The sequence below is a fragment of the Ruegeria sp. CDSA221 genome (assembly GCF_059611825.1).
Window position 1 is genome coordinate 338,205 of the sequence record NZ_JBXWPK010000003.1, and the last position, 56,377, is coordinate 394,581.

The 56,377-nt window shown below is 58.1% G+C and carries 56 protein-coding genes (2 of these 56 only partly in view); 30 read left to right on the forward strand and 26 right to left on the reverse strand.

The genetic code is table 11. The annotated features are described in order from the left end of the window. Nucleotides 1-731: the 3' portion of an alanine dehydrogenase gene (gene ald, locus AC2FJ5_RS06625; protein ID WP_271948547.1), read on the forward strand. It extends 388 nt beyond the left edge of the window; the window shows 731 of its 1,119 coding nt (coding positions 389-1,119); its start codon lies off the left edge, out of view; its stop codon occupies nt 729-731. A 194-nt stretch (nt 732-925) separates the two neighbouring features. Here ald and AC2FJ5_RS06630 read toward each other — a convergent pair whose 3' ends face one another. Both AC2FJ5_RS06630 and mscL read right to left on the reverse strand, forming a co-directional pair. Further along, a complete protein-coding gene (locus AC2FJ5_RS06630) occupies nt 926-1,735 on the reverse strand; it encodes a mechanosensitive ion channel family protein (RefSeq protein ID WP_281995264.1) in 810 nt (269 codons plus the stop codon). A 98-nt stretch (nt 1,736-1,833) separates the two neighbouring features. Continuing rightward, the gene (gene mscL / locus AC2FJ5_RS06635) at nt 1,834-2,262 is read right to left on the reverse strand and encodes a large conductance mechanosensitive channel protein MscL (RefSeq protein WP_142635318.1); all 429 of its coding nucleotides are present in this window, start codon (nt 2,260-2,262) and stop codon (nt 1,834-1,836) included. A 134-nt stretch (nt 2,263-2,396) separates the two neighbouring features. Between mscL and AC2FJ5_RS06640 the strand changes: the two genes are divergently transcribed. After that, nucleotides 2,397-3,095, forward strand: coding sequence for a glutathione S-transferase family protein (locus AC2FJ5_RS06640; RefSeq protein ID WP_142635316.1), 699 nt, complete (start codon nt 2,397-2,399; stop codon nt 3,093-3,095). Between the two features lie 36 nt (nt 3,096-3,131). Here the strand turns inward: AC2FJ5_RS06640 and AC2FJ5_RS06645 are convergent, their stop codons facing one another. From AC2FJ5_RS06645 to AC2FJ5_RS06695, 11 genes are all read right to left on the reverse strand, one after another. Beyond that, complete coding sequence (locus AC2FJ5_RS06645) at nt 3,132-3,581, reverse strand: YtoQ family protein (RefSeq protein WP_142635314.1); 450 nt, start codon at nt 3,579-3,581, stop codon at nt 3,132-3,134. A gap of 62 nt (nt 3,582-3,643) precedes the next feature. After that, a complete protein-coding gene (locus AC2FJ5_RS06650) occupies nt 3,644-4,603 on the reverse strand; it encodes a hypothetical protein (RefSeq protein WP_496792840.1) in 960 nt (319 codons plus the stop codon). 263 nt (nt 4,604-4,866) lie between these two features. Beyond that, nucleotides 4,867-7,263: a phenylalanine--tRNA ligase subunit beta gene (pheT, locus tag AC2FJ5_RS06655; RefSeq protein WP_496792841.1), complete on the reverse strand. Its 2,397-nt coding sequence runs from the start codon at nt 7,261-7,263 to the stop codon at nt 4,867-4,869. Between the two features lie 85 nt (nt 7,264-7,348). Continuing rightward, nucleotides 7,349-7,756 (reverse strand): cupin domain-containing protein, encoded by a 408-nt coding sequence (locus tag AC2FJ5_RS06660; RefSeq protein ID WP_496792842.1) that lies wholly within the window; start codon nt 7,754-7,756, stop codon nt 7,349-7,351. Nucleotides 7,757-7,822: 66 nt separating this feature from the next. Next, the gene (locus tag AC2FJ5_RS06665) at nt 7,823-8,614 is read right to left on the reverse strand and encodes a CE1 family esterase (RefSeq protein ID WP_496792843.1); all 792 of its coding nucleotides are present in this window, start codon (nt 8,612-8,614) and stop codon (nt 7,823-7,825) included. 259 nt (nt 8,615-8,873) lie between these two features. After that, nucleotides 8,874-9,341 carry a hypothetical protein gene (locus AC2FJ5_RS06670; RefSeq protein WP_496785848.1) on the reverse strand — a complete coding sequence of 156 codons (468 nt, stop codon included), beginning with the start codon at nt 9,339-9,341 and terminating at the stop codon, nt 8,874-8,876. Next, nucleotides 9,338-10,411: a phenylalanine--tRNA ligase subunit alpha gene (gene pheS / locus AC2FJ5_RS06675; RefSeq protein WP_281972601.1), complete on the reverse strand. Its 1,074-nt coding sequence runs from the start codon at nt 10,409-10,411 to the stop codon at nt 9,338-9,340. The genes AC2FJ5_RS06670 and pheS overlap by 4 nt, the downstream gene beginning before the upstream one ends. Nucleotides 10,412-10,481: 70 nt before the next feature. Next, nucleotides 10,482-11,852 carry a glutamate--cysteine ligase gene (locus tag AC2FJ5_RS06680; protein ID WP_281995270.1) on the reverse strand — a complete coding sequence of 457 codons (1,371 nt, stop codon included), beginning with the start codon at nt 11,850-11,852 and terminating at the stop codon, nt 10,482-10,484. Between the two features lie 65 nt (nt 11,853-11,917). Further along, nucleotides 11,918-12,445 carry a hypothetical protein gene (locus tag AC2FJ5_RS06685; RefSeq protein WP_142635298.1) on the reverse strand — a complete coding sequence of 176 codons (528 nt, stop codon included), beginning with the start codon at nt 12,443-12,445 and terminating at the stop codon, nt 11,918-11,920. Continuing rightward, nucleotides 12,442-13,290, reverse strand: a complete 849-nt coding sequence (locus tag AC2FJ5_RS06690) for a GNAT family N-acetyltransferase (RefSeq protein WP_496789448.1) — start codon at nt 13,288-13,290, stop codon at nt 12,442-12,444. Before AC2FJ5_RS06690 ends, AC2FJ5_RS06685 begins: the two co-directional genes overlap by 4 nt. Further along, entirely contained in the window at nt 13,287-14,012 is a 726-nt protein-coding gene (locus tag AC2FJ5_RS06695; protein ID WP_496696533.1) for a 16S rRNA (uracil(1498)-N(3))-methyltransferase, read from the reverse strand. The genes AC2FJ5_RS06690 and AC2FJ5_RS06695 overlap by 4 nt, the downstream gene beginning before the upstream one ends. A gap of 12 nt (nt 14,013-14,024) precedes the next feature. Between AC2FJ5_RS06695 and ubiA the strand changes: the two genes are divergently transcribed. From ubiA to AC2FJ5_RS06710, 3 genes are all read left to right on the forward strand, one after another. Beyond that, nucleotides 14,025-14,987 carry a 4-hydroxybenzoate octaprenyltransferase gene (gene ubiA / locus AC2FJ5_RS06700; protein ID WP_496792845.1) on the forward strand — a complete coding sequence of 321 codons (963 nt, stop codon included), beginning with the start codon at nt 14,025-14,027 and terminating at the stop codon, nt 14,985-14,987. Between the two features lie 65 nt (nt 14,988-15,052). After that, a complete protein-coding gene (locus AC2FJ5_RS06705) occupies nt 15,053-16,951 on the forward strand; it encodes an OmpA family protein (RefSeq protein WP_496792847.1) in 1,899 nt (632 codons plus the stop codon). A gap of 1 nt (nt 16,952) precedes the next feature. Then, complete coding sequence (locus AC2FJ5_RS06710) at nt 16,953-17,273, forward strand: hypothetical protein (RefSeq protein WP_142635291.1); 321 nt, start codon at nt 16,953-16,955, stop codon at nt 17,271-17,273. Nucleotides 17,274-17,403: 130 nt separating this feature from the next. Here AC2FJ5_RS06710 and AC2FJ5_RS06715 read toward each other — a convergent pair whose 3' ends face one another. Together AC2FJ5_RS06715 and hemC are read right to left on the reverse strand one after the other, a co-directional pair. Continuing rightward, on the reverse strand, nt 17,404-17,805 hold the full coding sequence (locus AC2FJ5_RS06715; RefSeq protein ID WP_142635290.1) for a carboxymuconolactone decarboxylase family protein: 402 nt from the start codon (nt 17,803-17,805) through the stop codon (nt 17,404-17,406). Nucleotides 17,806-18,274: 469 nt separating this feature from the next. Beyond that, nucleotides 18,275-19,234: a hydroxymethylbilane synthase gene (gene hemC, locus AC2FJ5_RS06720; RefSeq protein WP_496792848.1), complete on the reverse strand. Its 960-nt coding sequence runs from the start codon at nt 19,232-19,234 to the stop codon at nt 18,275-18,277. Between the two features lie 107 nt (nt 19,235-19,341). Here hemC and hemE point away from each other — a divergent pair, with 107 nt between their 5' ends. After that, nucleotides 19,342-20,376, forward strand: a complete 1,035-nt coding sequence (hemE, locus tag AC2FJ5_RS06725) for a uroporphyrinogen decarboxylase (RefSeq protein WP_142635288.1) — start codon at nt 19,342-19,344, stop codon at nt 20,374-20,376. Here the strand turns inward: hemE and AC2FJ5_RS06730 are convergent. Further along, complete coding sequence (locus AC2FJ5_RS06730; protein WP_496712314.1) at nt 20,373-21,467, reverse strand: CaiB/BaiF CoA transferase family protein; 1,095 nt, start codon at nt 21,465-21,467, stop codon at nt 20,373-20,375. The genes hemE and AC2FJ5_RS06730 overlap by 4 nt on opposite strands. A gap of 154 nt (nt 21,468-21,621) precedes the next feature. Between AC2FJ5_RS06730 and AC2FJ5_RS06735 the strand changes: the two genes are divergently transcribed. Both AC2FJ5_RS06735 and AC2FJ5_RS06740 read left to right on the forward strand, forming a co-directional pair. After that, a complete protein-coding gene (locus AC2FJ5_RS06735; RefSeq protein ID WP_142635285.1) occupies nt 21,622-22,551 on the forward strand; it encodes an ABC transporter ATP-binding protein in 930 nt (309 codons plus the stop codon). Continuing rightward, the gene (locus AC2FJ5_RS06740; RefSeq protein ID WP_271948588.1) at nt 22,548-23,309 is read left to right on the forward strand and encodes an ABC transporter permease; all 762 of its coding nucleotides are present in this window, start codon (nt 22,548-22,550) and stop codon (nt 23,307-23,309) included. The genes AC2FJ5_RS06735 and AC2FJ5_RS06740 overlap by 4 nt, the downstream gene beginning before the upstream one ends. 34 nt (nt 23,310-23,343) lie before the next feature. Here AC2FJ5_RS06740 and AC2FJ5_RS06745 read toward each other — a convergent pair whose 3' ends face one another. Next, a complete protein-coding gene (locus tag AC2FJ5_RS06745) occupies nt 23,344-23,523 on the reverse strand; it encodes a hypothetical protein (RefSeq protein ID WP_246097176.1) in 180 nt (59 codons plus the stop codon). On the opposite strand from AC2FJ5_RS06745, the gene AC2FJ5_RS06750 reads away from it, so the two are divergent. The 4 genes from AC2FJ5_RS06750 (at nt 23,513) to uvrC (ending at nt 28,321) form a co-directional block, all read left to right on the forward strand. Next, nucleotides 23,513-24,220 (forward strand): S49 family peptidase, encoded by a 708-nt coding sequence (locus AC2FJ5_RS06750; protein ID WP_496792849.1) that lies wholly within the window; start codon nt 23,513-23,515, stop codon nt 24,218-24,220. The genes AC2FJ5_RS06745 and AC2FJ5_RS06750 overlap by 11 nt on opposite strands. A 168-nt stretch (nt 24,221-24,388) precedes the next feature. Next, the gene (locus AC2FJ5_RS06755) at nt 24,389-25,351 is read left to right on the forward strand and encodes a calcium/sodium antiporter (protein WP_142635277.1); all 963 of its coding nucleotides are present in this window, start codon (nt 24,389-24,391) and stop codon (nt 25,349-25,351) included. A gap of 16 nt (nt 25,352-25,367) precedes the next feature. Beyond that, entirely contained in the window at nt 25,368-26,147 is a 780-nt protein-coding gene (locus AC2FJ5_RS06760) for an SDR family oxidoreductase (protein WP_496701012.1), read from the forward strand. A gap of 290 nt (nt 26,148-26,437) precedes the next feature. Further along, entirely contained in the window at nt 26,438-28,321 is a 1,884-nt protein-coding gene (gene uvrC / locus AC2FJ5_RS06765) for an excinuclease ABC subunit UvrC (protein WP_496792850.1), read from the forward strand. Here uvrC and AC2FJ5_RS06770 read toward each other — a convergent pair. Next, nucleotides 28,318-29,202, reverse strand: a complete 885-nt coding sequence (locus AC2FJ5_RS06770; RefSeq protein ID WP_496701014.1) for a DMT family transporter — start codon at nt 29,200-29,202, stop codon at nt 28,318-28,320. The two genes, uvrC and AC2FJ5_RS06770, sit on opposite strands and share 4 nt — an antisense overlap. A gap of 175 nt (nt 29,203-29,377) precedes the next feature. Here AC2FJ5_RS06770 and pgsA point away from each other — a divergent pair, with 175 nt between their 5' ends. The 3 genes from pgsA to AC2FJ5_RS06785 are packed head-to-tail and all read left to right on the forward strand — an operon-like array spanning nt 29,378 to nt 30,743. Continuing rightward, nucleotides 29,378-30,046, forward strand: coding sequence for a CDP-diacylglycerol--glycerol-3-phosphate 3-phosphatidyltransferase (gene pgsA, locus AC2FJ5_RS06775; protein WP_496792851.1), 669 nt, complete (start codon nt 29,378-29,380; stop codon nt 30,044-30,046). Nucleotides 30,047-30,049: 3 nt separating this feature from the next. Further along, nucleotides 30,050-30,295: a molybdopterin converting factor subunit 1 gene (gene moaD / locus AC2FJ5_RS06780; protein WP_142635267.1), complete on the forward strand. Its 246-nt coding sequence runs from the start codon at nt 30,050-30,052 to the stop codon at nt 30,293-30,295. 4 nt (nt 30,296-30,299) lie between these two features. Beyond that, a complete protein-coding gene (locus tag AC2FJ5_RS06785) occupies nt 30,300-30,743 on the forward strand; it encodes a molybdenum cofactor biosynthesis protein MoaE (protein ID WP_142635265.1) in 444 nt (147 codons plus the stop codon). A 590-nt stretch (nt 30,744-31,333) separates the two neighbouring features. Here AC2FJ5_RS06785 and AC2FJ5_RS06790 read toward each other — a convergent pair. Beyond that, on the reverse strand, nt 31,334-32,026 hold the full coding sequence (locus tag AC2FJ5_RS06790; RefSeq protein ID WP_271948599.1) for a Crp/Fnr family transcriptional regulator: 693 nt from the start codon (nt 32,024-32,026) through the stop codon (nt 31,334-31,336). Between the two features lie 179 nt (nt 32,027-32,205). Between AC2FJ5_RS06790 and hemA the strand changes: the two genes are divergently transcribed. Beyond that, complete coding sequence (gene hemA, locus AC2FJ5_RS06795) at nt 32,206-33,429, forward strand: 5-aminolevulinate synthase (protein WP_496792853.1); 1,224 nt, start codon at nt 32,206-32,208, stop codon at nt 33,427-33,429. Between the two features lie 56 nt (nt 33,430-33,485). Here hemA and AC2FJ5_RS06800 read toward each other — a convergent pair whose 3' ends face one another. From AC2FJ5_RS06800 to AC2FJ5_RS06830, 7 genes are all read right to left on the reverse strand, one after another. Next, nucleotides 33,486-33,773 carry a cytochrome C oxidase subunit IV family protein gene (locus tag AC2FJ5_RS06800; protein WP_496792854.1) on the reverse strand — a complete coding sequence of 96 codons (288 nt, stop codon included), beginning with the start codon at nt 33,771-33,773 and terminating at the stop codon, nt 33,486-33,488. Between the two features lie 5 nt (nt 33,774-33,778). Then, on the reverse strand, nt 33,779-34,327 hold the full coding sequence (locus AC2FJ5_RS06805; RefSeq protein ID WP_281972614.1) for a cytochrome c oxidase subunit 3: 549 nt from the start codon (nt 34,325-34,327) through the stop codon (nt 33,779-33,781). Further along, complete coding sequence (locus tag AC2FJ5_RS06810) at nt 34,324-36,246, reverse strand: nitric oxide reductase activation protein NorD (protein WP_496792855.1); 1,923 nt, start codon at nt 36,244-36,246, stop codon at nt 34,324-34,326. Before AC2FJ5_RS06810 ends, AC2FJ5_RS06805 begins: the two co-directional genes overlap by 4 nt. Nucleotides 36,247-36,255: 9 nt before the next feature. Next, on the reverse strand, nt 36,256-37,065 hold the full coding sequence (locus AC2FJ5_RS06815; protein ID WP_496792857.1) for a CbbQ/NirQ/NorQ/GpvN family protein: 810 nt from the start codon (nt 37,063-37,065) through the stop codon (nt 36,256-36,258). A 5-nt stretch (nt 37,066-37,070) separates the two neighbouring features. Further along, the gene (locus tag AC2FJ5_RS06820; RefSeq protein ID WP_496676741.1) at nt 37,071-38,438 is read right to left on the reverse strand and encodes a cbb3-type cytochrome c oxidase subunit I; all 1,368 of its coding nucleotides are present in this window, start codon (nt 38,436-38,438) and stop codon (nt 37,071-37,073) included. A gap of 15 nt (nt 38,439-38,453) precedes the next feature. After that, nucleotides 38,454-38,903: a c-type cytochrome gene (locus AC2FJ5_RS06825; protein WP_142635251.1), complete on the reverse strand. Its 450-nt coding sequence runs from the start codon at nt 38,901-38,903 to the stop codon at nt 38,454-38,456. Nucleotides 38,904-39,001: 98 nt separating this feature from the next. Then, nucleotides 39,002-40,183 (reverse strand): NnrS family protein, encoded by a 1,182-nt coding sequence (locus AC2FJ5_RS06830; RefSeq protein WP_496792858.1) that lies wholly within the window; start codon nt 40,181-40,183, stop codon nt 39,002-39,004. A 232-nt stretch (nt 40,184-40,415) separates the two neighbouring features. Here AC2FJ5_RS06830 and AC2FJ5_RS06835 point away from each other — a divergent pair, with 232 nt between their 5' ends. The 14 genes from AC2FJ5_RS06835 to nosZ form a co-directional block, all read left to right on the forward strand. Next, nucleotides 40,416-42,092, forward strand: coding sequence for a cytochrome D1 domain-containing protein (locus AC2FJ5_RS06835; RefSeq protein WP_271948614.1), 1,677 nt, complete (start codon nt 40,416-40,418; stop codon nt 42,090-42,092). Between the two features lie 123 nt (nt 42,093-42,215). Next, on the forward strand, nt 42,216-44,000 hold the full coding sequence (locus tag AC2FJ5_RS06840) for a NapC/NirT family cytochrome c (RefSeq protein WP_496792859.1): 1,785 nt from the start codon (nt 42,216-42,218) through the stop codon (nt 43,998-44,000). A 53-nt stretch (nt 44,001-44,053) separates the two neighbouring features. Next, nucleotides 44,054-44,461 carry a cupredoxin domain-containing protein gene (locus AC2FJ5_RS06845; protein ID WP_281972618.1) on the forward strand — a complete coding sequence of 136 codons (408 nt, stop codon included), beginning with the start codon at nt 44,054-44,056 and terminating at the stop codon, nt 44,459-44,461. A gap of 188 nt (nt 44,462-44,649) precedes the next feature. Further along, complete coding sequence (cobA, locus tag AC2FJ5_RS06850) at nt 44,650-45,411, forward strand: uroporphyrinogen-III C-methyltransferase (RefSeq protein ID WP_281972619.1); 762 nt, start codon at nt 44,650-44,652, stop codon at nt 45,409-45,411. After that, nucleotides 45,404-45,754: a c-type cytochrome gene (locus tag AC2FJ5_RS06855; protein WP_496792860.1), complete on the forward strand. Its 351-nt coding sequence runs from the start codon at nt 45,404-45,406 to the stop codon at nt 45,752-45,754. Before cobA ends, AC2FJ5_RS06855 begins: the two co-directional genes overlap by 8 nt. Then, complete coding sequence (locus tag AC2FJ5_RS06860) at nt 45,751-46,896, forward strand: cytochrome D1 domain-containing protein (protein ID WP_496691874.1); 1,146 nt, start codon at nt 45,751-45,753, stop codon at nt 46,894-46,896. Before AC2FJ5_RS06855 ends, AC2FJ5_RS06860 begins: the two co-directional genes overlap by 4 nt. Nucleotides 46,897-46,899: 3 nt before the next feature. Beyond that, nucleotides 46,900-47,889 carry a siroheme decarboxylase subunit beta gene (ahbB, locus tag AC2FJ5_RS06865; RefSeq protein WP_496792862.1) on the forward strand — a complete coding sequence of 330 codons (990 nt, stop codon included), beginning with the start codon at nt 46,900-46,902 and terminating at the stop codon, nt 47,887-47,889. Further along, nucleotides 47,886-48,335, forward strand: coding sequence for an Lrp/AsnC family transcriptional regulator (locus AC2FJ5_RS06870; protein ID WP_496792863.1), 450 nt, complete (start codon nt 47,886-47,888; stop codon nt 48,333-48,335). The genes ahbB (AC2FJ5_RS06865) and AC2FJ5_RS06870 overlap by 4 nt, the downstream gene beginning before the upstream one ends. Then, nucleotides 48,332-48,832 carry a siroheme decarboxylase subunit beta gene (gene ahbB, locus AC2FJ5_RS06875; protein ID WP_496792864.1) on the forward strand — a complete coding sequence of 167 codons (501 nt, stop codon included), beginning with the start codon at nt 48,332-48,334 and terminating at the stop codon, nt 48,830-48,832. Before AC2FJ5_RS06870 ends, ahbB (AC2FJ5_RS06875) begins: the two co-directional genes overlap by 4 nt. Next, nucleotides 48,820-50,034: a heme d1 biosynthesis radical SAM protein NirJ gene (gene nirJ, locus AC2FJ5_RS06880; protein WP_496691877.1), complete on the forward strand. Its 1,215-nt coding sequence runs from the start codon at nt 48,820-48,822 to the stop codon at nt 50,032-50,034. Before ahbB (AC2FJ5_RS06875) ends, nirJ begins: the two co-directional genes overlap by 13 nt. Then, on the forward strand, nt 50,009-51,562 hold the full coding sequence (locus AC2FJ5_RS06885) for a cytochrome D1 domain-containing protein (RefSeq protein WP_496792866.1): 1,554 nt from the start codon (nt 50,009-50,011) through the stop codon (nt 51,560-51,562). The genes nirJ and AC2FJ5_RS06885 overlap by 26 nt, the downstream gene beginning before the upstream one ends. After that, entirely contained in the window at nt 51,519-51,782 is a 264-nt protein-coding gene (locus tag AC2FJ5_RS06890) for a hypothetical protein (protein ID WP_142635225.1), read from the forward strand. Before AC2FJ5_RS06885 ends, AC2FJ5_RS06890 begins: the two co-directional genes overlap by 44 nt. A 598-nt stretch (nt 51,783-52,380) precedes the next feature. Further along, a complete protein-coding gene (locus AC2FJ5_RS06895) occupies nt 52,381-54,504 on the forward strand; it encodes a 4Fe-4S binding protein (protein WP_496691895.1) in 2,124 nt (707 codons plus the stop codon). Between the two features lie 14 nt (nt 54,505-54,518). Beyond that, nucleotides 54,519-56,377: the 5' portion of a TAT-dependent nitrous-oxide reductase gene (nosZ, locus tag AC2FJ5_RS06900; protein WP_281972625.1), read on the forward strand. It continues 49 nt past the right edge of the window; 1,859 of the gene's 1,908 nt are visible here — the first part of the coding sequence; its start codon is at nt 54,519-54,521; the stop codon falls past the right edge of the window.

Genomic DNA, 56,377 nt, shown 5'->3' on the forward strand with positions numbered 1-56,377 from the left:
TTGCACCCATGTCCGAGGTTGCGGGTCGTCTGGCACCACAGGTCGGATCCTGGACGCTGCAAAAGGCCAATGGCGGCCGCGGAGTGCTGATGGGTGGCGTCCCCGGCGTTGGTCCAGCAAAAGTTGTGGTTATCGGTGGGGGCGTCGTCGGCACCCATGCCGCCAAGATCGCCGCAGGAATGGGCGCGGATGTGACGGTACTGGACCGGTCCCTGCCCCGGCTGCGTTATCTGGACGACGTGTTCGGCGGTCAGTTTAAGAACCAGTATTCAACTGCAGGTGCGACCGCGGAGCTGATCCAGACCGCCGACATGGTGATTGGCGCTGTGCTGATCCCGGGTGCGGCAGCGCCGAAACTGGTGACGCGCGCGCAGCTGTCCACCATGAAACCCGGCGCGGTTCTGGTGGATGTTGCCATCGACCAGGGCGGCTGTTTTGAAACCTCAAAGGCCACAACCCATGCGGACCCGATCTATGAAGTTGACGGCGTCATGCATTACTGCGTGGCCAACATGCCTGGCGCGGTTGCAAGAACGTCAACAATAGCACTGGGCAACGCCACAATGCCGTTCATGCTGGCGCTGGCGGATAAAGGATGGAAACAGGCCTGTCAGGATGATCCGCACCTGCTGGCTGGCTTGAACGTTCACGCCGGCCAACTCACCTATTATGCGGTTGGCAAAGCGCTTGGGATTGACGTGGTATCCCCCAACGTCGTCATCAAATCCTGACGAAAGCCTCCAGCCCCTGAAGCGCCCTCTCCCGAGGGCGTTTGCAGCGTTGGGCATAGCGCCGCCTTTTCGAAGCGGCGTGACCTGTTTACAGCGTTGAACGGGGCACCAAAAACAACGACGCCGCGCGATTAGCGCGGCGCCGGGCCCAACCGGAGGAGGGTATTTCAATGCCCGAGCGACGGGCGGGAGCATCATCCCTGTTTCTGGATCTCGACCGAATGCGGGTATGGAATCGAAACGCCTTTTGCATCAAACGCTTCTTTGACTGCTTTGGTCATTTCAAATTTGACATCCCAATAATCGACAGCGGCACACCACAAGCGCGCCGTCAGATCGACCGAGCTGTCCCCCAGATTTGTGACCCGCACCCAGGGCTCGGGATCGCCGTGGATGCGCCCGTCAGCCATTGCGAGGTCCAGAATGATTTTCATCGCCTCATCCGCGCTATCGCCATAGTCGATACCAAACACCAAATCTACACGACGCGTCTCGTGTGCCGAGTAGTTGGTGATAACTGACCCCCAAGCCTGGCCATTGGGTACAATGATCTGCACATTGTCGGGGGTCACGAGTTCGGTCGTGAACAGATTCAGATCTTTGACAGTTCCGGCTGTTCCGCCGATGTCGACATATTGACCAAGCTTATACGGCCGGAAGACAACCAACATCACGCCTGCCGCCAGATCACTAAGTGTACCCTGCAGCGCCAGGCCTATGGCCAGCGAAGCAGCGCCCAAAATGGCAACGATACTGGTTGCTTCGATCCCGAAGATGCCCAGAACAGCCACAATTACCATGGCCAGAATGGCCCATTTGATCATGCTGGCGGCAAAATTGCCCAGCGTCGGATCAATATGGGGCGTTTTGTTGATACGGCGGCGAACAACCCCAGCGATCATACCTGCCGCAATCCAGCCCAATATCAGAACAATCAGAGCCTTGCCCGCACTCATCAAGATTGGCACATAGCCGTTTGCCATATCCATGGCTTGATTTGCCATTTCCATCGTCTGCTCCAATTCGGGTTTCCTTCTGCTTTCAGATCGTTAATTGAATCCCACCTATCTGGTGGGCTCCTCTTCTGCCGTAACTGCAGGAGTCACTTTTTCAGTGCGTCGCGGATTTCCATCAGGATGTCCAGCTCGCTTGGCCCGGCTGGCGCTTCTTCTTCCGCCGGTGCTTCCTCTTCTGCCGCCTCTTTGACCCGGTTCACCATTTTGACCAGCATGAAAACCACCCAGGCGATGATCAGAAAGTTGATGATCGCCATGATGAACGCACCATATGCAAAAACAGAAGCACCGGTTTCCCGCGCCGCTTCCAAGCTCGCCCCTTCGGCGACATCACCGGCCAGAACGGAGTAGTTGTTGGTGAAATCAACCCCACCCGTGAACAGGCCAATCAATGGATTGATCAGATCGCCAACAAGAGACGTAACAATTGCGGTAAATGCGGCTCCAATGATGATACCCACCGCCATATCCATAACATTGCCTTTGGCAATGAATGTCTTGAACTCCTGGAACATAACTTCCCTCTTTCCCTGTTGTCATTTTTATGCGCCTAAACGCACGGCAACTGTGCGCTAATTGCACTATAAAATGTATGTTTTTATGGGAAATCGTGACTATTTTTCCCCAATCGGCTTATTCAGGAGACCCCATGACACATTTTGCGTCTTATTCCATTACAGACAAATGGCCTGCCAAAGACCCTTCGGTCATTCAGCTCTATTCTTATCCGACGCCTAATGGCGTCAAAGCCTCGATCATGCTTGAGGAAACCGGCCTGCCCTACGAGGCGCATCTGGTCACGCTTGCGGATGCGGATGTCAAAAGCTCCGAGTTCCTGTCGCTGAACCCCAACAACAAAATCCCTGCAATCATTGACCCGAACGGTCCTGATGGACATCCCCTGGGCCTGTTCGAAAGCGGTGCGATCCTGTTGTATCTGGCCGAGAAGTCAGGGAAATTCATGGGCCAGACACAAAGCGACAGACATCGCATTACCCAATGGCTCATGTTCCAGATGGGTGGAATTGGTCCCATGCTTGGGCAACTTGGCTTTTTCCACAAATTCGCCGGGAAAGAGATCGAAGATCCGCGCCCACGTGAGCGTTATCTCAACGAGGCAAAGCGGCTGTTAAATGTCGTGAACAATCAACTTGATGGCCAGGAATGGATCGCCGGGGATTACTCGATCGCCGACATTGCAATCGTCCCCTGGCTGCGCGGGTTGGATTTTTATGGTGCCCGAGACATTGTTGGCTGGGATGAGTACGCAAATCTCCAACCTTATCTTGATCGGTTTCTTGCGCGTCCCGCCGTTCAGCGCGGGCTGCAGATTCCTTCCCCAGGTTAACACGTGTGGGGTGAGGCAATACCTCACCCCATCCATTTAACTTGGAAGCTTACCCGTCAGAACATACCGCAGCACATCCACCACCTGCGAGGGATGTTCAGCAACAGCCAGGGCGGCTGCATCAACCTCTTTCAACGCGTGCTGATGATCTGGCCCGTGCACTACGATGATCGACTTGCCCAAAGCCGCCGCATATCCCGCGTCAAAGGCTGCGTTCCATTGCTTGTATTGATCGCCAAAGCGGACGACCACGACATCCGCGTCTGAAATGCCCTTGCGGGTTCGGATCGCATTGACCATCGCACCCTTGTGGTCATGCCAATACTTGTTTGGCTCGGACCCCAAAATTGCAACGCCGCAATCGTCGCTGGCTTCGTGAATCGTGACAGGGCTGTTGAACGAAATGTCCAACCCTTTCGCCCCGTCAATGATCTGCTCGCGCCAGTCGGTGTGTATCTCTCCGGACAGGTAGACGTTCAGGCCCATTGATTTCTCCTTTGATTTTATTGGCGACCCTAAAGACAAAATGGACCTGACCCAAGGGGGGCTCAGAAAGCTAGCCTCCAAAACACCGGCTGCCCGTTGGGAACTGCCCTACGGGCCGCGCTGCGCTGCTTGCTTCCCAGAAACCCCGGCATCTCGGATGTTGGCTCGAACCCGAAACTGCGGGGTAAACGGGTATAGATCGACCGCGGCGGCAACCGCCCCCAGGTGATCCCTTTCAGCTGCGCGCCCGGTTCTGGCTGGTGCATCCAGACTTCGCGAATGGCGAATTCGTCGCGCAGCAGCACCAACACTGCCAACATCATGACCTCGGCCCATATTTTCGCGTATTTCTGCTGCAGCGCCTGCTCGTATTCACGCGTCAAACGCAACTCACGCGACCGGGGCGCCCGGCATTGCAGTCGACGCCGGGCATGGCCGACAAAGCGCAACCAGTCGGACTGAATTTCTTCAATCAGACAATAGCCACTTGTTAAATCTATATCCAAGCGGCACCAGGCCAGAGTCGGACGGCCATGCGTGCGTACCGGGTGCCAACAGCTTTGGAACGCACCCACCGCCGCGCGCTGTTCGAATTTCCACAACAGCTCGGTGTGCTCGGTCGGGAAGCCCAACTGCACCACAATGTTATGCGCCTTGCGCGTGGTTTGTTCACCAGACCAGCGCTCAAAGCTCAGGCAGAAATCCAGCCATTCGGACTGATAGACCGCTTCTAAACCATGGAACGCCGCAGGGCTTAGCCCTTTCAGACACACGGCGCGATCCGCATGGGCCACGGTCAGCACATCGTGCCTCCGCAAAACCCCACCGCACCGCGCGATCATGGGTTTCAGCAAAGGACGCGCCAGCAAACGGGACAGCCCCGATTGCTTTAGATCCGAAACCGACATTTCGGCCTCCATCGACTGGCACAGCAACCAGGGGCTTTGCCGGTCGGTATAATAGTAGAATGGCATCTCTTCCGACAGAATCTGCCGGATCATCGAGATGTCTTGGCGTTTCATGACAACTCTCCAACGGGAAACAGGCCCGCCGGTCAGTTGGCGGGCAATCAGGGTTTGGGCATTGCTTTTGCGAGGCTGGGATCTGGCATTGGGCCGACTCCGGATTGTGATTGCATTAGGGGGCTGGACTTACGGCCAGGGGGTGATTCCACTCAACCCCTGGATTTTCAGGACGAAGGGACGTTGCAGCACGGCAACACTGGCGTCTGAGAAACGAGAAAAGCGCGCCGATTGGCGCGCTTTGCATTTGGATTACGGTCGCGTTAGCCGCGCAGAACGCCGCCCGTTGCCTTGGAAACCTTGGCGATGATCTTCTCGGCCACCGCTTCGATGTCTTTTTCTTTCAGGGTCACATCTGTTGGCTGCAGCCGAACGGTGATGGCCAGAGATTTCTTGCCCTCACCCAGGCTTCCGCCAATAAACTCATCAAAGACGCGCACATCTTCGATCAGCGCCTTATCGGCGCCGGCAGCGGCATTCACCAGCGTCAGTGCCTCGACGCCTTCATCGACGACAAAAGCAAAGTCACGCTCGACCGCCTGCAGATCGCGCAGCTCCAGCGCCGCGCGGGTCGCCCCGGATTTACGCGGTAGAGGCACCTCATCCGGCCAGATAGTGAAAGCCACCGCCGGGCCCTTGATGTCCATCGCCTGCAACACACGCGGATGCAACTCGCCGAAAACGCCCAGTACCTTTTTCGGACCCAGGCAAATTTTGCCGTGCCGGCCCGGATGCCACCAGGCGTCGCCCTCGCGTAGGATCTGAACCTTGGCGGGTGCGCCGATGGCGGCCAAAACGGCCTCGGCATCTGCCTTGGCGTCGAACACATCCGCCGGGCGTGTGGCGCTATGCACATCCTTGGGGCCGTCGCGACCGACCAGCAGGCCTGTAATCTGGATTTTCTGATCGCCTGGCTCGCCGTCGTGAAAAACTGGGCCAACTTCAAACAGCGCCACATCCGCATAGCCGCGCGCCTGATTGCGGGCCGCCGCTTGCAGCAGACCCGGCAGCAAATCGGGGCGCATATGGCTCATCTCGGACGAAATCGGGTTTTCCAACTGCGTCGCTTCATCGCCACCGCCAAACAGCGCTGCGGATGTCTGATCAATGAATGTATAGCTGACGCATTCGTTATAACCCAATGCGGCACAGGTGCGGCGCGCCATCGATTGGCGGCGCTGAGTGGCTGTCATAACCGGTTTCGGAATGCCATCAGTGACCCTCGGCAGCGGCTTGCCCTGAAGCTTGGTCAGGGAGGCAATTCGTGCGACCTCTTCCACCAGATCAGCCTCGCCCATGACATCTGGGCGCCAGCTGGGGACATGGGCCATCTCGCCTTCAAGGCGGAAACCCAGACGGGTCAGGGTTTGGCGCTGCTCGCTTTCGGGAATGACCATCCCGACCAGCGATTGCACCCGGGCCGAGTCCAACTTGTAGGATCGCGCATGGTTTGGCGCTTTGCCTGCCTCAACCACTTTAGAGACCTCGCCACCGCAGATATCCAGGATCATCTGCGTCGCTTGTTCCAGCCCTTCCAGCGTATATTCCGGATCAACACCCCGTTCGAACCGGTAGCGCGCATCCGAGTTGATTTTCAACGCCCGGCCTGTCAGTGCAATTTGCACATGATCCCAAAACGCGCTTTCGAGGAAGACGTTCACGGTACCCTCGGTACAGCCGGTTTCTTCGCCGCCCATGATCCCTGCAATGGATTCCGGGCCGTTGTCGTCCGAAATCACCATCATGCCCGGTTGCAGCGTGTATTCCTTTTCGTCCAGCGCCACCAGCTTTTCGCCGCCTTTGGCCCTATGTACGCGCAGGTTGCCCTGAACCTTGTCCGCATCAAAGACATGCAGCGGACGGTTTTGGTCGAAGGTCATATAGTTGGTGATATCCACCAAGGCCGAGATCGGACGCAGGCCGATCGCCTTCAACTGATCCTGCAGCCACAGCGGGCTGGGGCCGTTCTTGACACCCTTGATCAGACGCCCGGTGAAATGCGGTGCTCCGTCCAGCGTGTCATCATCAATCGTCACCTTGATCGGGCTGACGAAATCGCCCGGCACCGGCACATAGTCGCGCTCTTTCAGCGTGCCGACCCCGCGTGCCGCCAGATCGCGCGCGATCCCGGCGACGCCCAGCGCATCGGGGCGGTTCGGGGTGATCGCAATCTCGATCATCGGATCGACCTTTGCGGGATCATTCTCGGCCAGCCAGTCAACGAACTGATCGCCGACCTCACCCGAGGGCAGCTCGATGATGCCGTCATGCTCTTCCGACAGCTCCAGCTCGCGCTCCGAGGCCATCATGCCAAAGCTTTCGACACCGCGGATCTTGCCGACGCTGATGGTGATGTCCAGGCCCGGAATATACATGCCCGGTTTGCAGACCACGACAGTGATACCTTCGCGCGCATTGGGCGCGCCGCAGATGATCTGCAGATCACCCTCATCCGTCGCAACCGTACAGACCCGCAGCTTGTCGGCATCAGGGTGCTGTTCGGCATGGGTCACTTTTCCCAGCGTAAAGTCCGCCAGTCGGTCCGCCGGATTGACGATCTCTTCGACTTCGAGCCCCAGATCGGTCAGCGTTTCGGCGATCTCATCGACCGACGCGTCAGTGTCCAGGTGATCCTTGAGCCAGGAAAGGGTGAATTTCATCGGTCGTATTCCGCATAATCTTGGGTCAGCCCGCGTGTAACGGATATTCAGACAAGGGGAAAGAGGCCGTGTGCCACATGACCACCTACTGTTCGGCAACTGTGTTGACGACGCTATCCGATCCGGCAAACACCGCCAAAATCCGCGCGATGTCTTCGCCCGTATTCGCCCCCACGTGTGGGGATCGGAACGCTTCGACAAAGGCATCGCCGGTTTTGTAGGTCTTTGTCCCCGCCGCGCCGTAATCGACAGTGATTTCCCCTTCCAGCACATAGGCCACCAGCGGAGCATTATGTAGGTGACTACCGGTTACTTGACCCGGCTGCATGGTAATGATGGCCATGGTGATCTGCGGTGTGCCGTCCGGGTATTCCAGTGGCTCTCCGATCACGGACTTGTCCGTTTGCACCAAAACATCAACAGGCGGATAGGCGTCGCGCGCCAGGGCAGAGGTTGCGGTCAGGATCGCGGCGGTCACCAGCAGGGGTTTCATCGGGCAAGGCTCCTTGGTCAGATGGCCTGCGCAGATGACCCCGGATGTAGGGGGCTGTCAAACGGGTCAGGGATAGGCTGGTGTGCGCCCGGCCAGCTCATCCAACTGCCAGCCGATCCAGCCATGCGGGATGAAATGCCCGCCCGGATGCGTGTCCAACGTAACCTGCCCCTGCGCGCAATCGGTCCATTCCACACGGCTGAGGGTCAGGAAAGGCTTCACGCTCCAATCGCCACGCGGGGTTGCACCGTTGCAGTCGAACTTCGCTTTCCACAACGCCACCGGATAGGTCGTGTCCCCGCCCGGACCCACGGGGAAATCCATCACCGTGTCGTCCAGCCCATGCACATGGCGCACCTGACGCGGGGCCTGCGGGCAGTCCTCGGTCTGGCGAATGCTGCCAGCGACAGCCAGCAGGGCCGCAACGTCATCGCCGGACTGACAGACATAGCGCCACGCCATCGCGCCGCCATAGGAATAGCCCGAGACATAGATGCGATCCGGGTCGATGGGATAGCGCGCCGCGACATCCTCTAGCACCCGATCCGCAAAGGGGACGTCATCAGTGTCGGACGTCCAGAAATCCCAGCTTTTGCCGCGCCCGTTCGGGGCCACCAGCAGCACGCCGCGCAGTTTGGTGGCCCCTGCGATCCTTTCGTGGTTGACCACCACATCCCCCTGCCGCGCCCAGCCGTGGAAGTGCAGCAATACCGGCAGAGGGCTTTCGCCGTCCCAGCCGTCCGGTTCCAGCACATGGTATGAGCGGTCACCGAGCGGGCAGGCCGCGTCGCCATGGCAACCATTTGCTGCAGCTTGGAGCGGGAGAAGAAGAAACAGGCAGGTCAGAATCCGAAACATAACTCGGAGCCTACCCGCCCCGTGCACGAAGTCACGTCACAACCCCGTGGGAGGCTGAAACAAGCCGCGCTATCGCCAGACCGCGGGGTGGCGATCCTTGGGCTGTGGAGGGAAGTTTATGCTGGCCAAATCCGTGCGCTGTTCGAGCGCTGCACTGACGGAGACAAATCGCCAGCCCGTGTGGGCGGTCTGGCGATAGCGCGGCGGCCTATCGGCCTTTGCTCCGCGCCGGATTTTCAAACGAGATCTCCCGACCGTTTTAGTCTTCTCGCACTTTCCGGCGCTTAAATGGTCGCGGTTTACCTAGCCAAGTCACATCATGGTGCATGACTTCTATGAGTCTTGTCCGGCTTTCGGAAAGTGCGGCGATGGAGATCGGCTCACCGTCCGGTGCGCTGGCCGCTCCGGCAATCAAAGCCGCCGCGTTACCCATATAGAGGCCTGCACTTTTGTTTACTATGGCGGAAGCGAATATCTGAAACTCAAGAACCATCGACGATAAATCTGAGAATGAAGCCTGAATTTGCTCGTCATCTCCCAGGGTGAGTGCAGCCTCTAATCGCCCTATTTTTTCACCAAAGCGAAGATACACGTCTTCTCTACGCAAGGAGATACGTTTTGCCTCTTCCCACCATTGCTTGAGCAGATAGGAAACCGCGGCAACAGCTATGCCAAAAAACGCGACGGCTTGGTCGATGACAAAACCTGCCGAGCCTGTTTCAATCACCGAGACAAACCACCATGCAGGTTCGGCATATCCAGCGCTGCAAACCCGTAGTGCCGCAACCACCGAAGATCGCTATCAAAGAACGCCCGCAAATCCGGAATGCCGTATTTCAACATCGCCAGACGGTCGATGCCGATACCAAAGGCAAAGCCCTGATAGACCTCGGGATCAATGCCACCGGCGGCGATCACCTTGGGGTGAACCATGCCGGAGCCAAGGATCTCCATCCAGTCGTCGCCCTCGCCGATCTTCAGCTGGCCGTTATCCCAGGAACAGCGGATATCGACCTCTGCCGACGGTTCGGTAAAGGGGAAGTGCGAGGCGCGGAAACGAAGTTCGACATCGTCGACTTCGAAGAACGCCTTCACGAACTCTTCCAGAACCCATTTCAGGTTCGCCATCGAGATGTCCTTGTCGATGGCAAGACCTTCGACCTGATGGAACATCGGCGTGTGGGTCTGATCATAATCAGCGCGATAAACGCCGCCCGGACAAATGATGCGGATCGGCGCACCCTGCAGCTCCATCGAGCGGATCTGGACCGGCGAAGTATGGGTGCGCAGCACATGCGGCGGGCGCTCGTCGCCCTCGGCACGGTGCATATAAAACGTGTCCATCTCGGCCCGCGCGGGGTGGTGGCCGGGGATGTTCAGCGCGTCGAAATTGTGCCAATCGGTCTCGATCCGCGGCCCTTCAGCCACCGAGAAACCCAGTTCGGCAAAGATCGCGGTCAGCTCCTCGGTCGCCTGGCTGACCGGGTGGATCGAGCCTTGGCGGCGCGCGCGCGTCGGCAGGGTAACGTCCAGCCATTCGGTGCGTAGACGTTCGTCCAGCGCGGCATCGGCAAGACCGGCTTTCTTGGCGGCCAGGGCCGAGTTGATCTCATCCTTCAGGGCGTTCAGCGCGGGGCCTGCGACCTGACGTTCCTCGGGGGTCATCTTGCCCAGCTCGCGCATCTTCAGCGCGACCTCACCCTTTTTGCCCACGGCGGCGACGCGGATCGCCTCAAGCGCGTTCTCATCGCCCGCCTCGGCGATTTGCCCCAGATATTTTGCCTTAAGATCGTCCATGACGCCCTCTGAATTTGGTCGCCAACCTGCTATCGGCCCCGCCCCGCGAATGCAAGCGGGACGCGGTGGGTCAATAGCTGTATTCGGGATAAATTCGGGTCAGATCGCCGTTCCAGTCGCCATTGTAGTGTTCCAGCAACTCATCCGCCGGAACCTTGCCGGTATCGAGACTTTCCTTCAGCGCGTTCAGGAAATGCGTCTCATCGGGAACCAGACCACCTGCGCCGGGATAGGCCCGGGCCTTGAGACCACTTTCCGAGATCGCAACCACTTCGCGGGCAAGATCATGCATGTTGATGTCGCCAACCTGCGCCTGCAGGCCATTGACGGCCGCCTGAACGCGCAGTTCTTCGCGCGTTTCGGCATCCCAGCCCTTGACCAGATCCCAGGCCGCATCCAGCGCGCCCTGATCATAGGTCAGGCCAACCCAGAAGGCAGGCAGCGCACACAGACGCCGCCACGGGCCACCATCCGCGCCGCGCATCTCCATGAATTTCTTGATCCGCGCCTCGGGGAAGGCGGTGGTCAGGTGATCGGCCCAATCAGACAGGGTAGGTGTTTCACCCGGCAGCGCGGGCAGTTTGCCCTGCAGGAAATCGCGGAAGGACATGCCCAGCGCGTTGATATACTGGCCATCGCGATAGACAAAGTACATCGGCACATCCAACGCGTATTGCACGTAGCGCTCGAACCCAAAGCCCTCTTCGAACACGAAGGGCAGCATGCCGGTGCGCGCATCGTCCAGGTGCCGCCAGATATGGCTGCGCCAGCTTTTCTGGCCGTTGGGCTTGCCCTCAAAGAAGGGCGAATTGGCAAACAGCGCGGTGGCCACCGGCTGCAAAGCCAGCGCGACGCGCAGTTTCTGCACCATGTCGGCCTCGGACCCAAAGTCGATATTGACCTGAACCGTGCAAGTGCGCCGCATCATGGCGCGGCCCATGGAGCCTACTTTTTCCATGTAATCGTTCATCAGCCGATAACGGCCTTTGGGCATCAGAGGCATCTGCTCATGGGTCCAGATCGGGGCCGCGCCCAGACCGATAAAGCCCACGCCGATTTCATCAGCGATATCCTTAACCTCGCGCAGGTGGGTGTTCACCTCGTCGCAGGTCTCGTGGATCGTCTCCAACGGCGCACCCGACAGCTCTAGTGCACCGCCCGGTTCAAGGCTGACATTGGCCCCGTCTTTTTCCAGACCGATCAGGTGGCCCGCTTCGCGCACCTCGGCCCAGCCGTGCCGGTCACGCAGCCCTTCAAGCACCGCCACAATCGACCGCGTGCCTTCGAATGGCAGCGGTTTCAGTGAGTCTTTACAATAGCCGAACTTTTCATGTTCGGTTCCGATGCGCCAATCGGCTTTGGGCTTGCAGCCCGCTTCCAGATATTCGGCAAGTTGCTCGTGGCGTTCGATCGGTCCGCCGCCGGACTGGGGGATGGACATGAACCGTGCTCCGATCCTGATGTGTCTGTCTTGTTGGTCAGTCGTGGTCGCAAACGACAGCGGTGTCAATGCAACCGCATATGCGCAGGGCGCATCGGCTGACGCTCCCAAATTACTACGGGATGTACGGCCCCACCGTTCAATTCCGACAACATGTGTTCTGTTTTCAACCCCGGCAGCGCCGAGAACACGTCAAACAGCGCTTCGGCCCCTTCGGCATTCACAGGAATGTGAAGTGTCGGCTGGCCAGGCTGTTCCAACACCCAATGCGCCGGATTCGAGGATGGGTCCAACGCCAACCGTTCGATTTCCCGCGTCGCTACCATGCCACCGTCCAGCGGGCCAAAATAGGATATCTGGCCTTCGTCGATGGTCACAACTCCGGGGCCACCGACGCCGGTGCGAAACCTGGCGCGCTGAACCCCGATAACGGCCAGTGCAAGCGACACCGCCACCAAAACCCAGCCCAACCAGCCCAGCAACCCACCCGGGCCGCTGATCCAGCTGAGGCCAACCAACAGAATGACACCGGCAACCAGCACTTCGCGCCAGCGCCACAGGGCCAGTTTCGCTTCGGGTCGGATGAAACTCATGCGGTATCCTCTGGGTTTATGAACAGGATGAGCGAGTACTGCCCCGCGGATTGAAAACCGATACCGATATAAGCACGCGCAGCGGAATCGGAAGCCGCAAACAAAACCGCGCGTTTCGCACCCGTACGGCGCGCCTCCTCCAGATGCAGCGCGACGGCCAGACGCGCATATCCACGGCCGCGCATTTCACGAGGTGTAAAGACCCCACCAATCTGCACGACTTCTTGCAAGCGCGCGTTAAAACCAGTCATGGCGACAGGCCGATCGTCGACCAGCAACACACGATGAGAATCGCGTTCGATATAGGCGTCGTAATCCAAGCCAGCCTGTTTTTGCGCTCGTGACGAATTGAATTCCATTGCTTCGATCAGGTAGTCAGACCGCCACCTTACGACGATTTCACGATCAAACGCACCCAAAGGCACCAATTTTGCGCTTGTAGCATCCGGAATAGCAAGTTGTTCCAAATCCAGCGTGAACCCCGGTTCATCGCTGTTCAGCGTTGCCGGCCGATCCTCCCACCCCGCAAGACGCATGATCCGGCGGGCCTGTGTTGCCTCAGCCGCCATTCCAAACAAGGCACGCCCCCGGATCAGATCAATCGCAGCGGCCAGTTCTTCATCTGTGCAATCGGGACATTGCGGTAAAACCATGCCCTCATTCGTGATGGAGAAAACAGCCCGGGGGTCATCGCCCAACACCCAGATATTAACGGCACGTCGGTCCGTGCCCCGCAATCCAAAATCACGCAGATTGGCCAAGGGGAACATCGACGTCTGAATGTGGCGCATTAGAAACTGGTCGATCTTCGGTACATCCGCCTCCTGCGCGAGACGCCAAATCATGACCAGTCCCCCAACGCCTGCTGCCACATGGTCAGAGCCGCAACGGCTGCTGTATCCGCGCGCAGGATACGCGGGCCAAGACTGACGACATGGGCATAGGGTAAGGCGGTCAGCCGGGCGCGTTCACGTTGGGAAAAGCCGCCCTCGGGTCCGATAAGGATCGCCCATGGCAACCCCTTTTCATTCGCCGCCAGGCGCAGGGCCGAGCCGACCTCGGCCTCGTTACAGAACATCAGTTGACGCCCCTCGGGCCAGCTATCCAGAACTCGGTCCAGCCGCTGCAGATCGGCGACCTCGGGCACAAAGGTACCGCCGCATTGCTCGGCGGCCTCTACCGCGTGGGCCTGCAAGCGGTCCTGACGGATACGTTCGGAATTGGTGAATTCTGTCTGCACCGGCATGATCCGCGCCGCACCCATTTCCGCCGCCTTTTCAACGATGAAATCGGTGCGTGCCTTTTTGATCGGGGCGAACAGGAACCACAGGTCAGGTGGCCGTTGCAGCGGTTTGGTCTGTTCGACACAGGTCAGTACACCGCCACGCTTTCCCGCTTCGGCCACTTCGGCCTGCCATTCTCCGTCCTGTCCGTTAAACAAGGCAACCTGCCCCCCCACAGCCAGGCGCATGACACCGAACAGGTAATGTGCCTGCTCGCGCGTCAATTCTACCGATTGCCCCGGACCCAAAGGGTGCTCTACATACAGTCTGATCTTTGCACTCATGAGACCTTACATATGCAAGGCAATGCGCCAACACCAGACGGTCAGGTCGCTGATGCGGTCAGCGGCAACTGGGTCGACACCTATGCGCCGGAATTCTCGCGCCCTTACCTGCGGCTGAGCCGGGCTGATCGGCCTATCGGCACATGGCTGCTGCTGATCCCCTGCTGGTGGGGGCTGGCGCTGGCCATCCTCAGCGACGGCACCCCGCGGTGGGAGGACCTCTGGATCGCCATCGGTTGTGCCATCGGTGCCTTTTTGATGCGCGGCGCGGGCTGCACTTGGAATGACATTTCGGACCGCGACTTTGATGCAAAGGTGGAACGGACCCGGTCGCGCCCGATCCCTTCTGGGCAGGTCAGTGTTCGGCAGGCCGCGATCTGGATGTTGCTGCAATGCCTGCTGGCATTGTTGGTTCTGCTGAGCTTCAACCAGGCCGCCATCGCCATGGGCGTGCTGTCCCTGTTGCCCGTCGCTGTCTACCCCTTCGCCAAAAGGTTCACCTGGTGGCCACAGGTATTTCTAGGACTGGCCTTCAACTGGGGCATCCTGCTGACCTGGGCCGCGCATACTGGAACGGTCGGCGGCCCGGCTATCACTCTGTACCTGGCCGGCATCGCCTGGACGCTGTTCTACGACACGATCTATGCGCATCAGGACGCCGAGGATGACGAGCTGATCGGTATCAAATCCACCGCCCGCCTGTTCGGGACAAATACTGCGCATTGGTTAAAGTATTTCCTGGTCGCCACTGTATCCCTAATGGCGCTGGCCATTATCGACGCCATGACAGGGCAGGAGCCGATTACAGCCATGTTCGTGGCACTTGCCGGACCTTGGGCGATGGGATGGCACATGACGTGGCAACTGCGTGGGCTGGACACTGAAGACAACGCCAAATTACTGCAGCTTTTCCGCGCCAATCGTGACACCGGCCTTATTCCGCTGATCTTCCTTTGCATTGCTGGGTTGCTCTGATTGCACCTCGGCGCGGGCCTCTGTAAGAGTCCTGCTCAATAACTTCAGGAGTCGTCTGCCCGCACATGCGCCTGCCCTATTTCCTAGCTGCCTCCCTGATATTCCTCGTTTCGGCCAGCCTGTCGCTTGTGGCCGCAGGATATGCGGTAACCAAAGTCGAAGAAGCGTCGGAACTCGCCGTGCGGCGTGCGCTTGACCTAAAAGGGCATGACTGGGCCGAAGTCGAATCCGATGGCCTGCGCGTTGTCCTGACCGGCACAGCCATTGACGAAGCAACGCGGTTCAATGCGCTGACCGCAGCCGGGACCGAGGTTGATACCTCACGCGTTATTGACGACATGCAGGTCGCCCCCACCCGGCAACTGGCAGCACCGCGCTTTTCCGCTGAAATTTTGCGAAACGACAGCGGTATTTCGATTATTGGTCTGATACCCGCAAGCCAAGACCGCAGCGAGCTGATCGAAAGGTTGCGCCGGATGGACGGCGACACCGTTTCGGACCTGATGGAAACGGCGGATTACCCTATACCCGAAGGCTGGGACGACGCGTTGAACTATGCGCTCGAAGCGTTGACTCGCCTGCCGCGCGCCAAAATATCGGCCAGCCCCGGTTTGGTGAAAATCACCGCCATTGCAGACAGCCTGCGGGAAAAAGAACGACTGGAACAGAGCCTGACCCGCGCAGCACCTCCCAGTTTGCGAATCGGGTTGTCGATCTCGGCTCCGCGCCCCGTAATCACCCCCTTTACACTGCGCTACCTGATTGATGCCAACGGCGGCCAGTTCGATGCCTGCTCGGCCCAGAATGAAAAAGCGCGGGATGCCATCGTCGCTGCTGCCAAAGAGGCAGGCCTTGCTGGCCCGTTTAACTGTACAATCGGTTTGGGCGTGCCCTCACCCCGTTGGCCCGAAGCGGCAACGCTCAGCATTCGTGCCCTGTCCAAGATTGGTCAGGGTTCGGTCACGATTTCGGATGCGGATATCACGCTGGTGGTGGCGCAGGGAACAGAGGCTGGGGTCTTTGACCGTGTGGTGGGCGAGCTGGAAAATGCGCTGCCCGAGGTTTTCGCCCTGCACGCCGTCCTGCCCGAACCCGAAACCGACGACTCCACCGGCCCCCCCGAGTTCTCGACCACGCGCAGCCCCGAAGGGCTGGTCCAAATGCGCGGTCGTCTGAGCAATGAGACATCGCGCGACATGGCCGACAGTTTTGCCCGTGCGGCATTTGGATCGGAACAGGTTTATACCGCCACCCGCATCGCCTCCGACTTACCCGCAGACTGGCCGGTGCGTGTTCTGGCGGGGCTGGAAGCGTTGTCTCTGCTGCACAACGGCGCTCTGACTGTTACCCCTGACGACGTTTCTCTCAGCGGGGTCAGCTACGACCCGGACGCCAAAGCCCGTATCGCCGGATTGCTGTCGGAAAAGCTTGGGGATGCCAAAGGTTTCACCCTTTCGATCACCTATCAAGAGCCGCCGAAACCCGCAGACAGCCTGCCCGACCCAGAGCTGTGTGAAGACCAGCTTGCTGAGGTTCAGGCCAGCAGCAAAATCGCATTCGAACCGGGATCGGCCACGGTTGCAGCGGATTCGCGCGATACCGTCAATCAGATCGCCGAGATTCTGCGCGAATGCGGCCCCATCAGGATCGAAATTCAAGGCCATACAGATAGTCAGGGCCGTGAAGAGATGAACCAGCAACTCAGCCAGGCGCGGGCTCAGTCGATCCTGAACGAGCTACGCGGACGCCGCATTCCGACCTCAAGCTATTCGGCCGTGGGATATGGCGAAACGGAACCGATCGCAGACAACGATACCGAGGCAGGCCGAGAAGAAAACCGTCGCATTGAATTCCGCCTGATCCGGCCCGAGCCCCTTGCCAATTCCGAGACCGGGCTTGAGGCGCTGGAGGCCGAGACAGAGACGCCAGAAGACGCCGCAGATACCGGCGCAGAGGATCAGTAAGTTGAACAGAATAGAATTCATCATTGCCACCGCCATCATCCTGTTCGCAGCCTTCTGCATGGGGTGGTTCGCCAACTGGCTGGCCCATCGTCTGTCTCGTGTTCGCCAAAGCGACGTCGCCGATCTGGATCGCATGAGCCAGGAATTGCATGAGGCCGAAGAAACCCGCGATCAGGCCATCACCTATCTGCAACAGCGCGAGGCCGAGCTAACCAATCAGCTCACCCAGACCGAGGCGGAACTGGGCGCTGCCATGGACGGGTTGCGCGCCGCGCGGCAGGAGGCCGAAGAATTACGCGGCCGGATCAACAACGCGGACTAAGAGAACTAGAGGAATCGGCAACTTGCGACACCCGCAAATATAGGGCGCCGTTGTGTGTTTCAGACACCTGCCAAACCGGGTCCGAAAATCCCCTCAGCTTGAAGAAGCTTGGGCACAGTTCAATTCATGATCATGTCTCAGAGGTTGTCTCTGCCTCGTCCAGAACCTTGCGCGCGACACGAAAGCATTCCAGCGCCTGCGGCACGCCACAATAGATGCCGATCACGTGAATAATGGCCCGGATTTCTTCTTTGCTGACGCCGTTGCTGATGGCGCCGCGACAGTGGAGTTCCCATTCGTGCATCTTGCCCAGCGCGCCGATCATGGACAGGTTCATCATTGACCGGGTCTTGGCGTCAATCACATCGTCGCCCCAGCCGAAACCCCAGCACCAAGCGGTCATTGCCTCTTGAAACGGCCGGGTAAAATCGTCGGCGGCAGCCAGGTTTTTCTCAACATATTCCGCGCCCAGGGTGCTTTTGCGTTGCTCCAGCCCTCTGAGGAACAGATCTTCGTCGAAAGTCTCGGCCATTTTGGTCTCCGGTAATCGTCACAATGAAGCGGTGCGCTGATGCACTCTACGCCTCTTACAGGTACTATCAACGCTTGCACTTTACGCCGGATAAGAAAATGCGACGGATTTTCTAGCCCCTTGGCACGAGGATCATTCCACTGCCCCGCGCATCCAGTCTTGAAGACAGGCAATTATATGTACTGACATCGCTTCACCAGCGGGCTGCGATTGTGCAAGCGGTTCAAGACGTCGCGGCTATTTGAGACACCCAAAAGTAAACGGGCCGCCGTCTTAATGAGACAGCGGCCCTTACTGACTGAATGTCGGGGTTTGGTCTCGCCCCCTCGAATACCACTTAAAAATGGACAGACTAACAAAAACTTTCGACTTCTTCGAGACCAACCCGATTTCTCAATCGGTGTGCATCCTTAATGCCTGATCTTTGAGAGCGCGACAGTGAACTAGTTCACATTAAATAAATTTATCTTCAATTCTTCCAATCAAAGAACCCGGGGCCGGCCTTTGTCAGTAGTTTTTCGGCCATCGCGCGCGCCATTTCTGCACCATCACCAATCACGCCAGTGGCGTCTTCGGCGATAGAATCAGACCCGTCCGGGCGCAGGACTTCTCCGCGCAGGCGCAGAATGCCACCACTGATATCAGCCAGCCCGGCAATCGGAGTCTCGCAGGACCCGTCAAGCGCGGCCAGCAAGGCGCGCTCGGCCAAAAGTCGATACCCGGTTTCGCTATGATGAATTGCCTCCAACATCCCTGCAGCACGGGGATCGTCACTGCGACGTTCGATACCGATTGTACCTTGTGCAATGGCGGGCAGCATATCCTCGGGCGAGATAGCAGTTGCGGGAACGTCGTCCATATTCAGGCGCCGGATACCTGCCATCGCCAGAAACGTGCAATCCGCTACGCCATCGGTCAGTTTCTTCAGGCGCGTTTGCACGTTGCCACGGAACTCGACCACATTCAGGTCAGGGCGCCGGTTCAACAGCTGAGCCCGGCGGCGCAAAGACGAGGTGCCGACCACTGCGCCATACGGCAGGTCATGAATAGAATTCAGGCTGGGCGAAATAAAAGCGTCGCGCACATCTTCGCGCGGCAGGAACGTGTCCAACACAAGACCCGCGGGCTGTTCGACCGGCATGTCCTTGGTCGAATGCACAGCAATGTCGACATCACCTCGCAGCATCGCTTCTTCGATTTCCTTGGTGAACAGGCCTTTGTTGCCGATCTCTTTCAGCGGGCGGTCCGCGTCGATCATCGCACGATTGTCGCCGGTGGTCTTGATCACCACGATTTCGAATGCATCTTCGGGCAGATCAAAGGCTGTGCCTAACCGCTGCCGGGTTTCATAGGCTTGCGCCAGCGCCAGGGGCGAACCACGGGTGCCGATTTTCAGCGGTGAGGCGGGTGAAGGCAGGGTCAATGTCATGGACACAGCTTTAGTCGCGTCACATTGCCCTGACAATGGGGGCAGAGCTTGACAAATTGCCGCCGAAGGAAGACCCGTTGCCACAAACCAGACGATTGGGGGCACAGATGGCCGAAACAAAGAAACTGCTGCGGGCATTGGCAGGACAGGTGCAGGATGTGCCTCCGATCTGGATGATGCGCCAGGCCGGGCGGTATCTGCCAGAATATCGTGCAACGCGCGCGCAGGCCGGGGATTTCCTGTCGCTGTGCTACAATCCCGAGCTTGCGGCCGAGGTCACATTGCAGCCGATCCGTCGCTATGGGTTCGATGCAGCTATCCTGTTTGCGGATATCCTGCTGGTACCACAGGCGCTGGGTGCGGATCTTTGGTTTGTCACCGGTGAAGGCCCGCGTTTGTCGACTATCACGCAACAATCCGAGTTTGATGCGCTGAAATCGGTCGAGGATATCCACGAAACACTCTCGCCAGTCTATGAGACAGTGCGCATCCTGTCACGGGAATTGCCATCCGAGACAACCTTGATCGGTTTTGCTGGCGCCCCGTGGACAGTGGCGACCTACATGATCGCCGGACGCGGCACCCCGGATCAAGGCCCCGCCCATGCGCTGCGCGAGGGGAATACTGCGCTGTTCGAAGCATTGCTGGACCGGATCACGCTGGCCACGATCGAATATCTTTCAGCCCAGATCGAGGCCGGCGCCGAGGTAGTCAAGATATTCGACAGCTGGGCCGGATCGCTGAAGGGTGAGGCGTTCCGCAAATATGCGGTCGAGCCGTGCCGCGTAATCACCCAGGCCATCAAGGAACGTCACCCCGGCATCCCGGTGATCGGATTCCCGCGAGAGGCCGGAGATGGCTATATCGGGTTCGCCAAAACCACGGGGGTTGATTGCGTCGCGTTGGACAATTCGGTCTCGCCGGAATGGGGCGCCGAGCATGTCCAGGTGGATGGTTGCGTACAGGGCAATCTGGCGTCGTCGCATATGGTGACCGGCGGTCAAGCGCTGGTGGACGAGACCCGGCGGATTGTCGATGCATTCTCCAAAGGGCCGCATATCTTCAATCTGGGTCATGGCATCACGCCCGATGCCGATCCCGACAACGTTCAGCGTATGATCGACGCAGTGCGCAACCGCTAGGCTTTGGGTCGGGCGTCCAGCTCGGCCAGTATGTCTTGTGTATGATCTCCGCGGCGCGGGCTGGGTCTGGGCTTCCACTCCCGCTCGGAAAACCGCGGCGCGGCGGCGGCCTGTAGCATACCGTCGGGGGCAAGCCAGATCTGGCGTGCTGTGTTCATGGCATGGTTCTGCGCTTCGGACGGGTTGAGCACCGGTGCAACACAGGCGTCACTTGCTGCAAACAGCGCCGCCCAATGATCACGTGGTTTGCCAGCAAAGATTTCAGCCAGCCGCCGGGTCAGCGCGGGCCAGGTGGAAGCATCATATTGCTGCCGAAATTCGGGATCGCCAGACAGGTCCAATATCTGCAGGAACTCGGCATAGAATTTCGGCTCCAGGCACTGCACCGCCACAAATCCACCATCAGAGCAGGCATAGGTTCGGCTCCAATGGGGACCGTCCAGAAGGCTGTGTCCGCGCGTATCTGACAGGTTTCCGGTTTGGCGCAGGCTCATCAGCAGGTTCATCATATGGGCCGAGCCGTCATAAATAGCGGCGTCCACGACCGTGCCCTTTCCTGTGCGTGCCGCATTCAGCAATCCGGCCAGAATGCCCGCGACCAGATACATGGCACCGCCACCGATATCACCCACCAAAGTGGCCGGGGTTTGCGGCGGTTGGTCCGGTTGCGACGCATACCAAAGCGCCCCGGACAGTGCGATATAGTTCAGATCGTGCCCGGCATTCTTGGACAAGGGGCCGTCCTGTCCCCAACCCGTCATACGGCCATAAATCAGCTTTGGGTTCAGATCGCGACAGATATCAGGGCCAAGGCCCAGCTTTTCCATCACACCGGGTCGAAACCCTTCGATCAGTGCATCAGCCGTGGCGATCAGGCGCCGGGCCACATCCAGATCGGCCGGGTCTTTGAGGTTCAGGCTGATCGAGCGCTTACCCCGATCCAGAACTGACTGTTCGGGCATGCCCGGAGTCGCGGCCTGCCCCTTGCGGTGGATGGTGATCACATCTGCACCGAGATCGGCCAACAGCATGGCGGCAAAGGGACCGGGGCCCAAGCCCTCGATTTCGATGATCCGAATTCCACTTAACATACCAGTCCTCCTGCCCGCGCAGGGTTTCGGGGCCAGCCAGGAAATGCAAGCCCGGACTGGAAAGGCCAATTGGAAAGCTGAGCAAAATGTGTGAATTGGGCCTGTTCTGTGGCTAACTCGCAGGGTAGTGTCGCCGCCAGAACGGGGGAGGCGCATGACAACAATTCTGTCCATCAGGGATTTGCGAAAGTCCTATGCCGGAGGTTTTGAGGCGCTAAAGGGCGTGTCTCTGGACATCGAGCAGGGAGAAATCCTGGCTCTTCTGGGTCCCAACGGTGCAGGCAAGACCACGCTGATTTCGACGGTGTGTGGAATAACGACGCCAACCTCAGGAAGCGTGACCGTCGGCGGCCACGATATCCAGACTGATTTTCGCGCAGCACGCCGGATGATCGGTTTGGTTCCGCAGGAAATCGCGCTCGAACCCTTTGAAAAGGTCTGGAACACTGTGCGATTGTCGCGCGGGCTGTTCGGGCTTGGGCAGAACAACGCACGTATCGAAGAAATTCTGCGCAAATTGTCTTTGTGGGAAAAACGCAAAAACGCGATCAAAGAACTATCGGGCGGTATGAAACGTCGGGTTCTGATCGCAAAAGCGCTGGCACACGAGCCGCGTGTTCTGTTTCTGGACGAGCCGACCGCAGGTGTTGATGTCGAACTGCGCAAAGACATGTGGGAAATCGTGGCCGAGTTGAAGCAGGCCGGTGTCACCATCATTCTAACCACCCACTATATCGAAGAGGCCGAGGCCATTGCCGACCGTGTCGGCGTCATCGACAAGGGTGAACTGCTACTGGTTCAGGACAAAGACACTTTGATGGCGCAGATGGGAAAGAAGCAGATCGAAGTCATGCTGACCCAGCCCATTCAAACCGTCCCCGACAGTCTGGCCGCACACAATCTCAAACTGAATGGCAAGGGTGACGCGCTGGTTTATACCTACGACACAAATGCCGACCGCACTGGCATCACCACCCTGTTGAACGATGTGGCCGAGGCCGGACTGATTTTACGCGATGTACAAACGCGTCAGTCCAGCCTTGAAGAGATCTTTGTCAATATGGTGTCGGGAGAAGCCACATGAACTGGTCCGCCATTACTGCCATCTACCGGTTCGAAATGGCCCGGTTCTTCCGCACCCTTGCGCAAAGCTTCATATCTCCGGTCCTGTCGACATCGCTGTATTTCGTTGTCTTTGGCACGGCGATTGGCAGCCGGATACAAGAGGTCGAAGGCGTATCCTATGGTGCGTTCATCGTTCCGGGGCTGGTCATGTTATCTGTTGTGACGCTGTCGATCTCGAACGCCTCTTTCGGGATCTATTTCCCAAAGTTTCTGGGAACGATATATGAGCTTCTTTCGGCGCCGGTGAATTTCATCGAGATCGTCATCGGCTATGTCGGAGCAGCGGCGACAAAGTCGCTGTTTGTGGGTGTCGTGATCCTTGTGACCTCTGCATTCTTTGTGGATTTGCGTATTGAACACCCGCTTGCCATGGTGACATTTCTAGTCCTGACCTGCCTCAGCTTTTCCTTGCTGGGCTTCATCATCGGCATCTGGGCCAGCAATTTCGAACAGATGTCTTTGGTTCCGCAACTCGTGGTGACACCGCTGATCTTTCTGGGCGGTACCTTTTATTCGATTTCGATGCTGCCCCCGCTGTGGCAGACCATCACCCTGTTCAACCCGGTCGTCTATCTGATCTCGGGCTTTCGCTGGTCGTTTTACGGCCTGGCCGATGTGCCGATCATGTTCAGCCTTTTGGCCATACTGGCGTTTACCGGCGTGTGTCTGGGCATCATCGGATGGATCTTCAAAACTGGCTGGCGCATCCGGAGTTAGGCAATGGACGGCGTTGCATTTTTGCCCATCACCTTCAGTAAATACGTTCACGCGACCGATAACGGTCAGCCGCTCCCTTGTTTACCGCGTGGGCGCACTCTACATCGGCACCCATGAAGGTCAGCCTGCCGTTTCTCAAAAAACAGCCAACCGTTTCGGTCGTGCGCTTGTCGGGTGCAATCGGCATGTCCGGGCGCGGGTCGATGTCTGACACAACTCTGGCACCGGTTCTCGAAAAAGCATTTCGCAAAGGCAAACCTGCCGCCGTCGCGCTTGAGGTCAACTCGCCCGGCGGATCCCCGGTCCAAAGTTCATTGATCGGTGCGCGCATTCAGCGTCTTTCGAAAGAACTGGATGTTCCCGTCTTCGCATTTGTCGAGGATGTGGCAGCTTCGGGTGGCTATTGGTTGGCAGCGGCAGCTGATGAGATTTACGCCGATGACAGTTCGGTACTGGGTTCGATTGGCGTGATCTCTTCGGGGTTCGGCGCACATCTTTTCCTTGAGAGGCAGGGTTTCGAACGGCGAGTGCACACGGCGGGCCATTCGAAATCCATGTTGGATCCCTTTGCCCCGGAAAAACCTGAAGATGTCGCAAGGCTTGAAGGCCTGCTACGCGATATCCACGAGAACTTCACTGCTCATGTCAAAGCACGACGCGGGGTAAAGCTTGAAACGGGTGCTGATCTGTTCACTGGCGAAGTCTGGCTGGCACGCCGCGCGCATGAACTTGGCCTGATCGACGGCATCGCTCATCTCAAACCCAAAATGCAGGACCGGTTTGGCGATAAAGTAAAATTCCGCCGTTACGGGCTGCGCAAGCCATTCTGGTCACGGTTCGGCGCCTCCTTGGCACAGGACGCGGTTGCCGGACTTGAGGAGCGTGCCGCATACGCACGTTTCGGTTTGTAACGTGATTATCAAGATCGTGACCCTCTTTTTGATTGCCATGGGCGTCCTGGCAATGTTCGGCAAACTGCGGTTCCCGGGGCAGAAAAAACTGCAATCCGCAAGATGCCCGCGCTGTCATCGGTTCAGGATCGGTAAAGGTCCCTGTGCCTGCGAAAAAGGAGGCCGCGCATGACGGCATGGCTGTTATCCGGTCTCGGTTTGTTGATCCTGTTGCTGGCGGGTGATGCGCTGGTACGCGGTGCCGTGAACCTCAGCCTGCGGATTGGAGTACCGGCGTTGATCGTTAGTTTGACGATCGTGGCATTCGGCACCTCGGCGCCAGAACTTCTGATTGCAATCAGTGCAATTAAGGAAAACGCACCGGGCATCGCCCTGGGTAACGTTGTGGGGTCGAACACGGCCAATATCCTGCTGGTGCTGGGCCTGCCTGCGCTGCTTGCCACGCTGCACACCAGCGAATGCGACAGCCGCAAGAACTATGTGTTCATGTTGCTGGCAACCGTTCTGTTCATCGGCCTTGCCTTCTGCGGCGTGTTCAACCTGTTCAGCGGCGCGATTTTGCTGGCTGCTCTCAGCTTTGTTCTATGGACCGCCTTCCGAGAAGCCCATGCCCATCGTAAGGCCTGTGGCAAAGCCTGCGCCGAGGATGACGATTTTGATGGCCTCGAAGAAGCCGATCCAGACATGCCCTATTGGAAGATTTCAGTCTACCTGGTGCTCGGACTGATAGGCCTGCCGATGGGCGCACATCTTCTGGTCGACAACGCTACAATCATTGCCCGCACTTACGGCGTCAGCGAGACTGTAATCGGATTGACACTTATAGCGGTGGGAACTTCTCTGCCGGAACTGGCGACCACTGTTATGGCTGCACTGCGCCGACAAGCCGATGTCGCATTGGGCAATGTTATCGGGTCCAACATGTTCAATCTGTTGGCCATCGTCGGCATTGCAACCCTGTTTGGGCGCATTCCTGTTGATCCAGAATTCCTGCGATTTGATCTTTGGGTCATGCTGGGCGCATCACTCCTTTTGGTCCCCTTTGTATTTTTCAAACGGGATATCACCCGCGGATGGGGAATTCTGTTGACAAGCCTTTACGCGGTTTACGTTATTTCCTTGTTGGTGTGACACAAAGAGAGGCCGCATGACCCGAGCCCTAGTTACCGGTGCCGGAATTCGCCTTGGTAGGGCAATGGCCCTTTATCTGGCCGGGCGTGGGTACGACGTGGCGGTCCATTACGCCTCCTCTGAACAAGAGGCATCTAAGGTTGTCGCTGAAATCAGGGCCCTAGGCCGCAATGCGGTAGCTCTGCAGGCCGACCTGTTAGAAGAAGCAAGCGTGGCTGCCCTGCTGCCACGCGCATCCGAGGCGCTGGGCGGACCCATTACCTGCCTGGTCAACAACGCTTCGATATTTGAATACGACAACATCCACACGGCCACCCGGCAAAGCTGGGACCGCCACATGAACAGCAACCTGCGGGCGCCATTCGTTTTGACTCAGGCGATGGCTGAACAGGGTCTGGAACCTGAAACCGATGATACGGGCGAGCCGCTGGCAACGGGCCTGATTGTAAATATGGTCGACATGCGGGTCCGCAAACTGACGCCCGAATTCATGTCCTACACCGTCGCCAAAATGGGGCTATGGGCGTTGACCCGTACTGCAGCTCAGGCGCTAACCCCGGCGATCCGCGTCAATGCCATCGGACCGGGACCGACGATGCAGGGTCACAGGCAATCCGAAGATCACTTCAAAGCACAGCGCGCCAACACCATTCTGGAACGTGGGTCAAACCCCTCTGACATCACCGCTGCACTTGGGTATTTCCTGGATGCTCATGCGGTCACCGGCCAGATTCTCTGCGTGGATGGCGGACAGCATTTGGGGTGGCAGACACCGGATGTTCTGGGCGTGGAATAACGTTTGGTGCTGGAAGTTTTGCACCGCTCTCATTTCTGTTATCAATCCGTTACAAAAATGTCTTTTTTTTCATACACTTGCCATGTGTAGAAATTTTTACTGTTTAAATTCAATAGATTACATATGTGCCTATTTTTTAAGCAAATCAAGGAATCCTTAATGAAACAAGGGAAAATTCAAGCCCCACAAAAGTTATCTGCACAGTTATCCACAGAATACGTGGATTTGTTTTCCCTTGATCTGAAGCGCTCAAGATTGCAGCCATGGTCAAAGAATCACATATTTTGGCCATGACCTCTCAAGACGACACCAACAGCTCTCAGAATGACGCCCAGTCGACAGGATACGCCTGCATCCAGCGATATGCGAAAACGCTCGACAGTTCACCTGGCGTGTACAGGATGCTGGATGCGGACAGCCGGGTTCTTTACGTCGGCAAGGCGCGCAATCTGAAGGCACGGGTGTCGAACTATACAAGACCGGGACACTCTGGCCGGATCGAGCGGATGATTGCGGCCACGGCCTCGATGATGTTCCTGACGACCCGGACCGAGACCGAGGCGCTGCTGCTTGAACAGAACCTGATCAAGCAGCTCAAACCGAAATATAACGTGCTGCTGCGCGACGACAAAAGCTTTCCCAATATTCTGGTGGCAAAGGACCATGTCTTTCCACAGATCAAAAAGCATCGGGGAGCAAAAAAGGAAAAAGGCGCGTATTTCGGCCCCTTCGCCAGCGCGGGTGCCGTGAACCGAACCCTGAACCAGCTGCAAAAGGCCTTCCTGCTGCGCAACTGTTCTGACTCGATGTTCGAAAGCCGCACCCGTCCCTGCCTGCTCTATCAGATCAAGCGGTGTTCTGGGCCTTGTGTCGGGTTGATCTCGGATCAGGACTACCGTGAAAGCGTCAAGGATGCGGAACGATTCCTGTCAGGCCGGTCGACCAAAGTGCAAGAGGAACTGGCCGAACAGATGATGGCCGCGTCTGAGGCGATGGAGTTTGAACGCGCCGCTGGCCTGCGCGATCGCATCCGGGCGCTGACGCAGGTGCAGACCTCGCAAGGCATTAACCCGCGCGGTGTGGCCGAGGCGGATGTGATCGGCCTGTATATGGACGGTGGGCAGGCTTGCGTTCAGGTGTTCTTCATCCGCGCCAACCAGAACTGGGGCAACAAGGACTTCTATCCCCGCGTCGGGGCAGATGTGTCAGCCGCCGAGGTGATGGAGGCGTTTCTGGGTCAGTTCTATGACAACAAGGAACCACCCCGTCAGTTGATCCTGTCAGATGCCATTGAAAACGCCGATCTGATGCAAGAGGCGCTGACCGAAAAAGCCGGTCGCAAGGTAGAAATCCTTGTGCCCCAGCGTGGTGAGAAACAAGAACTTGTCGCAGGGGCCATACGCAACGCGCGTGAATCCCTGGCCCGGCGGATGTCGGAAAGTGCCACGCAGGCCAAACTGTTGCGCGGGATCGCCGAGGCATTTGATCTGGATGCCCCGCCAAACCGGATCGAAGTCTACGACAACTCCCATATTCAAGGAACAAATGCCGTGGGCGGCATGATCGTGGCCGGCCCCGAAGGTTTCATGAAAAATGCCTATCGCAAGTTCAACATTCGTGGAGATGACCTGACCCCCGGTGACGACTTTGGCATGATGAAAGAGGTGCTGACCCGCCGCTTTACCCGCCTGCAAAAAGAAGACCCCGACCGTGACAAGGGAATGTGGCCCGATCTGCTGTTGATTGACGGTGGCGCCGGGCAAGTGAGCGCCGTCCATGAGATTATGGCGCAGCACGGGGTCGAAGAGATTCCCATGATAGGTGTCGCCAAAGGCGTTGACCGCGACCATGGTAAGGAAGAATTTCACCGCACTGGCCAAAGGCCCTTTGCGCTGAAACGCAACGACCCGGTGCTCTATTTCATTCAGCGCCTAAGAGACGAGGCCCACCGGTTTGCCATCGGCACCCATCGAGCCAAGCGTGCCAAGGCCGTGGGGGCCACACCGCTGGATGAAATCCCCGGCGTAGGGGCCGCGCGCAAACGAGCCCTGTTGGCTCATTTCGGCAGCGCCAAAGCAGTTGGCCGGGCCAACCTGGCCGATCTGAAAGCGGTCGAAGGGATTTCGGCCGGCTTGGCGCAAAAGGTCTATGATTTCTTCCACGACAAGGGCTAGGCCCGCCGCCCGCGCCACAGGATGTACAGCCCCGAGGCCACAATCAGCGCGCTGCCGATCCACATGGTCTGGTCTAGTTGCTCGCCGAACAGGAACACGCCCAGACCGATACCGAACAGCAGACGCGTATAGCGGAACGGCGTCACGGCCGAGACCTCTCCGATCCGCATCGCCTTCATAAGCGAGGCATAGGCCATCACACCCATAAGCACCGCACCGGTCAGAAACAGACCGTTGTACAGATCGAGCGGGACGATTGGCACGCCCTCCCACAGGCGATAGGCCAAACCGGCAACGATGATGCTGAGGAAGCCGTAAAAGCCCAAAACCTCAGTCCCCAGTGTCGCCGGGGCTGCGCGGCTGGCCAGATCGCGACCGGCAAAGCCCAACATGCCCAGCACCGCCAGAATGGACAGCGCCGAAAAGCTGTCTCCGGTCGGTTGCAGGATGACTACAACGCCAATCAGACCGATCAGAATCGCGCTCCACCGTCGCCAGCCAACTGTTTCGCCAAAGATCAGCGCAGCGCCAGCGACCACGACCAACGGAGTCGCCTGCAAAATCACAGTAGCTGAGGACAAAGGCGTCAGCACAATGGCTAAGACATAGAATAACCGTCCGAATACCTCGAAGAGCACGCGCACTTTCATCGGGCGCGACAGGACATCCGGCTGAAACAGTTGCGTGCCGCGCGCCAGTGCAACCGCCGCAAAGACCAGCGCCCCACCCACCCCGAACAGAACCATCACCTGCCAGATCGGTACGGCACCCGAAGCCGCTTTCAACAGCGCGTCTTCCAGCGCAAACCCCGCCATTGCAGCGATCATCCACAGGCTGCCGGTCAGATTTGACCGGGCATCGGTTTGTATATGAGCTGTCATGATGTGCCTTCTGTCCCGGATACGTGCGGTGAACCTGACCGCAAAAAGAACAAACTCCAAGGGGCATGGGCGCACCACGCCTTGCCTGCGGCGCTTTGACCAAGTTCAGGGGACAAGTACGGTTTTTTGACTGTCTATCTTTTCTGTTGGATTTTAGCGATGTAGGGTCCGCTGCATGAAGTGGAACCTGCCCAATATTCTGACCGTCCTGCGTCTGCTGGCAGCCCCAGGGCTGGCCGTGATGTTTTTGTATTTCACCCGGCCCTATGCCGACTGGTTCGCGTTGATCCTGTTTCTGACAGCCGCCTTAACCGACTGGTTCGATGGCTATCTGGCACGAGCGTGGAAGCAGGAAACAAAAATTGGCGCCATGCTGGACCCGATTGCCGATAAGGCGATGGTGGTGATCGCGCTGATGATCTTGGTCGGGTATTCGGCCGAACACTGGACGCCGTGGCTGGTCCTGCCTGCCACTGTGATCCTGTTCCGAGAGGTCTTTGTGTCAGGCCTGCGCGAATATCTGGGTGATACGGCTGGGACGCTGAAAGTTACCAAACTTGCCAAATGGAAAACCACGGCCCAGATGGTGGCGATAGCCGTCTTGTTTTCACAGGGCATCTTCGAGCATTACTTTGTGATGGCCAGCTTCGGCATGGACCCAACGCTGATCGACCAGATTCTGACCGGGCAAGAAGAAGACCTGAACGGCCTGCGCTGGCATCTTGAAGGGATGTTCTGGTCCAGTCGGATCGGCCTGTGGCTGCTGTGGATCGCAGCAGCGCTGACATTGATCACCGGCTATGACTACCTACGTAAAGCCATGCCACACCTGAAGGAGAACTAAGGGATGGATGTGCTGTATTTCGCATGGGTCCGCGAACGGATTGGCCTGCCGAAAGAACGGGTTGAAACCGAGGCCGCCACCGTATCCGATCTGGTCGCAGAACTTAGCGCGCGCGAGGATCGCTATGCAGCGGCCTTTGCGGATCTGTCGGCCTTACGTGTTGCGCTGGATCAGGAATTGTCGGATTTTGACGCCCCGTTGGCGGGCGTTCGTGAGGTTGCCTTTTTCCCACCAATGACAGGTGGCTGAAGTCATGCGCATCGTGGTGCAGGAAGACCCGTTTGACCTAGGTACCGAGGCAAATGACTTTGCGGCGGGCGATGCTGCAAATGGCGCAATCGTGACCTTTACCGGTGTTGTGCGTGATCTGGCCACGGGCGATTTGGACGTGATGGAGATTGAGCATTATCCGGGCATGACGGAACGGGCCTTGACCCAGATTGCGCAAGAAGCAATAGACCGCTGGTCGCTGGGCAATGTGCTGGTGATCCATCGGCATGGCAGGCTCGCTCCGGGGGATCGGATCATGATGGTGGCCACTGCCGCACCGCATCGCAAGGATGCGTTCGAGGCGGCCGAATATCTGATGGACTACCTAAAATCCCGCGCCCCCTTCTGGAAGAAAGAAATCACCACCGCTGGTGCGGAGTGGGTTTCGGCCAAGGACGAAGACGAAGATGCACTGACCCGGTGGTAAACACGGGTCCCTGCATATAAGCCTTTGCACCATGCTGTTCGTATTCGGTGCTCACATGCTTCTCACCGTGTGCTGCAAATTTGGATCCGCCAAAACTATGCTGGATAAAGGTGTTGGCTTCAGGCAGCCGCTCAGTTTCGATCAACTCTAGAACCGAAAGCAAAACATCCCGCATGTGGGCAAAGATGTTGAGACAATCTTCCTCCGCCGAAGCCGCAAAAGAAATGACTATCGACAGGAAAGCGGTAATTAGCGCTGTCAGAATGCCGGTTCCGAATAGATAGTCGTTGAACGGATTTTTGACATCGTAGAAGCCCCTGAAGGTTAGAGTTTCCCATTCGATTTCGACCCTAAGTACAGACGGAAGATGCCGACTGGAACTTGGCGGCATATCACTCAGCTGCGTGGATCCAGGAAGCACCAAAACCAGCTTGTTTTGGAGTTCTGGACTACCTGACGTTGCACAAGGCCCTTATCCGGAAACAGGGAATCGCGTTCACGGGATCGATGCGCATGTCCTAGCCTGAACAAAGAAGCACGTTCTCGGGGCTCTTTGGCGCACCCGGCAAAGCACCGGCCAATAAATTCGGTCACTTTTCGGAGGGGTCACTTTCTGCATAGTCTCGCAGTACTTGAATGTCCGAGAGCAGGGCATGTGTCCGGTCAATTTTAACGCCAAACGGCTTTAGCCGGGAAAAGGCGCGGCTCAGGCTTTCGGGCTTCATGCCCAGGCGCCCGGCAATCAACATCTTGTCATAGGGCAGCTCGACAATGCAGTCCCCCATCTCGGCTTCGCAGAGAGTCAGAAGAAATTCTGCCACCCGCTGTGCGCCGGTCTGGGCCTTAAGCTGCTCAAGCTGGGCGACCAGAGAATGCAGATGGGTAAAGGTAGCTGCCAGAATTGACACCCCAATTTCCGGGTCCTCTCGCATAAGGGACAAAAGGACCGGACTTGGAATGTGCATGATCTCACAGGCCGAAACTGCCTCGGCCGAAACCGGATAGGGAACGTTACGCAAGGCGACCGCTTCGCCAAAGCTTTCGCCGCGGGTGAAAACGCTGACAACTGCTTCGGCACCGGTAGGGGACATGCGAAACAGCTTTACCCAGCCCGACAGAACCACATGAATGGCCTGGGCTTTTTCTTCCTGTAGAAAAATCGTCTCTCCGCGATCATATTTCCGCCAGATCGCGTGACTTAACAGCGTGTCGATATGATGCTCGGGAAAGCTCTTGAGCAATAGTGACTGCTTGGCGATCGCTTTAAGTGCCTCATGCGCCACGAAGCTTTCCCCTCTTTTCTAGTTGCGTACCCGATCAGTACGTCCGTCCTCTTAAGGCTATGCCAAACCTTCGGCTTCCAAGCCAGCCTTTCCTTTCTGCGGCTTGACATTTGTCATGTTGCGTAGCGGGCCCGGCACATAGTCTTGCTGGAAAGCCAGTATTCCCGGGAGTGTTCGAGATGGACTACGAGCGATTTTTCAGCCAAAGCCTTGAGCATCTGCGCGACGAAGGCAACTACCGCATCTTCATTGATCTACAGCGCCGCTGTGGCGCGTTCCCGAATGCACGCCAGACGGACGGCGCTTTACAGCGCGACGTACGAATTTGGTGTTCCAACGACTATCTGGGAATGGGCCAGCATCCTGATGTAGTCGGGGCAATGCACAATGCACTCGACCGTTGCGGCGCGGGCGCAGGGGGCACACGCAATATCTCGGGCACGACACATGACCACGTTTTGCTGGAACAGGAACTGGCCGACCTCCACGGGAAAGAAGCCGCCCTTCTGTTCACCTCGGGCTATGTGTCGAACTGGGCGGCACTTGGGACGCTGGCTGCGAAGATCCCAGGTCTGATCGTATTCTCGGACGCTTTGAACCATGCCTCCATGATTGAAGGCATCCGCCATTCGCGGGCACAAAAAGTGATCTGGAAGCACAATGATCTGGCGGACCTAGAGGCAAAGCTGGCCGCAGCCGATTCAGATGCGCCCAAGATGATCGCCTTCGAATCTGTCTATTCGATGGATGGGGACATCGCTCCGATCAAAGAGATTTGCGACCTGGCAGATAGATATGGTGCGATGACCTATCTGGACGAGGTCCACGCCGTTGGCCTTTATGGCTCGCGCGGTGGTGGCATCGCCGAACGCGAAGGGTTGATGGATCGCCTGACCGTCATAGAAGGGACGCTGGGCAAGGCCTTCGGCGTGGTTGGCGGTTACATCGCGGCATCCGCTGCCTTGTGTGACTTTGTCCGCAGCTTTGCCAGCGGGTTCATATTTACCACCGCCCTCCCACCCGCAATAGCAGCAGGCGCTGCCGCCTCGATCCAACACCTCAAGCAATCCAATACCGAGCGTGATCTGCAGAAAACCCGCGTTGCGCAGGTGCGCGCCAAACTGGACGCCGAAGGCATCCCGCATTTGCCCAATCCCAGCCACATCATCCCGGTGATGGTAGGTGACCCGGTGAAATGCAAATTCATCTCGGATACGCTGCTGGAAGAATTCGGGATCTATATTCAGCCGATCAACTATCCGACCGTTCCCAAAGGCACCGAACGCCTGAGAATTACCCCCTCTCCGGTTCATACAAACGAAGATATCGACAATCTGGTCGGTGCCTTATCGGCCCTGTGGCAACGGTGTCAGATCGCGAGAATGCCGATGGCCGCACAATAACCGAGGCGTCCCCGCACTTGGAGAACTGCCGCCCCACGGGGGCGGCTTTTTTCATGTCAAAACAGTGAGAGGCCGAAGATCACCATCGCAAATCCGGTCAGTACCATGGTGAAACTGCTCAGCCAGGCCGGGCTGTGCGTCAGGTCCAGATATCGTGCAAGGATAATGCGGGCTTTGGACAGGGCCAGGATCAAAATGCCTGCGCTCAACACCGGTGCGGACAGGGGGAGTATCGTCAGCAGGGCCGAAGCGGTGCTCAGAACCAACAGGCTGAGCCATGCGCGGGTGAGTGGGTTTGAGAGCATCCAGCGGGAGCTTTTTGGATCCGATGAGGTTTGGGTCATGTCCGTCATCCCAACAGGTAGATCACGGGGAACAGCATGATCCAGACGAGATCGACCATGTGCCAAAACTGGGCGCCGGCCTCGATGTTGCGGGGATTGTCCCGCCAGGCGACCAGCAGCAGGATAACAACCCCAGCCAACACATGTGCCGCGTGGAAGCCGGTGAGCAGATAGTAGAACAGGAAGAACGGATGGGTCTCGTAGGTAATTCCTTGTGCAGCCTTGTCCGCGTATTCCACGCCTTTGATGATCAGGAATACAACGCCCAGCGCGGCAGCTGCGATTAACGCCAGGCGGGCAGCAGTCCGACGCGCAATCTGCCGCCAATGCAAGGCTTGCGCAGCCAGATAGCCAGAGGTGACCAGAACCGCAGTGTTCAGCGCGGCTCCGGTGCGGTGCAGATGCGATTGCGCCTCGGCAAAGCCCGCCGGATCGGTCAGGCGCACGCCCATGAAAGCGATCAGGCCCGCGCCAAAGACCAGCAGCTCCGAAATGATCAGAACCCACATCAGTAATTCGCCGGGCAACTCGTCGATAAGGGACGCGTCGCTCATGCGCCGACCAGTTGGCGGTAGATTTGCGGCAGCGCCATAGTCAGGCGATGCGGGTCCGGGATGACGGCAAAGCCACCCTGCCCGAACATCCGCGGGAACCAGCTTTTACCTGTCTTGTCGATGGTGACGCCAAAGACCGATTGCCCGGCTCGGCGCGCCTCGCGCACGGCCATGTGGGTGTCTTCGATTCCGTGGCGGCCTTCGTAGTGGTCAAGATCATTGGGTTTGCCATCGGTGATCACCAGTAACAACCGGCGCTTACGCGTTTGGGTGGCCAGATCGGCCGAGCAATGGCGGATCGCGGCACCCAGCCTTGTATAGTGCCCCGGGCGTAACGATGCGATGCGCTGTTCAACCTGGCTGCCCATCACCTCATCAAACCGTTTGCAGCGTTGCACATAGACCCGCTGTCGTTTCAGTGAACTGAAGGCGTGAATGGCGAAATCGTCACCACAGGCGTTCAGGCCCCAGGCCAGCGCTGCCAGCGCCTCGCGTTCGATGTCGATCACGGCGCGGCCAGTCACGGCACTTTCGGTCGAGCGGCTGACATCCAGCAGGATGGAAACCGCCAGATCGCGTGCCTCGGGGCGGGATTGTTGCCAGATGCGTTCGGTACCTTCACCGTTGGCACAGCGGTCAACCTGCGCCCGAACGGCGGCCTCGATATCCAGCTGATCGCCGTCCAGATGGCCTCGGGTCATCACGCGGCCCGGGCGCAGCGCTTCGAACTGGCGTTTGACGGCGCGGATACGGCGGGCGGTGGCGGGGTCTTTTCCAAACTCGGCGGCATCCTCACGAGTATCGGCGTCCGAGGTTAGAACGTTGACGTGATCGGGCAGGTATTGCCCGGTGCGCACGTCCCATTCCGGATAGAGAATACGGCCCGACAGACGTTCGCGATTCACATCCTCGGGTGCCAGGTCCAGATGCAATTTCAGCTTGGTCGGCGGCGCCTTGGAAATCTGGCCCAAACCGATCTCATCCTGATCATCGGCGGCCTTTTTGGCATTGTCGGGATCATCGTCATCAATGCGACGGTTGATGTTCAGAAACTCGGCCCAGCTGAGGATCGCTTCGAATTTATGAAGGATGAAACTGTCACTGCGTTCAGCCTGGTCGGATTTGCGCCGCCGGGCACGGTGGGTTTTCTCACCCGATTCCTCGGGCGGGCCTTCAGTATCGGGGTTTTCGACATCGTTATGCTCTGAAAAACCAACAGCGCGCAATTCCGGCCACAGAGGGACAGGGCGGAAAGATTGATATCCGCGTGGGGCAGTCAGGTCATCGTCAAATGACATGAATTGCCTGGCCTTCGGGGACAAAGGCGCGGGGTCGCCCAGCCGATGGCGGATCAGTTCTTCAACCGCTGTTTCCACAGGCGGGAGGCCGAATTTGTTGCGGTCATGCAGAACACCTTTGCAAAGCTCGGTGTAAAGCGGTCGCAAGCCGGGGGCGTTGTCCAAGGTTGCATTAACCATCGTTTGTGCGGCGCTCAGCGCGTGCAGATCGGCGCGCAACGGATCATCTTCGACGATCCGGGTTCCCGCATGGGCCGCTGCGGCGGCCAGCCAAACATACAGCGCTCCGTTCGCCTCGCGCGCGGGAAACACCGCCAGACGGTCCGGGAGGCGCAGCACTTCGCCATCGAACGAAGCGCGCGGCATCAGTTCAACTTCGGTACCCAACCGACGGCGCCAGCTTAGGCGATGGTGTGAAACCTCGGGCGAGACCGGGCGCAATTCAACGCCCGGGCTGCCCCCAAGCCCGCGAAAAAGGACTGCCAGCCGCCCCGCGACCTCAGAAAGGTCGACCGCGGCTCCAACATGCACCTGGGGTGCATCGAGACGGCTGGCAAGGGAGTGCCACAGTTTCCCGATCGTTTCTTCGGGTTCCCATGGCTCAAAATCGATCCTGACCATCGGCCGGCCTCACCCAAAGACAGCCGTGACAAGATCGAGGAGCCCGCGTTTGATGTCCTCGTCATCTGTCAGAGGTTCGATCATGGCGGCAAGGATCGCGCGGTCGGTGGCCATGCCCTGCGCGATCAGCGTGGCGGCATAGACGACCAGACGGGTTGAAACGCCCTCTTCAAGATCCTGCCCCCTGAGCCCGCGCAGTTTACCTGCCAAGCGGATCAGTGGCTTGCAGCGTTCCAGCGCCAGCCCGCTTTCCTTAGCGACGACCTTTGCCTCCATCTCGGGCGACGGAAAGTCGAACTCCAGTGAGATGAACCGCTGCCGGGTCGAGGGTTTCAGGGTTTTCAGGATATTCTGATATCCCGGGTTATATGAGGCGACCAGCATGAAACCGGGCGCGGCCACAAGCTCCTCACCGGTGCGGTCGATCGGCAGGATGCGCCTGTCGTCAGTCAGCGGGTGCAGCACGACGGTCACGTCCTTGCGCGCCTCGACCACTTCATCCAGATAGCAGATCGCGCCTTCGCGCACCGCGCGGGTCAGGGGGCCATCGACCCAGATCGTTTCCCCGCCTTTCAGCAGGTAGCGCCCGATCAGGTCCGCAGCGGCAAGGTCATCGTGACAGGCCACCGTGTAAAGCGGGCGGCCAAGGCTGGCGGCCATATGCGCCACAAACCGGGTCTTGCCGCAACCTGTCGGGCCTTTCAGCAGGACCGGCAGGTTGTTGGTATAGGCAGCAGCGAACACGTCACATTCATCACCCTGTGGCAGGTAGAAGGGGGCGTCAGCCGCCCCCGTTCTCAGTTTCATGGAGCCATCCATATCCATCACTCCGCTGGGGTTTCGGCCGCGCCGGCTTCAATGATCTCTTTCCGGGGAACCCAGATCGAGTAGATGAACAGCAGCGCACCCAAGACCACGACGATGCCAGAGCCAAGGCGCATCCAATAGAAGATCGCGACCTGATCCTGCACATCCATGAAGTAGTCTCCGACCACCCGCTGCATGTGCGTCTGCACTGTTCCAGCAAAGGTCAGCACAAAGGTCATGAAAACCATACCGCTGGACATCAGCCAGAAGCTGCCCATGTTCAGAACCTGATTATAAGGATCGCGGTTCTTCAGGATCGGCATTGCATAGCTGAAGATTGCCAGGTTGAGGCAGACATACGCTCCATAGAACGCCAGGTGTCCGTGAGCCGCAGTGATCTGCGTACCGTGGGTATAGTAGTTCACCCCATGCAGCGTGTGCAGGAAGCCCCAGACACCGGCACCGAAAAAGGCCAATGTGGCACAGCCCAGCGACCACAGCAGCGCCGCTTTGTTCGGGTGGTCCCGACGGCCCTTCCAGACCATCACAAAGGCAAAGGCCATCATCGCAAAGAAGGGGATCACTTCGAGGCTTGAGAAGATCGAGCCGATCCACTGCCAGTACCCTGGTGTGCCTATCCAATAGTAGTGGTGACCTGTACCAAGGATACCCGAAAACAACGCGGCGGCGACAATGACATAGAGCCATTTCTCGACAACCTCACGGTCTACCCCGGTCAGCTTCAGCATCAGATAGGCCAGGATCGAGGCCATGATCAGTTCCCAGACACCTTCGACCCACAGGTGGACAACATACCACCAGTATTGCTTATCCAAGGACAGGTTGCCCGGGTTGTAAAAGGCAAACAGGAACAGCAGCGCCAGACCCCAAAGACCCAGCAACAAGATGTTGGTGATCGCGGTCTTCTTGCCTTTCAGAACGGTCATCGACACGTTGTACAGGAAGATCAGTGCGGCCACGACGATGCCGGCCTTGACCCATTTGGGTTGCTCTAGGAACTCGCGCCCTTCTTTACCCAGCAGCCAGTTTCCTTCAAACAGGTTGAACGTATAGGTCAAGACCACGCCCAGTGTACCGACCACCAGAATGATCAGCTGCAGATAGGCCAGCATGGGCGAATGGATCTCACGCTCGGCCTCTTCCGGGATCAGAAAATAGGCCGCACCAAAGAACCCGAGGATCAGCCACACGATCAGCGAGTTGGTGTGCAGCATCCGCACGATGTTGAACGGCAAAAGCTCGCTCAGGAAATTGGGTGATACATAGATAAAGCCGGCCAGAAGGCCGCCTAGAACCTGTATCGCGAACAGGGCCATTGCCACCGCAAAGTAGGCATAGGCGATTTTTTGGGATTCGTATTTCATTGCTCCGTTCCCTTCTCAGCCCGCCTCGTTGGGCGGCCAGTCCTGAGCGTCGATATTGTCCGTCCAGATCAAGAAGTTGGTCAGATCACGGATGTCTTCGTCGCTGAGGTTGAAATTGGGCATCTGACGACGACCGGGAATGTCTGTCGGCTGCGCCTCCATCCAGCCTTTGAGGGCTTCAAAGGCCGATTCCGGGTCGTCCAGCACGCCCCAACGTGTCATCACATTGCCAACCTCTGGTGCAAAGTATGCACCTTCGCCAAGGATGGTATGACAGTTGATGCAGGCGTGTTTTTCCCAGACGTGCTTGCCCCTGATAACACTTTCATCGAGCTTTGCTGCGTTCTCAGAGTTCACGATATACCAGTGAGAATGGGCCGACAGAGCCAGAAAGATGAGGATAAAGAACAGTGACCCGCCATAGAATATATTGCGTGCCATGCTCTTGGTCATGACTTCTCGCATTGCGCTCTCCTTTGCGCAGATTAGCTAGTCTGGCTAAAATGACGGGATGGGCACGGTATATCCTTAACGAAAGTCAAGACTTGCAAAAGGAAATCAAATCACGCTGACCGTTGCACCTTGGGACCCGTCAGCGCGGGCCACATCGCGATCAGGAAAAGCGCAAATGCGCTGACCCACAACCCGTCCGACAGCAGCATCGCAACCATGTAACCTGCATTCAGATCTGCCCCAATCCACCGCGACAGGGCCGCCACCGCCATCAGACCATAGGCCACCGCCATTGGGCCGGGTGCCACCAGCGCGCGACCACTGTGGCCAAGCGCAGCGCGGCTCATGACCGCTAGGGTCATGCCGCCGACGCATCCGATGCCCAGGATGTGTAGGGCTGCGATCTCGTTTCCGAAACCCAGCACTGACAGCCCCCAGAGGATCAGTCCCAGCGCCAGCATTGCAAGCCCAAGATACAGTGCCAATAGGATCGGCTCCCGCGCAGCCCAGCCCGCGCGCCAGCGGGCCATGCGCGAAACCTGCGCCACCCCTAGAACCAACGCCATCGATCCAGCCACAGCACCTGACCCCAGCACCAGAACGATTGGTGGCAGGGTCAGGGCAACCGCCATCGCTGATTTGTCCAGAATTGGCACAGATATTGGCCAGTTCGCCTCGGGAACGCCCGCGCGTCTCATGGCGTTTCGGGTAAAGGCCGGGGTGATCCGTCCGCCAAGAATGGCAATCATCGCGCAGAGCGCCAGCAACCCCGCGCGCAGCCCGGTATGCAATGTGTCATCCGTCATCCCGGTCCATTCAAGATGCGTGAACAGATCAGCAATCCAGATAAAGCTGAGCAACAGCAGAAAGAGCATGTTCTGAGGTTTCGGCCTCCGGATGAGCTGGGTTGCAATCTTGGCCGCCAGAATCGGTACAAAGGCCAGGTCGACCACCGCCACAAGCGCCGCAGGCAGCATCCCTGAAAACCACATCGCCATCCGACCAGCCAACCACAATCCGGCGGCCAACGTTATGAACTGCGCACGCGCATCTGGTGCGCCGGTCCAATTTGGCACCGCGGTCAGAAAGAACCCGCCCAGCGCGGCTGTTGCATAGCCGAAGATCATCTCATGCGCGTGCCACATGGGCGGGGCCATGCCATAATCCGGCACTGCATATGGCACCGTCAGCCACAGCCCCCAAACCACTCCGACAAAGAGGCCATAGAGGCCGGCGGACAGAAAGAATACACGAAACCCTTCACCAAACACGCGGGTGATGATTGCGGGCATGGCTGCTCTCCTTGGTGTTTTCCAAGCCCTAGCAAGCCGCCCGGCTGCGCGACTTAACAAAAATCAAACCGGCCGAAAAAGTGTGCCAAAGATACAGATTTTCCCAGCCGGAAAATTGACGTTTTTCCCTGCCCGCCACCTGAATTGCGCGGCTGGTGTTGACTTTCGTCAAGGAGCACCCTTGCGCGATGCCCCACGCTTGGACCGCCTCACCAGCAAATGGAGAGTGATCATGTCACTTGGAATCAGCTATACCAAAACGGGCCGCGTCTTCGGGGTCGGTTTGGCGATGTTGCTGGGCAGTGTCGCTGCACCAGCTTTCGCCGAAGAGCCAACTTTGAACGAAGAAGCGTTTGAAGCGTCGAAACAACTTTACTTTGAACAATGCGCGGGGTGCCACGGTGTCTTGCGTAAAGGCGCCACTGGCAAGAACCTTGAACCGCATTGGAAGAAAACCGCAGCTGACGGCGCTGTGACCGAAGGCGGCACACTTGCGCTTGGGCAAGAGCGGCTTGAGAAGATCATCGCCTGGGGCACCGAAGGCGGGATGAACAACTTCTCGGACATCATGTCCGAGCAGGAAATCAAAGACATGGCGACTTACATCATGATGGAGCCGCCCAAACCACCTGAAATGTCGCTGGACCAGATGATGGCGACCCGCAAGGTATATGTTGAAGAAGAGGACTACCCAACCGAGCCGATGCATGGCCGCAACTGGGAAAACTTCTTTGTTGTTATCGAGCGCGACGTCGGCAAAGTCGCTGTTATCGATGGCGACACCAAAGAGGTGCTGACACATATTCCGACCGGCTATGCGGTGCACGTTCTGAAAGCATCCGAACACCATTCGCTGGAAGAGCCGGAACAGCCCGGTCGCTTCTGGTACACCATGGGCCGCGACGGCAAGATGACCAAGATCGACCTCTGGCAGACGCCGGACAAGATGTTGGTTTCCGAAGTCAAGATTGCCTATGACGCCCGCGACGTTGCTGTTTCCGGCGATGGCAAATACGTCATCGGTGGGGGCTATTGGCCGCCGCACTTTGCAATCGTTGACGCCCAAACGATGGAGCCGGTCAAGGTTGTATCGACCCGCGGCGTGAACGTGGACGGGGACTATGTGGAAGAGGCTCGCGTGGCCGCTATCTACACAACTCCGAATGAGCCGACCTGGATCGTTGCCGTCAAAGAGCTGGGGCAACTGTGGCAAGTAGATTATACTGATCTAGACAATCTGCGGATCGACAAGATCGACAGCGCCAAGTTCCTGCATGACGGATTCTTCGATCCGACGGGCCGGTATTTCCAGATCGCTGCAAACGCATCGAACAAGATGGTGGTTGTAGATACCGAGACCCACAAGCTTGAGGCGATGATCGACACGGCCGCGTTGCCGCATCCCGGTCCGGGCGCAAACTGGATTGACCCGAATTGCGGGCCGGTAGCTGGCACAACCCACCTCGGGGTTGGCACCGTGACGGTCTGGGGCAACGACCCCGAAAACCGACCCGATGACGCCTGGAAGATCTGCTACGAAGTGGAAACAGACGGCCCGGGCCTGTTCGTCCGTACGCATCCGGAATCGGACTATATCTGGGCTGACCAGACCAAACACCCGGAACCGGAAGTGCAGCAATCTGTGCAGGTCATCTCGAAAGAAACCGGCGAGATCGTGAAAACCATCCAGATCACCGAAGACGAAGGCAGCGCCGCTGTTCACTTTGAATTCAACGCGGATGGAACCGAGGTCTGGGTGTCCAAGTGGAACCTGTCGGATTCAAAAGAACCCAACGGTCAGATCGTGATCTTTGACGCCAAGACATTGGAAGAGATCGGTCGCATCGAAGGGCTGTACGCCCCGACCGGCAAGTTCAACGTCTACAACCGGTCGAACCACGTCACCTGACGGGTTTCGATCAACTCGGAGCAGGGCGGGCCCCTCGCCCGCCCTGTCCTTGTTTCATCCATCAGCCGAATGCGCAGGCCTGACACGCCGCGCCAGTCAACACAGCCAAAACGGAGCCCGGACATGACCTCCGATCCAGATAAGAAACCACCGATCTGGCGTCGGTATTTCCTGTGGGGAATGCCTGTGGCCGGTATTGCCGCTGCCTTTGCCGCCGGGATCGTCTTTTGGGGTGGGTTCAACACCGCCATGGAAGCCACCAACACCAAAGAGTTCTGTATCTCGTGCCATGAGATGCGCGATTTCGTCTATGAAGAATACACCGGGACCATCCACGATGTGAACCGATCGGGGGTCGGGGCGGTCTGTTCCGACTGTCACGTACCCAAGGACTGGACCCACAAGATGATCCGCAAGATCAAGGCGTCCAAAGAACTGTATGGCAAGGTGGTTGGCTCGATCAGTACACCCGAGAAGTTCGAAGCTAAGCGTATCCATCTGGCGATGAATGAATGGGAAAGGATGAAGGCCACTGATTCGCGCGAGTGCCGCAACTGCCACGACTTTGAATCGATGATGCCCGAGTTCCAGCGCCCCCGCGCGCGCCAGCAACATTTGAACGCAATGGAGACAGGCCAGACCTGTATCGACTGCCACAAAGGGATTGCGCATTCGAACATCCGCGACAGGGCCACAGATGAATATCTGGAACAGATTGAAGCCCCGAATCCTGATTTCATCCGTGCAATTCCGCCAGAATATCTGGCCAGTCTCGACCGTGTAGAAGCCAAGGAGGCGGCTGAGGCCGAAGCCGAAAAATCGGCCAAGACAGCACAACAAGAGGCGGTGCAAGCCCAGATCGCAGCCGCTGTGGACGCTGCAGTCGCCGAAGAACGCGCCAAATCAAGCGGTGAAGAATCCACAGCCCCGGCAGGCGGTGGCAGCGATGTCGGAGGCGATATCGACTGGACCAGCATCGCAAGCGCGGATCTGAAGCTGTTTTATCCCGGTCAGGCTTCGTTTGAATGGGTTCAGAATGGCAAGTTCCACGGCGGCGCCCGGCCACTGACAAAAGGTGGCGACCAATGTTCGACTTGTCATGCCAAGGAATTGGACATGATTGGAAACAAGATCGTCGCAGGCGGTGAGCTGGAACCAACCCCGATCCCTGGAAAACGTGGTGTGATCGACGCAACTGTTCAGGCGGCCCATGATGCCGAAAACCTCTATATCCGCCTGCAATGGCCGGATGCAGGGCACAATCCTGCACCATTTGTGGATGGCGGGAAGATGGACCCGGACAACCAGATCAAGGTCGCCATGATGATCACCGGAACCGGGATCGAAATGGGGGATCAGGTGGGCTGCTGGGCCTCGTGCCACGCGGACAACACCTATATGCCGTTTGATCCGGGTGCAGATGCGATTGTCGCCAATGGCGATGTTGCAGGCCGCCTGGCCGCTCAGGACACTGTGACCAAATATATCAGCGAAAGCCGCACCGAGGTCGAAGTCAAAGGCCGGCGCGGGAAAGCTCTGGGTGGCTGGGACAAATTGCAGGCCGAAGCGCAGATCGCGCAATATCTGGATGACGGCACCTATCTGGATCTGATGCGCGTCTATGCCGATGGCAGCGCCAGCAACGGCTATCTTCTGGAACAGCGCATAGTCAATGATGGCGAAATCGCCGCCTCGGCCAACTTGTCGGGTGGTATTTGGACCGTCACGTTCTCGCGGCCCTTAAACTCGGGCGCACCGGGTGATGTGCCATTGGAACCGGGCAAGACCTATACGGTCGGCTTTGCAATCCACGATGACTTTGCCGCGGCACGATTCCACCACGTGACGCTGAACACAAGCTTCGCGATGGACGACGACAGTGCCAATATCAACGTGGTCGGACAATGACTGATGGGGCCGGGTAAACCGGCCCCAATGTATTTGGTATGGAGACTTGGACGATGAAGATCCGCCTACTTCTTCCTGCATTTCTGGCTTTAGCGTCACCTGCGGTGGCCGCTGACGAAGACACAGCTGAGATCTGCGCCGAGGCAGAAACCCGCTACGTGGATCTGTTCGGTCAGCCGTCTTCAGATGTGGAAGATGCAGAGGTTGTGCTGATGTACAAATACAATTTCTGCCCAGCCCAACTGACGGTCAAAGCGGGGACCACAGTGCGTTGGGTGAACGTAGACAAACGCACCAGCCATAGCGTCCTGCTGAAAGATGGCAGCAAAGCCGAGAGTGACCGCCTGTTCCCCGAGGAATTTGTTGATCTGACATTTCTTGTTCCCGGCGCCCAGGATTACCTGTGCGGACCACATTGGGAGACACAGAACATGTTCGGAATGGTCACCGTAGAGCCCTGATAAGCGGCAGGCTGAAAGATGCGCGGGCGCAATTCCCGTGCTCCTTAACTTAAGTCAAGGAGGTCGGTTTACCTGTGCGCCAACTTGTTTCCATGACACGCCCGGTTCCCCAGCAACGTCCCATATTCGCGCATGGAAACGACCAAAACACCGGGTTCCGAAGACATTCAGAACAAGCGAGTTTGCACATGAGCGGTAAGGTTTTTCTGATTGGTGCCGGCCCTGGTGATCCCGAACTGATCACCATGCGCGCCCTGCGTATGCTGCAGGAGGCGGACGTGGTGGTCTATGACCGCCTTGTTTCGGATGAAATTCTGGCCATGCACACCGAGGGCGCGCGGCTGATCGCCGTCGGCAAGGCCCCCAAGTGCCACACTGTTCCTCAGGATCGCATCAACGAAATCCTGCTGGAACACGCACGCGCAGGTCACGTTGTGGCCCGGCTGAAAGGCGGGGATCCGATGATCTTTGGTCGCGGCTCGGAAGAGGCCGCTTTTCTGATGGCACACGGTGTTACGGTCGAATACGCACCGGGCATCACGGCGGCACAAGGCGCATCCTGTTCGACCGGCGTGCCCCTGACCCATCGCGGACTGGCGACCTCGGTTCAATATGTCACCGGGCACAGGCAGTCCGACAAGGTTCTTGATCTGGATTGGAAACGGCTGGCGGACCCGGATACAACGCTGGTCGTCTATATGGGCGTGGCCAATATCGGCCAGATCGCCATCGGCTTGATGACCGAGAACCTACCCGGATCCACCCCGGTCCTGGCTGTTGGGCAGGCCACCAGTGCCTCTGAACGCCGCCTTGTATCCCGACTGGACCAGATTGCCGCGGATGTGCGCAAGGCGGATCTGAAGGCCCCTACCTTATTCATTATCGGAAAGGTCGTTTCGCTTTATGCCAATCAGGCCCTGACCGAGATTTTGGAGCGGGCGCATGGGTAGCCTGGCGCATATGGACCGCAAGCAGCCGGGCTGGGCCGCGCATACTGTTCTGACTGCCGTCGTTCTGGTTGCCACTTCCGCTCTGGCCGCTGACGCCATCGACCCAACCGCCCTGAAACGGTTGGTCCACCAGGATTGCGGCTCGTGCCACGGATTGTCCCTGAAAGGCGGGCTTGGTCCTGATCTGCGACCGGAAACTCTGGAACATTACGAGGCGGACGTCCTGACGGGGGTCATACTGGACGGCATCCCCGACACGGCTATGCCCCCCTGGCGCCTCCTGATCAGCGAAGAAGAGGCCGAATGGATCGCCCGATACCTGCTGGAACAGGAGGCAAAATGAAACAACTTGCCCTTGGCATCGTTGCCCTAATGATGATGACACCTGCCAATGCAGACCCCACCGCCACCGGAGATCTGGGCCTTGTGATCGAACGGGCAAAAGGGTCGGTCTTATTGGTGGACCAGTCGGACCGGGCCGCATTGGCACGGATCGAAGGGTTGGGCGATCTGTCCCACGCCTCCCTGGTCTATTCACCCGACGAACGCTTTGCCTATGTTTTTGGCCGCGATGGCGGGCTGACCAAGGTTGATATAGTGACCCGTCAGATTGCAAATCGGGTCGTGCAGGCTGGCAATTCCATTGGCGGCGCAATTTCGGATGACGGCCAACTGGTTGCGGTGTCGAACTATGAGCCGGGTGGCGTACGCGTGTTCGACGCGGATACGCTGGAACTGGTTGCCGACATCCCCACCGACAGCAAAACCATAGGTCTTGTCGATGCGCCGGGCCGTCGGTTCGTGTTTTCCATGTGGGACACGGGCGAGACCTGGATTGCTGATTTCGCAAATGGCGCGCCCGAGATCACAAAGATCACCGATATGGGTAAGAACCCCTATGACGCGCTGATCACCGCCAATGGTCGCACTTATATCACCGGTCTGTTTGGCGAGGACGGGCTGACCGCACTGGACCTATGGGCAGACAATCCAAAACCGATCCGCGTGCTGCCGGGCTATGGGCGCGGACAGGAAGAGATGCCGGTATACAAGATGCCTCATCTTGAGGGCTGGGCACTGACGGATCGCGAATTTGTCCTGCCCGCGGTCGGCCACCATGAGGTTCTTTGGATTGACGCCGAAACCTTGACAGAAACAGGCCGCACCCAAACCCATGGTCAGCCGGTCTTTGCCATGGCGCGCCCGGATGGGCGACAGGTCTGGGTGAACTTTGCCCATCCATTGAACGATACAATTCAGGTCATCGACAGCGTCAGCAAACAGGTCATCCACGAATTCTCTCCGGGCCCTGCCGTCCTGCATATGGAGTTCACGGCACGCGGGCATGAGGTCTGGATCAGTGTCCGCGACGCCAACAAGGTCGTGGTCTACGACACGCATAGCTTTGAAAAGCTGCGCGAGATCGCGGCGGACAGCCCCTCGGGTATCTTTTTCACCGCCCGCGCGCACAGAACAGGGTTGTAACCCATGCAACATATCACTGACCCGATCGACCGTCGCCTGCTGGACGATTTTCAGCGCGAATTTCCGATTGTCGACCGCCCGTTTCAGCCAGTGGCCAAGGCGCTGGGGCTGGACGAAGCTGAAGTGCTGAACCGTCTGGCGCGAATGCGTTCGACCGGCCGGATCACCCGGGTCGGGGCCACGATCACTCCGGGCGCGGTGACGGCCAGCACTCTGGCCGCGGTGGCCGCACCCGAGGAGCATCTGGAGGACATTGCCGCCCTGATCGACGCAGAGCCCGGTGTGAACCACAATTATCAACGCGAGGACAAATGGAACCTCTGGTTTGTAGCGACCGGCCCTGATCGCGCGCATGTGGACGCCACTCTGGCCCGGATTGGCCTGCAAACCGGTTTGCAGGTTTTGGACTTGCGTCTGGTTCGGCCGTTCAATGTTGATTTGGGCTTTCGAATGACAGGCAAGCAACGCAACGTACCGGCACCGCGCAAGGTGGACTGTTCCGTTCTGCAAAAGGGTGATCGCTCGTTGATGCAGGCGCTTAGTTCCGGCTTACCGCTGGTTTGCGAACCTTACGCAGCACTGGCCGCTTCTTTGGACCGTAAACCAGAGGACGCCATGACGCGGATCCGGATCTTACACGAGGCTGGAATTGTCTCGCGTCTTGGCGTGATCGTAAGACACCGGGCACTGGGCTGGTCGGCCAATGCAATGGTGGTCTGGGATATGCCAACTGATCAGGTCGATCGTGCCGGACCTGCGCTGGCAAAATACCCTGGCGTGACACTGTGTTATGAGCGTCGACCCGTTGAAAACATCTGGCCCTACCGCCTGTATTCCATGATCCACGCCCGCTCGCGCAGCGAAGCGCGAAACCTCCTGGCCGGGGCTGCGGCATTGCCTGAGCTGTTTGGCGCGCAGCACAAGGTGTTGTTTTCGACTCGCTGTTTCAAACAGACCGGCGCGCTGATCCAACCCAAGGAGACAGCGGCATGACCCTGGACGAAATTGATCGGGCAATCCTGAACCGAATGCAGGACGACTTACCTCTGACCTCACAACCCTATGCGATGGTGGCCCAAGAACTGGGGATTTCGGAACAGGATCTGTTGGTTCGCCTATCACGGATGAAGGATGAACGGGTCATCACGCGCTTTGGCCCGTTCTTTGACGCGGCCGCGATGGGCGGGGCTTTTTGCCTATGTGCCATGGCCATACCGACAGAGGCATTTGAATCCGTCCTGACCAAAGTCAATGCGCATCCCGAAGTTGCCCATAATTATGAACGTACGCACCGGCTGAACATGTGGTTCGTATTGGCCACCGAAACGCCCCAAGGGATTGAGGCCTGCGCCGATGCGATCGAACAAGAGACGGGGATCGAAGTTCTCAGATTTCCCAAGTTGCAGGAATTCTTCATCGGCTTCCGGGTGGCGGCATGATCGACGCAAAAGACAGACTGATTATCGAGGTTCTGCAGGGCGGATTGCCCCTGGTGCCTTCGCCCTACGCTCGGGTCGCTGAAAGCCTTGGGATGGACGAACAAGCGCTGCTGTATCGCCTCGCAGAACTTAAGGCGCGCGGCGTTATACGTCGTATCGCCGCAGCCCCGAACCACTACAAACTGGGCGTGACTTCGAACGGCATGACAGTCTGGGACGTCGATGACAGTCAAATCGCTGATTTGGGGGCACATATTGGCGGTCTGCCTTTTGTCACCCATTGCTATGAACGTCCACGTGCCCTGCCCGACTGGCCTTACAACCTGTTCGCCATGGTCCATGGCAAAGACAGGGGTGAAGTCGAAGAAAAACGGGCCGAGATTGCCGGTATTCTGGGCAGTGCCTGCCGGGCCAAGGACATCCTGTATTCAACGCGCATCCTGAAAAAGACCGGGCTGCGCCTGAAACCGAAAGGCCAAACGCCATGTTCCGCCTGACTGAATACATGCAGCAACTGGTCACCCCGACCCCCGTGCGCAAGCGCCGCCCCGGCCCGGTTAAGCCGGTGGTCATCTGGAATCTGACCCGGCGCTGCAACCTGAAATGCCGCCATTGCTATACTGTTTCGGCGGATGTCGCGTTCCCGGGTGAGCTCAGCCACGAGCAAGCCATGGTAACCCTTGAGGATCTCGGCCAATTTCGCGTCCCGGCCCTGATCCTCTCGGGGGGGGAACCGCTGGATCGGTTCGATTTCTTTGATATCGCCAACCGGGCGCGCAAATTGGTGCCGATGCTGGCGCTGTCGACGAATGGCACGCGGATTTACGATGAAACCGCCGATATGATCGCTGATGTCGGCTTTAACTATGTCGGCATATCACTTGACGGGATCGGGGCCACAAACGACTGGTTCCGAGGTGTCGAGGGCGCCTTTTCAGATGCCCTGCGCGGCGTACGCGAGTGCAAGAAACGCGGCATCAAGGTTGGTTTGCGATTCTGTTTGACCGAGGGCACACAGCACCATCTGCCCGATCTCCTGCAGTTGTGTGATGATGAGGGGGTCGACAAATTCTACCTGTCTCATCTGGTTTACGCCGGTCGCGGCGACAAGAACAGGGGCGAAGATGCCGAACACCTGCGCACGCGCAAAGGTCTGGATCTGTTATTGGACCGTGCGTGGGAGGCAGCCTCGGGCGGGCGCCCGCTGGATATCGTCACCGGCAATAACGATGCCGACGCCGGATATTTTCTGAACTGGGTCAGGACGCATTTTGATGCCGAAAAGACCTCGCATATACGTGCGCATTTGGCGGCCTGGGGCGGGAACTCCAGCGGGTTGGGGGTGGCCAATATCGACAATCTTGGTCGGGTCCATCCCGACACCTACTGGTCAGATTACACGGTCGGGAATGTGAAAACGACGCCGTTTTCCGAGTTGTGGACCGGGGACGACAAGATGCTGGCCATGCTGCGCACTCGCCCGCGTCCGTTGAAAGGGCGCTGTGGAGTTTGTCAGCTCAGGGATGTTTGCGGTGGCAACACGCGCATCCGGGCCCTGCAACTGACGGGCGATCCCTGGGCCGAGGACCCGGCCTGTTACCTGTCAAACGATGAAATTGGCGTGGATAAAGCGGGCAAACGCCTGCAGGTCACACCTTTCCGGGGGAAAAGCCATGATCCGGCGCATCAGTTCTTTTAGGGCTCGGACGCTTGGAACACTGTGTGCGCTTCTGCTGACCAGCGCCGCATGGGCCGACGCCCAGTCCGACTATGCCGAACATTGCGCGTCCTGCCATGGTGACACCCGGCTGGGCGGTGTTGGTCCGGCCTTGATACCCGAAACGCTAAAACGCATGCGCGGGCCGCGGGTTGCCGCCGTGATCGCCGAAGGGCGCACCGCCACCCAGATGCCAGCCTTTGCGCATAATCTGAACGCCCTGCAGATTGAGGAGTTGGCAGGTTGGCTGAAATCCCCGCTCGAGACCGCCCCGGACTGGGCCGAGGCAGACATCATGGCCAGCCGTATGCTGGACGCAGACTATGTCGAGATTGATGCGCCCGTCTGGTCCAGTGATCCGATGAACATCACGTTGGTGGTGGAAACCGGAGACCACCATGTCAGCGTTCTGGACGGTGACACATTTGAGGTTTTGGACAGATTTGAAACTCCTTTTGCCGTTCATGGCGGCCCAAAGTTCAGCCCCGATGGGCGTTACGTGTTCATCATGTCCCGCGATGGCTGGGTCCAGAAATATGACATCTGGGCGTTGCAACAGGTGGGTCGCGTGCGGGCGGGACTAAACAGCCGCAACATTGCCATGTCAGGCGATGGCAAATGGCTGGCGGTGGCGAATTACCTACCCCACAGCCTGACCCTTTTGTCCACCCGGGATCTTTCGGTGGCAAAAGTCATCGAGATTAAAAGCAGGAAAGGTAATCCCAGCCGCGTTTCGGCCGTTTATCAAGCTCCGCCACGGGAAAGCTTTGTGCTGGCCTTGAAGGATGTGCCAGAGATTTGGGAGGTCTTCTATGGCGCCAATCCACCCCAATCCGGGCTGGGACACGATTTTCGTATCGAAGGGCAGTTCAAGAACCCGAACCCTTTCCCAGTACGCAAGATCACTACGCCCGACTATCTGGACGATTTCTTTTTCGACCAGACTTATGAATACGTCATGGGCGCATCTCGCGACGGGAACGGCGGTCAGGTGATTGATCTGGTCATTGGCCAAAAAGTGGCTGACCTGGATCTGCCCGGCATGCCGCATCTGGGTTCCGGGATTACCTGGCGGCGCGGCGATACAACTGTGATGGCAACGCCGCACCTGACTGATGGCACCGTCTCGGTGATCGACATGGAGACATGGGAAACGGTCAAGCGGATCAAGACCGAAGGGCCGGGGTTTTTCATGCGCAGCCATGAAAACTCGCCATATGTCTGGGCCGATGTTTTCTTTGGGCCCAACAAGGATGTGATGCATGTGATCGACAAGCAAAGCCTTGAGATCGTACGGACCCTGCGCCCAGCGCCGGGCAAAACCGTGGCCCATGTGGAATTCACCAAGAACGGAAGCCATGCGTTGGTTTCGATCTGGGAAGATGACGGCGCGGTGATCATCTATGATGCAAAAACACTGGAAGAGGTCCGCCGTCTGCCGATGCGCAAACCTTCGGGAAAGTACAATGTCTGGAACAAAATCACCTTCTCGGAAGGAACCAGCCACTGAGGGCAAATGGCCGGTGTGGAAACTGGCCATATTGCTGTATCCAGCGTCTGCGCTGACCGTGGCCATAAACCTTTTTCTGGCTGGCCTGATCGCCAACAGCGCCGGATTCGGAGTGATTGAGCCTGTCACCGCCATCCTGTGGTCAATCCCATTGGGTGTACCTGCCTGCTGGTTTGCAGGGCGCTGGGTACGCAGTTTGATGGACGAAGCAGACGGCTAGGTCGGATTCTCCAAAGGCCTAACCGAAGTCAAGTATCTGCTTTCGGGAATCTCTTAGGACTTGGGAAAGATCACCGAGTTGGATTCTCCATGCCCGCCCATAATCCTTTGCACATTTCAGCTGTTTGCGCGTCCCGCGCAGCTTGTGCGGTGGCAGGTATAATCCTTCTGCTTTTGCAGCTGCTTAGCCCGGCGCTGGCGAGTCCCGGGCAAAGCATGTGGGTTGAGATCTGCTCGGAGGGCGGCGCGGTCTGGGTCGAGGTTGATCTTGAAAAAGGCGATGCAGACCCGACCGCACCTTGCCCCAAATGCGCCGATTGCGCGCTGTGCGCCGTGACCGGTGCCGCACCTCTGCCCATGCCGCTGGAAGTGACGCAACGAGGAAGGGTTCAATTCTTATCTTGCCAAAACAACAGGTCCTTCGAGCTAAATGGCTCTGACCGGCTGTGGCCAGAAACCCGGGGTCCTCCCCCTGCACCAGAATTTAAAACCGAACGCGCCCCGCGCGCGTCCATGGCGTCCACCCCAATCATCGGAGGTGCGTCGTGATCGTAAGTCGCGCAATCCATTTCCTGCTGGCCTTTTTTCTGTCCTGCCTGATGGCGATCAGCGCACATGCCGACAGCCTTGCCAGCTTTTTGCCAGAACTTGAGCCCGCGGACCTGATCCCCGGCGCCGAGGCATTTGGCCCGATCAGAAAAGACATTCCGGTTGCGCCGATCCTGAAAGGGGGCAAAACGATTGCCTGGGCCTTTCTGACCTCGGATTTCGTGGGCACCACAGGCTATTCCGGCAAACCCATTCACGTCGTTGCAGCGATCGACAATGATGCGGTGCTTACTGGCGTTAAGCTGGTCAAGCATTCGGAACCCATCGTACTGATCGGGATCCCGAACGCGCGCATGGTCGAACTGACCGAAGGCTATGCCGGCCTGGACCTTAGGGTTGAGGCTGAAACAGGCGGTGAGGGCCATGACCTCGACATTATCTCGGGCGCGACTGTCACAATCATGGTGATCGACGACAGTCTCGTGCGCGGCGGCATCAAGGTAGCGCGGGCGTTGGGGCTGGGTGGCTTGTCACCGCTGCAGGCCGACGGGCCGAAGCGCGAAGTCGATATGGCACAAGATGCCACTTATGACTGGACAACGCTTTCGGGTGACGGCTCGGTCCGACGCCTGACACTGGATGTCGGTCAGGTCAACGCTGCGTTCGAGGCCACCGGCGACCAGCGCGCCATCAGGCGCCGTGAACGGGGCGCGCCCGACGACACCTTCATCGACATGCATCTGGCGTTGGTTTCAGTCCCGTCGATCGGCAAGTCGCTGCTGGGCGAGGCCGAGTATCAAAACCTGACCGAGTGGCTGGGCGAGGGCGAGCAAGCCATCCTGGTGCTGGGTCGTGGCGCCTATAGCTTCAAGGGGTCAGGCTATGTGCGTGGCGGGATTTTCGACCGTATTCAACTGATTCAAGGTGATAATTCGGTACGCTTCTTTGATAAACAGCAAGAGCGTCTGGGCAGAGTTGCGGCCGCCGATGCGCCCAGTTTCACCGAGCTGGATATCTTCAAAATCCCCGCTGAGGCAGAGTTTGATCCGGCCGAACCGTTCCGCCTGCAACTGTTGGTGCAACGCGCCGTCGGTGCGGTTGAAAAGACGTTCCTGACCTTCGATTTGGGCTACAAACTGCCTGAGCAGTACCTGTTGCCAGTCGTAGCCCCCACCGTTGTGGATGACGCCACAGGTGAAGCCGCCGCCAAAGCCGCTCTTTGGAAACGTATCTGGAAGGATCGCACAGTCGAGATTGCCGGTCTGGGCGTCATGCTGCTGATACTGACGGCGACCTTCTTTTTCCAGTTCCATGCCACGATGAACGCGCGGGTCTTTTACTGGTTCCGCATCGGCTATTTGACAATGACCCTGTTCTTCATCGGCTGGTACGCGAATGCCCAGTTGAGCGTGGTGAACCTGATGGCGCTGGCGGGCAGTTTGCGCACAGGTTTCTCATGGGATGCCTTCCTACTGGACCCGCTGGTGTTCATCCAATGGTTCGCCGTGGCAGCCGCCCTGTTGTTCTGGGGACGCGGTGCCTATTGCGGCTGGCTGTGCCCGTTTGGCGCGCTGCAAGAACTGACCAACAAGATCGCGCGGGCTTTTCGCGTGCCGCAATGGACCCTGCCCTGGGGCCTGAATGAACGGCTGTGGCCCGCGAAATACATGATCTTCTTGGGTCTCTTCGGCCTCAGCTTTGTCTCCATCCCGCTGGCCGAGAAGTATGCCGAGATCGAGCCTTTCAAGACCGCGATCATTCTGAAATTCATGCGCGACTGGCCGTTTGTGGTTTTTGCGCTGGCCCTGTTGGGGATCGGCCTGTTCGTTGAGCGGTTCTACTGCCGCTATCTCTGCCCGTTGGGCGGAGCACTGGCGATCCCGGCCCGCATGCGCATGTTCGACTGGCTACGCCGTTACAAGGACTGCGGCACCCCCTGTCAGACCTGTGCCAATGAATGCCCCGTTCAGGCGATCCACCCCACAGGTGAGATCAATCCGAACGAGTGCGTCACCTGCCTGCATTGTCAGGTGCTCTACCAGTCCGAGGACAAATGTCCCGTCGTTATCCGCCAACTGAAACGGCGGGCCAAGACAGGGTCGGTCGATCTCAAGACCCCACTCGGACAACCACCGGCGAACCATCCAAACGCCAAACCGAAAACCGTTTCCTAAAAGGAGGAACGATCATGTCGGAACATGACAACAAACTAACCGTCACACGCCGCGGTATGCTAGGGGCGACCGCCACTGGCGCCGTGCTGGCCGGAACCGGTCTGGGATCAACCCTGATGACCGCTAAACAGGCCAGCGCCGCGGCCAATGCCAATCTCGAACCTGGTGAGTTGGACGAATACTACGGCTTCTGGTCCTCGGGTCAGACCGGTGAGCTGCGCATTCTGGGCTTCCCGTCCATGCGCGAGCTGATGCGGGTGCCGGTGTTCAACCGCTGTTCGGCCACCGGTTGGGGTCAGACCAATGAATCGCTGAAGATCATGACCGATGGCCTGCTGCCGGAAACCAAGGAATTCCTCGCCAAGCGCGGCATGAAAACCTACGATAACGGTGACCTGCACCACCCGCATATGTCGTTCACCGACGGCACCTACGATGGCCGTTACCTGTTCATGAACGACAAGGCCAACACGCGCGTTGCTCGCGTACGCTGCGACGTGATGAAATGCGACAAGATCACCGAAATCCCGAACGCCAAGGCGATCCATGGTCTGCGTCCGCAGAAATTCCCGCGCACTGGTTATGTCTTTGCCAATGGCGAAGATGAAACTCCATTGGTCAATGACGGCACTGTGCTGGACGATCCGTCGCAATACGTGAACATCTTCACCGCGCTGGACGGCGACACCATGGAAGTGGCATGGCAGGTGATCGTGTCGGGTAACCTCGACAACACCGACTGCGACTATCAGGGTAAGTACGCCTATTCGACCTCGTACAACTCGGAAATGGGTATGAACCTGGCCGAGATGACCGAGAACGAGATGGACCATGTTGTTGTCTTCAACCTCGCCGAAATCGAAGCAGGTATCGAAGCAGGTGACTATCAGGAGCTGAAAGGCGTCAAGGTTCTGGACGGTCGTAAGGGTCAAAACAAGAAATACACCCGCTACATCCCGATCCCGAACTCGCCGCACGGCATCAACACCGCGCCCGACGGCAAGCATGTCTGCATCAACGGTAAGCTGTCTCCGACCGTATCGATCATGGACGTCACCAAACTGGACGCCCTGTTCGAAAGCGATGCCGATCCGCGGTCCTGTATCGTGGGTGAGCCGCAGCTGGGTCTTGGCCCGCTTCACACTGCTTATGACGGCCAGGGCAACGCGTTCACCACGCTATTCCTGGACAGTCAGATCGTGAAGTGGAACCTCGACAAGGCAATCGAGGCTTACGGCGGCGCCGATGTTGACCCGATCATCTCGAAGGTCGATGTGCATTATCAGCCGGGCCATAACTCGACCACCATGGGTGAAACCAAGGAGGCTGATGGCAAGTGGCTGATTTCGATGAACAAGTTCTCGAAAGACAGGTTCTTGAACACGGGTCCACTTAAGCCTGAAAACGAGCAGCTGATCGATATCTCAACCAACGAGATGAAGGTGGTTCACGACGGACCGACCTTTGCGGAGCCGCATGACTCGATCATGGTGCGCGCTGACATCGTCAACCCGGTCAACGTCTGGGACCGTAACGACATCACCTGGGAGGACGCCCGCAAACAGGCTGAGGCCGATGGCATCGATCTGGAAGATGGTGCCGAGGAACCGATCCGGGACGGCAACAAGGTGCGGGTCTATATGACCTCGCAGGCCCCAACCTTCAGCCTTGAGAAGTTCACCGTCAAACAGGGTGATGAGGTAACAGTCTACATCACCAACCTGGATGACGTGGACGATGTGACCCACGGCTTCTGTCTTGGCAACTACGGCATCGCGATGGAAGTTGCGCCGATGGCGACCGCTTCGGTCACCTTCACCGCTGACCGTCCGGGCGTGCACTGGTTCTATTGCCAGTGGTTCTGCCACGCGCT

Excerpts from the sequence above, each read along its gene's own strand:
- AC2FJ5_RS06630 (WP_281995264.1), bottom strand. The coding sequence starts at position 1,735 with ATGGCAAATCAAGCCATGGATATGGCAAACGGCTATGTGCCAATCTTG.
- mscL (WP_142635318.1), bottom strand. The coding sequence starts at position 2,262 with ATGTTCCAGGAGTTCAAGACATTCATTGCCAAAGGCAATGTTATGGAT.
- AC2FJ5_RS06640 (WP_142635316.1), top strand. The coding sequence starts at position 2,397 with ATGACACATTTTGCGTCTTATTCCATTACAGACAAATGGCCTGCCAAA.
- AC2FJ5_RS06645 (WP_142635314.1), bottom strand. The coding sequence starts at position 3,581 with ATGGGCCTGAACGTCTACCTGTCCGGAGAGATACACACCGACTGGCGC.
- AC2FJ5_RS06650 (WP_496792840.1), bottom strand. The coding sequence starts at position 4,603 with ATGAAACGCCAAGACATCTCGATGATCCGGCAGATTCTGTCGGAAGAG.
- pheT (WP_496792841.1), bottom strand. The coding sequence starts at position 7,263 with ATGAAATTCACCCTTTCCTGGCTCAAGGATCACCTGGACACTGACGCG.
- AC2FJ5_RS06660 (WP_496792842.1), bottom strand. The coding sequence starts at position 7,756 with ATGAAACCCCTGCTGGTGACCGCCGCGATCCTGACCGCAACCTCTGCC.
- AC2FJ5_RS06665 (WP_496792843.1), bottom strand. The coding sequence starts at position 8,614 with ATGTTTCGGATTCTGACCTGCCTGTTTCTTCTTCTCCCGCTCCAAGCT.
- pheS (WP_281972601.1), bottom strand. The coding sequence starts at position 10,411 with ATGGACGATCTTAAGGCAAAATATCTGGGGCAAATCGCCGAGGCGGGC.
- AC2FJ5_RS06680 (WP_281995270.1), bottom strand. The coding sequence starts at position 11,852 with ATGTCCATCCCCCAGTCCGGCGGCGGACCGATCGAACGCCACGAGCAA.
- AC2FJ5_RS06685 (WP_142635298.1), bottom strand. The coding sequence starts at position 12,445 with ATGAGTTTCATCCGACCCGAAGCGAAACTGGCCCTGTGGCGCTGGCGC.
- AC2FJ5_RS06690 (WP_496789448.1), bottom strand. The coding sequence starts at position 13,290 with ATGATTTGGCGTCTCGCGCAGGAGGCGGATGTACCGAAGATCGACCAG.
- AC2FJ5_RS06695 (WP_496696533.1), bottom strand. The coding sequence starts at position 14,012 with ATGAGTGCAAAGATCAGACTGTATGTAGAGCACCCTTTGGGTCCGGGG.
- ubiA (WP_496792845.1), top strand. The coding sequence starts at position 14,025 with ATGCAAGGCAATGCGCCAACACCAGACGGTCAGGTCGCTGATGCGGTC.
- AC2FJ5_RS06705 (WP_496792847.1), top strand. The coding sequence starts at position 15,053 with ATGCGCCTGCCCTATTTCCTAGCTGCCTCCCTGATATTCCTCGTTTCG.
- AC2FJ5_RS06715 (WP_142635290.1), bottom strand. The coding sequence starts at position 17,805 with ATGGCCGAGACTTTCGACGAAGATCTGTTCCTCAGAGGGCTGGAGCAA.
- hemC (WP_496792848.1), bottom strand. The coding sequence starts at position 19,234 with ATGACATTGACCCTGCCTTCACCCGCCTCACCGCTGAAAATCGGCACC.
- hemE (WP_142635288.1), top strand. The coding sequence starts at position 19,342 with ATGGCCGAAACAAAGAAACTGCTGCGGGCATTGGCAGGACAGGTGCAG.
- AC2FJ5_RS06730 (WP_496712314.1), bottom strand. The coding sequence starts at position 21,467 with ATGTTAAGTGGAATTCGGATCATCGAAATCGAGGGCTTGGGCCCCGGT.
- AC2FJ5_RS06735 (WP_142635285.1), top strand. The coding sequence starts at position 21,622 with ATGACAACAATTCTGTCCATCAGGGATTTGCGAAAGTCCTATGCCGGA.
- AC2FJ5_RS06740 (WP_271948588.1), top strand. The coding sequence starts at position 22,548 with ATGAACTGGTCCGCCATTACTGCCATCTACCGGTTCGAAATGGCCCGG.
- AC2FJ5_RS06750 (WP_496792849.1), top strand. The coding sequence starts at position 23,513 with ATGTCTGACACAACTCTGGCACCGGTTCTCGAAAAAGCATTTCGCAAA.
- AC2FJ5_RS06755 (WP_142635277.1), top strand. The coding sequence starts at position 24,389 with ATGACGGCATGGCTGTTATCCGGTCTCGGTTTGTTGATCCTGTTGCTG.
- AC2FJ5_RS06760 (WP_496701012.1), top strand. The coding sequence starts at position 25,368 with ATGACCCGAGCCCTAGTTACCGGTGCCGGAATTCGCCTTGGTAGGGCA.
- uvrC (WP_496792850.1), top strand. The coding sequence starts at position 26,438 with ATGACCTCTCAAGACGACACCAACAGCTCTCAGAATGACGCCCAGTCG.
- AC2FJ5_RS06770 (WP_496701014.1), bottom strand. The coding sequence starts at position 29,202 with ATGACAGCTCATATACAAACCGATGCCCGGTCAAATCTGACCGGCAGC.
- pgsA (WP_496792851.1), top strand. The coding sequence starts at position 29,378 with ATGAAGTGGAACCTGCCCAATATTCTGACCGTCCTGCGTCTGCTGGCA.
- moaD (WP_142635267.1), top strand. The coding sequence starts at position 30,050 with ATGGATGTGCTGTATTTCGCATGGGTCCGCGAACGGATTGGCCTGCCG.
- AC2FJ5_RS06785 (WP_142635265.1), top strand. The coding sequence starts at position 30,300 with ATGCGCATCGTGGTGCAGGAAGACCCGTTTGACCTAGGTACCGAGGCA.
- hemA (WP_496792853.1), top strand. The coding sequence starts at position 32,206 with ATGGACTACGAGCGATTTTTCAGCCAAAGCCTTGAGCATCTGCGCGAC.
- AC2FJ5_RS06800 (WP_496792854.1), bottom strand. The coding sequence starts at position 33,773 with ATGACCCAAACCTCATCGGATCCAAAAAGCTCCCGCTGGATGCTCTCA.
- AC2FJ5_RS06805 (WP_281972614.1), bottom strand. The coding sequence starts at position 34,327 with ATGAGCGACGCGTCCCTTATCGACGAGTTGCCCGGCGAATTACTGATG.
- AC2FJ5_RS06810 (WP_496792855.1), bottom strand. The coding sequence starts at position 36,246 with ATGGTCAGGATCGATTTTGAGCCATGGGAACCCGAAGAAACGATCGGG.
- AC2FJ5_RS06815 (WP_496792857.1), bottom strand. The coding sequence starts at position 37,065 with ATGGATGGCTCCATGAAACTGAGAACGGGGGCGGCTGACGCCCCCTTC.
- AC2FJ5_RS06820 (WP_496676741.1), bottom strand. The coding sequence starts at position 38,438 with ATGAAATACGAATCCCAAAAAATCGCCTATGCCTACTTTGCGGTGGCA.
- AC2FJ5_RS06825 (WP_142635251.1), bottom strand. The coding sequence starts at position 38,903 with ATGCGAGAAGTCATGACCAAGAGCATGGCACGCAATATATTCTATGGC.
- AC2FJ5_RS06830 (WP_496792858.1), bottom strand. The coding sequence starts at position 40,183 with ATGCCCGCAATCATCACCCGCGTGTTTGGTGAAGGGTTTCGTGTATTC.
- AC2FJ5_RS06835 (WP_271948614.1), top strand. The coding sequence starts at position 40,416 with ATGTCACTTGGAATCAGCTATACCAAAACGGGCCGCGTCTTCGGGGTC.
- AC2FJ5_RS06840 (WP_496792859.1), top strand. The coding sequence starts at position 42,216 with ATGACCTCCGATCCAGATAAGAAACCACCGATCTGGCGTCGGTATTTC.
- AC2FJ5_RS06845 (WP_281972618.1), top strand. The coding sequence starts at position 44,054 with ATGAAGATCCGCCTACTTCTTCCTGCATTTCTGGCTTTAGCGTCACCT.
- cobA (WP_281972619.1), top strand. The coding sequence starts at position 44,650 with ATGAGCGGTAAGGTTTTTCTGATTGGTGCCGGCCCTGGTGATCCCGAA.
- AC2FJ5_RS06855 (WP_496792860.1), top strand. The coding sequence starts at position 45,404 with ATGGGTAGCCTGGCGCATATGGACCGCAAGCAGCCGGGCTGGGCCGCG.
- AC2FJ5_RS06860 (WP_496691874.1), top strand. The coding sequence starts at position 45,751 with ATGAAACAACTTGCCCTTGGCATCGTTGCCCTAATGATGATGACACCT.
- ahbB (WP_496792862.1), top strand. The coding sequence starts at position 46,900 with ATGCAACATATCACTGACCCGATCGACCGTCGCCTGCTGGACGATTTT.
- AC2FJ5_RS06870 (WP_496792863.1), top strand. The coding sequence starts at position 47,886 with ATGACCCTGGACGAAATTGATCGGGCAATCCTGAACCGAATGCAGGAC.
- ahbB (WP_496792864.1), top strand. The coding sequence starts at position 48,332 with ATGATCGACGCAAAAGACAGACTGATTATCGAGGTTCTGCAGGGCGGA.
- nirJ (WP_496691877.1), top strand. The coding sequence starts at position 48,820 with ATGTTCCGCCTGACTGAATACATGCAGCAACTGGTCACCCCGACCCCC.
- AC2FJ5_RS06885 (WP_496792866.1), top strand. The coding sequence starts at position 50,009 with ATGATCCGGCGCATCAGTTCTTTTAGGGCTCGGACGCTTGGAACACTG.
- AC2FJ5_RS06890 (WP_142635225.1), top strand. The coding sequence starts at position 51,519 with ATGTCTGGAACAAAATCACCTTCTCGGAAGGAACCAGCCACTGAGGGC.
- AC2FJ5_RS06895 (WP_496691895.1), top strand. The coding sequence starts at position 52,381 with ATGGCGATCAGCGCACATGCCGACAGCCTTGCCAGCTTTTTGCCAGAA.